This is a genomic window from Amycolatopsis sp. NPDC051716, assembly GCF_040681595.1.
Lineage (GTDB): Bacteria > Actinomycetota > Actinomycetes > Mycobacteriales > Pseudonocardiaceae > Amycolatopsis.
This window is the reverse complement of record NZ_JBFAZA010000014.1, coordinates 171,086-227,859: the sequence shown is the minus strand read 5'-3', so window position 1 is coordinate 227,859 and position 56,774 is coordinate 171,086. Positions and strand designations below refer to the sequence as shown.

At 72.8% G+C, this 56,774-nt stretch carries 55 protein-coding genes and 1 pseudogene (2 of these 56 running past the window's edge); 36 read left to right on the top strand and 20 right to left on the bottom strand.

Features of this window, described 5'->3' with window-relative positions; all coding sequences use genetic code 11:
- From AB0M30_RS21410 to AB0M30_RS21380, 7 genes are all read left to right on the top strand, one after another.
- On the top strand, window positions 1–290 hold the 3' portion of the coding sequence (locus tag AB0M30_RS21410; RefSeq protein WP_364585991.1) for an Asp23/Gls24 family envelope stress response protein. It extends 148 nt beyond the left edge of the window; the window shows 290 of its 438 coding nt (coding positions 149–438); the start codon falls outside the window, past its left edge; it ends in the stop codon at window positions 288–290.
- Between the two features lie 53 nt (window positions 291–343).
- Complete coding sequence (locus tag AB0M30_RS21405) at window positions 344–520, top strand: hypothetical protein (RefSeq protein ID WP_013224542.1); 177 nt, start codon at window positions 344–346, stop codon at window positions 518–520.
- The gene (locus AB0M30_RS21400) at window positions 517–867 is read left to right on the top strand and encodes an Asp23/Gls24 family envelope stress response protein (RefSeq protein WP_364585989.1); all 351 of its coding nucleotides are present in this window, start codon (window positions 517–519) and stop codon (window positions 865–867) included. Before AB0M30_RS21405 ends, AB0M30_RS21400 begins: the two co-directional genes overlap by 4 nt.
- A gap of 2 nt (window positions 868–869) precedes the next feature.
- The gene (locus tag AB0M30_RS21395; protein ID WP_364585987.1) at window positions 870–1,406 is read left to right on the top strand and encodes a DUF6286 domain-containing protein; all 537 of its coding nucleotides are present in this window, start codon (window positions 870–872) and stop codon (window positions 1,404–1,406) included.
- Window positions 1,403–2,002 carry an alkaline shock response membrane anchor protein AmaP gene (locus AB0M30_RS21390; RefSeq protein ID WP_364585985.1) on the top strand — a complete coding sequence of 200 codons (600 nt, stop codon included), beginning with the start codon at window positions 1,403–1,405 and terminating at the stop codon, window positions 2,000–2,002. The genes AB0M30_RS21395 and AB0M30_RS21390 overlap by 4 nt, the downstream gene beginning before the upstream one ends.
- Before the next feature lie 206 nt (window positions 2,003–2,208).
- A complete protein-coding gene (locus AB0M30_RS21385) occupies window positions 2,209–3,288 on the top strand; it encodes an ATP-dependent DNA ligase (protein WP_364585983.1) in 1,080 nt (359 codons plus the stop codon).
- 71 nt (window positions 3,289–3,359) lie between these two features.
- Window positions 3,360–4,907: an alpha/beta hydrolase gene (locus AB0M30_RS21380; protein WP_364585981.1), complete on the top strand. Its 1,548-nt coding sequence runs from the start codon at window positions 3,360–3,362 to the stop codon at window positions 4,905–4,907.
- Between the two features lie 101 nt (window positions 4,908–5,008).
- Here AB0M30_RS21380 and AB0M30_RS21375 read toward each other — a convergent pair whose 3' ends face one another.
- The 4 genes from AB0M30_RS21375 to AB0M30_RS21360 all read right to left on the bottom strand — a co-directional run bounded on the left by AB0M30_RS21375 (window position 5,009) and on the right by AB0M30_RS21360 (window position 7,401).
- Complete coding sequence (locus tag AB0M30_RS21375) at window positions 5,009–6,148, bottom strand: DUF6596 domain-containing protein (protein WP_364585979.1); 1,140 nt, start codon at window positions 6,146–6,148, stop codon at window positions 5,009–5,011.
- 3 nt (window positions 6,149–6,151) lie between these two features.
- On the bottom strand, window positions 6,152–6,607 hold the full coding sequence (locus AB0M30_RS21370; protein WP_364585977.1) for a VOC family protein: 456 nt from the start codon (window positions 6,605–6,607) through the stop codon (window positions 6,152–6,154).
- Window positions 6,608–6,618: 11 nt separating this feature from the next.
- Entirely contained in the window at window positions 6,619–7,029 is a 411-nt protein-coding gene (locus tag AB0M30_RS21365; protein WP_360180667.1) for a YciI family protein, read from the bottom strand.
- Window positions 7,030–7,158: 129 nt separating this feature from the next.
- Window positions 7,159–7,401 carry a DUF2630 family protein gene (locus AB0M30_RS21360; RefSeq protein WP_003068842.1) on the bottom strand — a complete coding sequence of 81 codons (243 nt, stop codon included), beginning with the start codon at window positions 7,399–7,401 and terminating at the stop codon, window positions 7,159–7,161.
- Between the two features lie 85 nt (window positions 7,402–7,486).
- On the opposite strand from AB0M30_RS21360, the gene trxA reads away from it, so the two are divergent.
- A complete protein-coding gene (trxA, locus tag AB0M30_RS21355; RefSeq protein WP_364585975.1) occupies window positions 7,487–7,858 on the top strand; it encodes a thioredoxin in 372 nt (123 codons plus the stop codon).
- Between the two features lie 48 nt (window positions 7,859–7,906).
- Here the strand turns inward: trxA and AB0M30_RS21350 are convergent, their stop codons facing one another.
- On the bottom strand, window positions 7,907–8,836 hold the full coding sequence (locus tag AB0M30_RS21350; RefSeq protein ID WP_364585973.1) for a proline dehydrogenase family protein: 930 nt from the start codon (window positions 8,834–8,836) through the stop codon (window positions 7,907–7,909).
- Between the two features lie 13 nt (window positions 8,837–8,849).
- A complete protein-coding gene (gene pruA / locus AB0M30_RS21345; protein WP_364585971.1) occupies window positions 8,850–10,478 on the bottom strand; it encodes an L-glutamate gamma-semialdehyde dehydrogenase in 1,629 nt (542 codons plus the stop codon).
- Between the two features lie 117 nt (window positions 10,479–10,595).
- On the opposite strand from pruA, the gene AB0M30_RS21340 reads away from it, so the two are divergent.
- Window positions 10,596–12,149, top strand: coding sequence for a helix-turn-helix domain-containing protein (locus AB0M30_RS21340; RefSeq protein WP_364585969.1), 1,554 nt, complete (start codon window positions 10,596–10,598; stop codon window positions 12,147–12,149).
- 19 nt (window positions 12,150–12,168) lie between these two features.
- Window positions 12,169–12,753, top strand: coding sequence for a maleylpyruvate isomerase N-terminal domain-containing protein (locus tag AB0M30_RS21335; RefSeq protein ID WP_364585967.1), 585 nt, complete (start codon window positions 12,169–12,171; stop codon window positions 12,751–12,753).
- A 30-nt stretch (window positions 12,754–12,783) separates the two neighbouring features.
- Here the strand turns inward: AB0M30_RS21335 and AB0M30_RS21330 are convergent, their stop codons facing one another.
- The 4 genes from AB0M30_RS21330 to AB0M30_RS21315 all read right to left on the bottom strand — a co-directional run bounded on the left by AB0M30_RS21330 (window position 12,784) and on the right by AB0M30_RS21315 (window position 15,834).
- Window positions 12,784–13,002, bottom strand: coding sequence for a S1 RNA-binding domain-containing protein (locus AB0M30_RS21330; protein WP_364585965.1), 219 nt, complete (start codon window positions 13,000–13,002; stop codon window positions 12,784–12,786).
- Between the two features lie 135 nt (window positions 13,003–13,137).
- Window positions 13,138–14,133 (bottom strand): LLM class flavin-dependent oxidoreductase, encoded by a 996-nt coding sequence (locus AB0M30_RS21325; protein WP_364585963.1) that lies wholly within the window; start codon window positions 14,131–14,133, stop codon window positions 13,138–13,140.
- Window positions 14,134–14,169: 36 nt separating this feature from the next.
- Window positions 14,170–14,562 (bottom strand): DUF6221 family protein, encoded by a 393-nt coding sequence (locus AB0M30_RS21320; protein ID WP_103339470.1) that lies wholly within the window; start codon window positions 14,560–14,562, stop codon window positions 14,170–14,172.
- Window positions 14,563–14,817: 255 nt separating this feature from the next.
- On the bottom strand, window positions 14,818–15,834 hold the full coding sequence (locus tag AB0M30_RS21315; protein WP_364585961.1) for a DNA polymerase domain-containing protein: 1,017 nt from the start codon (window positions 15,832–15,834) through the stop codon (window positions 14,818–14,820).
- A 45-nt stretch (window positions 15,835–15,879) separates the two neighbouring features.
- On the opposite strand from AB0M30_RS21315, the gene AB0M30_RS21310 reads away from it, so the two are divergent.
- The 9 genes from AB0M30_RS21310 to AB0M30_RS21270 all read left to right on the top strand — a co-directional run bounded on the left by AB0M30_RS21310 (window position 15,880) and on the right by AB0M30_RS21270 (window position 23,421).
- Window positions 15,880–16,542: a TVP38/TMEM64 family protein gene (locus AB0M30_RS21310; RefSeq protein WP_364585959.1), complete on the top strand. Its 663-nt coding sequence runs from the start codon at window positions 15,880–15,882 to the stop codon at window positions 16,540–16,542.
- Between the two features lie 119 nt (window positions 16,543–16,661).
- Window positions 16,662–18,329 (top strand): protein kinase, encoded by a 1,668-nt coding sequence (locus AB0M30_RS21305; RefSeq protein ID WP_364586023.1) that lies wholly within the window; start codon window positions 16,662–16,664, stop codon window positions 18,327–18,329.
- 53 nt (window positions 18,330–18,382) lie between these two features.
- Window positions 18,383–18,688 carry a hypothetical protein gene (locus AB0M30_RS21300; protein WP_199191365.1) on the top strand — a complete coding sequence of 102 codons (306 nt, stop codon included), beginning with the start codon at window positions 18,383–18,385 and terminating at the stop codon, window positions 18,686–18,688.
- 19 nt (window positions 18,689–18,707) lie between these two features.
- Window positions 18,708–19,130, top strand: a complete 423-nt coding sequence (gene msrB / locus AB0M30_RS21295; RefSeq protein ID WP_103339475.1) for a peptide-methionine (R)-S-oxide reductase MsrB — start codon at window positions 18,708–18,710, stop codon at window positions 19,128–19,130.
- 90 nt (window positions 19,131–19,220) lie between these two features.
- Window positions 19,221–20,129 carry a TIGR04222 domain-containing membrane protein gene (locus tag AB0M30_RS21290; RefSeq protein WP_364585957.1) on the top strand — a complete coding sequence of 303 codons (909 nt, stop codon included), beginning with the start codon at window positions 19,221–19,223 and terminating at the stop codon, window positions 20,127–20,129.
- 66 nt (window positions 20,130–20,195) lie between these two features.
- Complete coding sequence (locus tag AB0M30_RS21285; protein WP_364585955.1) at window positions 20,196–21,110, top strand: TIGR04222 domain-containing membrane protein; 915 nt, start codon at window positions 20,196–20,198, stop codon at window positions 21,108–21,110.
- Window positions 21,103–21,903 (top strand): DUF692 domain-containing protein, encoded by an 801-nt coding sequence (locus AB0M30_RS21280; protein ID WP_364585953.1) that lies wholly within the window; start codon window positions 21,103–21,105, stop codon window positions 21,901–21,903. The genes AB0M30_RS21285 and AB0M30_RS21280 overlap by 8 nt, the downstream gene beginning before the upstream one ends.
- On the top strand, window positions 21,900–22,238 hold the full coding sequence (locus AB0M30_RS21275; RefSeq protein ID WP_364585951.1) for a hypothetical protein: 339 nt from the start codon (window positions 21,900–21,902) through the stop codon (window positions 22,236–22,238). Before AB0M30_RS21280 ends, AB0M30_RS21275 begins: the two co-directional genes overlap by 4 nt.
- A 67-nt stretch (window positions 22,239–22,305) precedes the next feature.
- Entirely contained in the window at window positions 22,306–23,421 is a 1,116-nt protein-coding gene (locus AB0M30_RS21270) for a pentapeptide repeat-containing protein (protein ID WP_364586021.1), read from the top strand.
- A gap of 10 nt (window positions 23,422–23,431) precedes the next feature.
- Here the strand turns inward: AB0M30_RS21270 and AB0M30_RS21265 are convergent, their stop codons facing one another.
- From AB0M30_RS21265 to hemE, 4 genes are read right to left on the bottom strand one after another with little or no spacing between them, the layout of a single operon-like run.
- Window positions 23,432–24,769: a CoA transferase gene (locus AB0M30_RS21265; RefSeq protein WP_364586019.1), complete on the bottom strand. Its 1,338-nt coding sequence runs from the start codon at window positions 24,767–24,769 to the stop codon at window positions 23,432–23,434.
- Window positions 24,770–24,786: 17 nt separating this feature from the next.
- Entirely contained in the window at window positions 24,787–25,479 is a 693-nt protein-coding gene (gene hemQ, locus AB0M30_RS21260) for a hydrogen peroxide-dependent heme synthase (RefSeq protein ID WP_364585949.1), read from the bottom strand.
- Between the two features lie 56 nt (window positions 25,480–25,535).
- A complete protein-coding gene (gene hemG / locus AB0M30_RS21255; RefSeq protein WP_364585947.1) occupies window positions 25,536–26,936 on the bottom strand; it encodes a protoporphyrinogen oxidase in 1,401 nt (466 codons plus the stop codon).
- Entirely contained in the window at window positions 26,933–28,003 is a 1,071-nt protein-coding gene (hemE, locus tag AB0M30_RS21250) for a uroporphyrinogen decarboxylase (RefSeq protein WP_364585945.1), read from the bottom strand. Before hemE ends, hemG begins: the two co-directional genes overlap by 4 nt.
- 88 nt (window positions 28,004–28,091) lie before the next feature.
- On the opposite strand from hemE, the gene AB0M30_RS21245 reads away from it, so the two are divergent.
- The 3 genes from AB0M30_RS21245 to AB0M30_RS21235 all read left to right on the top strand — a co-directional run bounded on the left by AB0M30_RS21245 (window position 28,092) and on the right by AB0M30_RS21235 (window position 31,416).
- Window positions 28,092–28,655: a DUF3000 domain-containing protein gene (locus tag AB0M30_RS21245; RefSeq protein ID WP_360180637.1), complete on the top strand. Its 564-nt coding sequence runs from the start codon at window positions 28,092–28,094 to the stop codon at window positions 28,653–28,655.
- A 722-nt stretch (window positions 28,656–29,377) separates the two neighbouring features.
- Complete coding sequence (locus AB0M30_RS21240; protein WP_033261886.1) at window positions 29,378–30,094, top strand: response regulator transcription factor; 717 nt, start codon at window positions 29,378–29,380, stop codon at window positions 30,092–30,094.
- Between the two features lie 98 nt (window positions 30,095–30,192).
- Window positions 30,193–31,416, top strand: coding sequence for a ribonuclease D (locus tag AB0M30_RS21235; RefSeq protein WP_103339485.1), 1,224 nt, complete (start codon window positions 30,193–30,195; stop codon window positions 31,414–31,416).
- Between the two features lie 110 nt (window positions 31,417–31,526).
- Here AB0M30_RS21235 and AB0M30_RS21230 read toward each other — a convergent pair whose 3' ends face one another.
- Complete coding sequence (locus AB0M30_RS21230; RefSeq protein WP_364585943.1) at window positions 31,527–32,174, bottom strand: helix-turn-helix domain-containing protein; 648 nt, start codon at window positions 32,172–32,174, stop codon at window positions 31,527–31,529.
- Window positions 32,175–32,367: 193 nt separating this feature from the next.
- On the opposite strand from AB0M30_RS21230, the gene AB0M30_RS21225 reads away from it, so the two are divergent.
- From AB0M30_RS21225 to AB0M30_RS21205, 5 genes are read left to right on the top strand one after another with little or no spacing between them, the layout of a single operon-like run.
- The gene (locus AB0M30_RS21225; RefSeq protein WP_364585941.1) at window positions 32,368–33,837 is read left to right on the top strand and encodes an amino acid permease; all 1,470 of its coding nucleotides are present in this window, start codon (window positions 32,368–32,370) and stop codon (window positions 33,835–33,837) included.
- Between the two features lie 12 nt (window positions 33,838–33,849).
- On the top strand, window positions 33,850–34,683 hold the full coding sequence (locus AB0M30_RS21220; protein ID WP_364585939.1) for an urea amidolyase associated protein UAAP1: 834 nt from the start codon (window positions 33,850–33,852) through the stop codon (window positions 34,681–34,683).
- The gene (locus AB0M30_RS21215; protein WP_285989903.1) at window positions 34,680–35,315 is read left to right on the top strand and encodes an urea amidolyase associated protein UAAP2; all 636 of its coding nucleotides are present in this window, start codon (window positions 34,680–34,682) and stop codon (window positions 35,313–35,315) included. Before AB0M30_RS21220 ends, AB0M30_RS21215 begins: the two co-directional genes overlap by 4 nt.
- On the top strand, window positions 35,312–38,860 hold the full coding sequence (gene uca, locus AB0M30_RS21210; protein WP_364585937.1) for an urea carboxylase: 3,549 nt from the start codon (window positions 35,312–35,314) through the stop codon (window positions 38,858–38,860). The genes AB0M30_RS21215 and uca overlap by 4 nt, the downstream gene beginning before the upstream one ends.
- The gene (locus AB0M30_RS21205; protein ID WP_364585935.1) at window positions 38,857–40,458 is read left to right on the top strand and encodes an allophanate hydrolase; all 1,602 of its coding nucleotides are present in this window, start codon (window positions 38,857–38,859) and stop codon (window positions 40,456–40,458) included. The genes uca and AB0M30_RS21205 overlap by 4 nt, the downstream gene beginning before the upstream one ends.
- A gap of 38 nt (window positions 40,459–40,496) precedes the next feature.
- Here AB0M30_RS21205 and AB0M30_RS21200 read toward each other — a convergent pair whose 3' ends face one another.
- Complete coding sequence (locus AB0M30_RS21200; protein WP_364585933.1) at window positions 40,497–41,726, bottom strand: dTDP-4-dehydro-6-deoxyglucose aminotransferase; 1,230 nt, start codon at window positions 41,724–41,726, stop codon at window positions 40,497–40,499.
- A gap of 237 nt (window positions 41,727–41,963) precedes the next feature.
- Between AB0M30_RS21200 and AB0M30_RS21195 the strand changes: the two are divergent.
- The 3 genes and pseudogenes from AB0M30_RS21195 (at window position 41,964) to AB0M30_RS21185 (ending at window position 46,024) form a co-directional block, all read left to right on the top strand.
- Window positions 41,964–42,595 (top strand): annotated as a pseudogene (locus tag AB0M30_RS21195) (DUF998 domain-containing protein).
- 127 nt (window positions 42,596–42,722) lie between these two features.
- On the top strand, window positions 42,723–43,913 hold the full coding sequence (locus tag AB0M30_RS21190; protein WP_364586017.1) for a thiolase family protein: 1,191 nt from the start codon (window positions 42,723–42,725) through the stop codon (window positions 43,911–43,913).
- Complete coding sequence (locus AB0M30_RS21185; protein WP_364585931.1) at window positions 43,913–46,024, top strand: 3-hydroxyacyl-CoA dehydrogenase NAD-binding domain-containing protein; 2,112 nt, start codon at window positions 43,913–43,915, stop codon at window positions 46,022–46,024. The genes AB0M30_RS21190 and AB0M30_RS21185 overlap by 1 nt, the downstream gene beginning before the upstream one ends.
- On the opposite strand, the gene AB0M30_RS21180 is transcribed toward AB0M30_RS21185, so the two are convergent.
- Complete coding sequence (locus tag AB0M30_RS21180; RefSeq protein WP_364585929.1) at window positions 46,021–46,449, bottom strand: hypothetical protein; 429 nt, start codon at window positions 46,447–46,449, stop codon at window positions 46,021–46,023. The two genes, AB0M30_RS21185 and AB0M30_RS21180, sit on opposite strands and share 4 nt — an antisense overlap.
- 68 nt (window positions 46,450–46,517) lie before the next feature.
- Here AB0M30_RS21180 and AB0M30_RS21175 point away from each other — a divergent pair, with 68 nt between their 5' ends.
- Window positions 46,518–48,053 carry a twin-arginine translocation signal domain-containing protein gene (locus tag AB0M30_RS21175; RefSeq protein WP_364585927.1) on the top strand — a complete coding sequence of 512 codons (1,536 nt, stop codon included), beginning with the start codon at window positions 46,518–46,520 and terminating at the stop codon, window positions 48,051–48,053.
- A complete protein-coding gene (locus AB0M30_RS21170) occupies window positions 48,047–49,147 on the top strand; it encodes an alpha/beta hydrolase (protein WP_364585925.1) in 1,101 nt (366 codons plus the stop codon). Before AB0M30_RS21175 ends, AB0M30_RS21170 begins: the two co-directional genes overlap by 7 nt.
- A gap of 118 nt (window positions 49,148–49,265) precedes the next feature.
- Here the strand turns inward: AB0M30_RS21170 and AB0M30_RS21165 are convergent, their stop codons facing one another.
- From AB0M30_RS21165 to AB0M30_RS21155, 3 genes are read right to left on the bottom strand one after another with little or no spacing between them, the layout of a single operon-like run.
- Window positions 49,266–50,390, bottom strand: coding sequence for a HAMP domain-containing sensor histidine kinase (locus AB0M30_RS21165; protein WP_364585923.1), 1,125 nt, complete (start codon window positions 50,388–50,390; stop codon window positions 49,266–49,268).
- On the bottom strand, window positions 50,387–51,064 hold the full coding sequence (locus tag AB0M30_RS21160) for a response regulator transcription factor (RefSeq protein WP_034284338.1): 678 nt from the start codon (window positions 51,062–51,064) through the stop codon (window positions 50,387–50,389). The genes AB0M30_RS21165 and AB0M30_RS21160 overlap by 4 nt, the downstream gene beginning before the upstream one ends.
- Window positions 51,065–51,099: 35 nt before the next feature.
- Window positions 51,100–52,578, bottom strand: coding sequence for a PucR family transcriptional regulator (locus AB0M30_RS21155; RefSeq protein ID WP_364585921.1), 1,479 nt, complete (start codon window positions 52,576–52,578; stop codon window positions 51,100–51,102).
- 131 nt (window positions 52,579–52,709) lie between these two features.
- Between AB0M30_RS21155 and AB0M30_RS21150 the strand changes: the two genes are divergently transcribed.
- The 4 genes in view from AB0M30_RS21150 to AB0M30_RS21135 are tightly spaced (each overlapping or abutting the next) and all read left to right on the top strand, a layout consistent with a single transcriptional unit that may run on beyond the window.
- Window positions 52,710–54,155, top strand: a complete 1,446-nt coding sequence (locus AB0M30_RS21150) for a sodium:solute symporter (protein ID WP_364585919.1) — start codon at window positions 52,710–52,712, stop codon at window positions 54,153–54,155.
- Window positions 54,148–55,092, top strand: a complete 945-nt coding sequence (speB, locus tag AB0M30_RS21145; RefSeq protein ID WP_364585917.1) for an agmatinase — start codon at window positions 54,148–54,150, stop codon at window positions 55,090–55,092. The genes AB0M30_RS21150 and speB overlap by 8 nt, the downstream gene beginning before the upstream one ends.
- A complete protein-coding gene (locus AB0M30_RS21140) occupies window positions 55,089–56,732 on the top strand; it encodes a thiamine pyrophosphate-binding protein (protein WP_364585915.1) in 1,644 nt (547 codons plus the stop codon). The genes speB and AB0M30_RS21140 overlap by 4 nt, the downstream gene beginning before the upstream one ends.
- Window positions 56,729–56,774 carry the start of an aminobutyraldehyde dehydrogenase gene (locus tag AB0M30_RS21135; protein ID WP_364585913.1) on the top strand. Its footprint extends 1,400 nt past the window's final position, so only the first 46 of its 1,446 coding nucleotides appear in the window; the start codon lies at window positions 56,729–56,731; its stop codon lies beyond the right edge, outside the window. Before AB0M30_RS21140 ends, AB0M30_RS21135 begins: the two co-directional genes overlap by 4 nt.

The window sequence follows — 56,774 nt, the reverse complement described above, 5'->3', positions numbered from 1 at the left end:
GCGGCGGGGTGTCCCGCGCGATCGGCGCGCTGCGCGAGCGCATCCCCGGCTCCGGCACGGTCACCACGACCGGCGTGTCGGTGGAGGTCGGCGAAAAGCAGACCGCGATCGACCTGGACGTCGTCGTCGAGTACGGCGCGCGCATCACCGACGTCGCCCGCGCGGTGCGGCGCAACGTGATCACCGCGGTCGAGCAGATCACCGGCCTCGAGGTGATCGAGGTGAACATCGCGGTCAACGACATCTTCCTGCCGGGCGAGGAAGAACCCGAGTCCACCCGCGTGGAATGACCCGCCGCGACACGGGTTCGCCCACGACTTTCCGTCCAGTCCAAGGAGGACATGTGAACGCAACGCAGACCGGGCTCCTGGCCGGGCTGATCCTCGGCCTCGCCGCGACCCAGGGTTTCACCGCGTTCCTGGTGACGCTGGCCGTCGGGATCATCGGCCTCGTCGCCGGCCGGGTCCTCGACGGCGAACTCGACCTCGGCGAGCTGTTCGGCAAGGGCCGCGACAAGTGAGCCCCGCCCTGGACGTGCCGCGTGAGCTCGCCGAACCGGCCGAGCGCGGCACCCTCACCATCGGGCACGCCGTGGTCCGCAAGGTCGCCCAGCACGCGGCCGGCCAGGTGCCGGGCACCACCCGGAACGGCAAGACCGGGCCGAAGGCGAAGGTCGGCGGCCACGACAACGACGTCGACCTCGCGCTCGACCTGGCCCTGCACTACCCCGCGGCGGTCCGCGCGGTCGTCGGCGACGTGCGCGAGAAGGTCACCGAAGAGGTCGAGCTGCTCACCGGCTACCGCGTGCGGACACTGGCCGTGACGGTGTCCGCGCTGCTGCCGGACGTCGCACCGAGGGTGCGGTAGCCGTGCGCCCGTTCGTCCGCATCCTCGCCACCCTGCTCGGCCTGGCCTTCGCCGCGGCCGGCGCCCTGCTGGCCCTCGAAGTCGGCTGGCACTGGTGGCGCCCGGGCTCGGCGCCGCTGCTGGTCCCGTGGCCGCGCTGGCAGGCCGGGCTGGCGTCGCTGGGCTGGGACGCCTACGCGGTGCGCATCGGGGCCGGCGTGCTGGCCGCCGCGGGCCTGGTCCTGGTGGTGTGCGCGCTCGCCGCCGGCAACCGCGCCGTCCGGCTGACCGACCCGGCCGGGGACGTGAGCGTCTCGACGTCACCGCGGTCGCTGGCCCGGCTGGTCGGGTTGACCGTGCGCGCGCAGGACAACGTCGCGGGCGCGTCGGTCACCGCGAGCGCCCGCCGCATCCGCGTCCGCGCGAAGAGCACCCTCGAGACCGAAGGCGAGCTGCGGCCGCGCCTGCTCGCCACGGTGTCGGCGCTGCTGGACGAGCTCCCGCTGGTGCGGCGGCCGAAGGTGTCGGTCGTCGTCGACTCGCCGAAGGACCGCCGATGAGCAAGACGATCGCCGCGAAGGCACTCTCCCGGTCGTACACCGGCGAACGCACGCTGACGGTCCTCGTCGGGTTGCTCGCCTTCCTGGGCGGGGCACTGGCCCTGGTGGTCGGACTCGGCGGGCTCGGCGAGTTCCGCGGCCGCCGCCCGCTCCTGGACCCGATCGCCGTGACCTGGCTCGGCGGCCACGCGACCCCGGCGCGCGTCGCCGCGATCGTGCTCGGCGTGCTGCTGTTCGTGCTCGGGCTGCGGTGGGCGCTGCGTTCCCTGCGCCCGGAACCGCGGCCCGACCTCGACCTCGACCGCACCGAAGGCGCGGAACTGGTGGTCACCGCGGCCGCGATCGCCGGCGCGGTCCAGGCCGACGCGGAGCAGCTCGACGGCGTCGGCCGGGCCCGCGTCCGCGCGGTCGGCTCGCGCACTTCGCCGGCGTTGCGGATCACCCTGTGGCTGCGCGAAGGCACGGACCTCAAGCGGGTGTGGTCGGACCTCGACACGCGCGTGCTGACCCGCGCCCGCGAATCGCTCGGCCTGGCGTCGCTGCCCGCCGCGGTCCGCATGGAACTCGACACGGGCCCGGCCAAACGCGTGCGCTGAGCCGGCCCGCGGCCGTGTCGACCCGCCAATCACGCGAGTCGACCCCGCAATCACGCGAGTCGACCTCCTGATCACGCGTGTCGGCGCCTCCAGCACGCGCCCCGCGCCGCAGCCGCCCCACCGCGCACACCACCATCCGCCCGGAACTCGACACGGGGCCGGCCAAACGCGTGCGCTGAGCCGGGGTTGTGCGCAGAATGCGGGGCATGCCCCTACCGCTGAAGCCGCCGCTGAAGCCGATGCTCGCCAAGCCCGCCAAGGCCATCCCCGACTCCGGGGGCCTGCTGTTCGAACCGAAGTGGGACGGCTTCCGCTGCATCGTCTTCCGCGACGGCGACGAGCTGTACCTGCAATCGCGCGCGGAAAAGCCGCTCAACCGGTACTTCCCGGAGGCCGTCGCGCGGCTGCTGGACACCCTGCCACCGCGGGTCGTGCTCGACGGTGAGCTCGTCGTCGCGCGAGACGGGCGGCTGAACTTCGACGCCCTCACCGAACGCATCCACCCCGCCGAAAGCCGGATCACGCTGCTGTCCGCCGAACAGCCCGCCGAGTTCGTCGCCTTCGACCTCCTCGCCCTGGAGGACGAGCTGCTGCTCGACGAACCGACGTCCGTCCGCCGCGAACGCCTCGTCGAACTGGCCGGCGACCGGTTCCCGCTCACCCCGGCGACCACCGATCCCGGCACCGCACGCCACTGGTTCGAGCTGTTCGAGGGCGCCGGCCTCGACGGCGTCATCGGCAAGCCCCTCGACGAGCCCTACACCCCCGGCAAGCGCGTCATGCTCAAGTACAAGCACGTGCGCACCGCCGACTGCGTCCTCGCCGGGCTGCGCTGGCACGTCGACGGCGCCCCGGGTGAGCTCGTCGGCTCCTTCCTGCTCGGCCTGCACGACGAAAAGGGCGTGCTGCACCACGTCGGCACCATCGGCTCGTTCCCCAAGGACCGCCGCCGCGAGCTCGCCGAGGAACTGGCGCCCCTGATCACCGACGGCGAGGACCACCCCTGGGGCGGCCGGGCCACCGGCGAAGCCCAGCGCATCCCGGGCGGCATCACCCGCTGGCGCGCCACCGAGCACGAATGGGTGCCGTTGCGGCCCGAGCGCGTCGTCGAGGCCGCCTACGAGAACACCGAAGGCGGCATGCCGTCGCGGTTCCGGCACAACGCGCGGTTCAAGCGCTGGCGGCCCGACCGCGAACCCGCGTCGTGCGACTACAGCCAGCTCGAGGAGCCGGCCCGCTACGACCTCGACGCCGTCTTCCGCGGCCAGGTGGTCCGGACCCGCTAACCCGCGTCCCACACCTGCCGTGCGAAGCTCGGCCTGCCCCTTGATCGACGTTCGACGTGAGGACACCGCCCGTGCGCCGCCGCCGTACCCGTCTCCTGGCCGCGCTGCTCGCCCTGACCGCCGCCGCGGGCTGCGCCGCGGGGCCGTCGGTGCGCCCGGCGCTGGTCGAGAACGACGGGAAGACGACCGGCGGCACGCCGCCCCGGGCACCCGGGGTCCCCCTGCCGCCGCTGGGCGAACCGCGGTCGCCGGCGCTGAAGTGGGCCGACTGCGACGACGACACCCGCCAGCGCATCGGCACCCCCGGCGTCCCGGACGGCCTGCACTTCACCTGCGCCCGCGTCACCGCACCGCTCGACGCCCCCGGCGAGCCGCGGCGCTCGCTGGTGCGGCTGCTGGCGCTGAAGGTCGGCAGCGGGCCGGTGCCGCTGGTCGTGGTCAACGACGTCGACGGCGACCCGGGCACCGTGTACGCCGCGCGGCTGGCCGCGACGCTGCCGCCCGCGTTCCTGGAGAAGTTCTCGCTGATCGGCCTGGACCGGCGCGGCACCGGGCTCTCCGGCGCCGCCCAGTGCGTCCCCGCCGACATCCGGCACGACCTCGTCGACGTCGACCCGGCCCAGGGCGGCCTGGGCGACGTGCTGGACGCGGCCCGCAAGGCCGGCCAGCAGTGCGCCATCGAGCTGGACGACACCCAGACCGCGCTGGACAGCTGGCGCGGCGCGGGCGACCTCGACGAGCTGCGCAAGCAACTCGGCATGGAGCGGCTCGACGCGCTCGGCCACGGCGACGGCTCGAAGGTGCTGGCCGAGTACGCGGTGCGCTTCCCCGGCCAGGTCGGGCGCGTGGTCCTCGACGGCGTGCCGGACCCGGGCGCCGACACGGCCGCGGTCCTCGACGCGGTCGCCGCCGGCGCGCAGTCCACATGGGACGCTTTCGCGACGGACTGCGCGGCGCGGCACTGCGCCCTCGGCGACCCGAAGGCGGCGCTGGCCGCGCTCACCGACCAGCTGCGGCGCGCCCCGGCGTCGATCGACGACGACGTCGCGTTCGGCCCGGGTGTCGCGATGTACGCCGTCTACACGGGACTTTCGCAGCGCGCGCGGTGGCCGGAGCTGGCCGACGCGATCACCGCGGCGCGCTCCGGGGACATCGGGCCCCTCTCGGCGTTCGCCGCGCCGGTGCTGCACGACTCGCGCGCCCAGCCGTCCCGGATCGACGCCACGATCGCGACGCGCTGCAACGACAGCCAGACCCGGCTCTCGGCCGACCAGCTCGACCAGGTCGTGGCCGGGATGCGCGGCAAGTACCCGCAGTTCGGCGCGGTCATCGCCCAGCAGCTGGCCTGGTGCGGCCCGTGGCCGGTGCGCACCGAGCCGCTGCCGCCGCCGGGCGCGCCCGGCGCCCCGCCGATCCTGGTCGCGGCCACCGCGACGGACCCGATCACGCCTCAGGTCGGCAGCACCCGCGCGGCCGACCAGATGCCCTCCGCGGTGACGATCACCTGGCAGGGCGCGGGCCACGGCGCCCTCGGCGTCTCCCCCTGCGTCACCGACGCGGCCCGCGCCTTCCTGATCGACGGAAAAATCCCGGCCGACGGCACCCTCTGCCCCGCCTGACCCCGTGATTGACGGGTCAGCATGCGTGATCAGAAGGTCATCACCCGTGATTGAAGGGTCGACACGGGGTCACCGCCGTGTCGACCCTTCAATCACGCGGGTCAGCGGGCGGTGTTGAGGCGGGCGGCCTGGCGGGTCAGGTGGTCGACTTCGGGGAGGCTGGCGGCCTTGGCCGCCGCCTCGGCGTAGAGCCTCGCCGCCGTCTCCAGGTCGCCGTCGCGCTCGTGGAGGTAGGCCGACACCGCGGTGTAGCGCGGGACCGTCTCCTCCACTTCCGCGAGCGCCGCCAGGCCGGCCCGCGGTCCGTCCGCCTCGCCGACGGCGACCGCGCGGTTGAGCCGCACGACCGGGCTGCCGGTCAGCCGGACGAGCTCGTCGTACCACTCGACGATCTGCACCCAGTCGGTCTCCGCGGCGTCCTGCGCGTCGGCGTGCAGGGCCGCGATGGCCGCCTGGGCCTGGAACTCGCCCAGCCGGTCGCGGGACAGCGCCCGCTGCAGGACGGCCACCCCTTCGGTGATCAGCGCGGTGTCCCACCGGGACCGGTCCTGCTCGGCCAGCGGGACCAGGGCGCCGCCGTCGGTCGTCCGGGAGGCGCGCCGGGCGTGGTGCAGCAGCATGAGCGCGAGCAGCCCCGCCACCTCCGGGTGGTCGATGGACGCCGCGAGCTGCCGGGTCAGCCGGATCGCTTCGGCGGCGAGGTCGACGTCCCCGGAGTACCCCTCGTTGAAGACCAGGTACAGGACGCGCAGCACGGTGGCGACGTCGCCGGGCTGGTCGAACCGCACCCCCGAGACGGTCCGCTTGGCGCGGCTGATGCGCTGCGCCATGGTCGCCTCGGGCACCAGGTACGCCTGCGCGATCTGCCGCGTCGTCAGCCCCCCGACGGCCCGCAGCGTGAGCGCGACCGCCGACGACGGCGTCAGCGACGGGTGCGCGCACAGGAAGTACAGCTGGAGCGTGTCGTCCACGGCCGCCGCGGGCCCGGGCGCCACCTCGGTGTCGACGACGTCCTCGCGCTTGCGGCGGGCGGCGTCCGCCCGGGTCGCGTCGAGGAACTTGCGCCACGCCACGGTGACCAGCCAGCCCTTCGGATCCCGTGGCGCCTCGGCCGGCCAGACGCGCAGCGCCTCGACGAGCGCCTCCTGGACGGCGTCCTCGGCCGCCGCGAACTCGGCTCCGCGGCGGACGAGGACACCCAGGACACCCGGCGTGAGGCTCCGGAGCAGGGCTTCGTCCACGGCTCAGCCGATCCGCTCGGCCAGCTCGACGATGATCCCCTCGGGCCCGCGGAGGTAGCAGAGCTTAAAGCTGTCCTCGTACCGCACCACCTCGCCGACGAGCTCGGCGCCGTGCGGCCGCAGCCGCTCCAGGACCCCCTCGATGTCCGCCACCTCGAACAGGATGTGCCGCAGACCGGGCGCGTTCGCCGGCGCCTCCGGGTCCCCCGCGGGGCCCGACGGCGTCCGGTACCGGATCAGCTCCAGCTTCCCGTGGCCGTCCGGCGTCCGCATCATCACCATCTCCGACCGGACGCCGGCCAGCCCGACGATCCGGTCGACCGCCCGGCCCGAGACTGTCATAACCCCCTCCCCGTCCCCCTCCCCCTCGACCTCGAGCCCGAGCTCGGCGAAGAACGCCTTCGCCGCCTCGAGGTCCCCGACGACGATGCCGACGTGCTCCAGCCGTGGCAGAACCATGGTGCTCCCCGTCATTCCGTGATGGTCGGCGGCGCGGCCAGGAACGGGCGCAGCTCGAGCCACTCGTGGATCGGCTCCCCCTTCGGGCCGGGCGCGGCCGACAGCTCCGCGGCCAGTTCGAGGGCGCGTTCGTAGCTGTCGACGTCGATCACCGTCCAGCCGGCGATGAGGTCCTTGGTCTCCGGGAACGGCCCGTCGGTGACCGGCGGCCGCCCCTCGCCGTCGTAGCGGACGAACGTGCCCTCCGGAGCGAGCGCCTGGTGCTCGACGAATTCGCCGGTGGCCACGAGCTTGTCCCCGAAGTCCTGCATGTACTGGATGTGCGCCGCGATCTCCTCCGGCGTCCACTGGTCGATGGACGTGTCGCAGTTCGCCGGGGCCGGCGCGCCGCGGTAGTGCTTCAGCAGCAGGTACTTGGCCATCGTGGTGCTCCCTCGGTGTGTGGCGACCCATTCTGGCCGCTTCCACCCCGGGGACGGAGCCGGTTCCGGCGTTTCGACATCGCCGGAGAAGATTTTTTGCGGCCGCCCGCGAAGGGCGGCCGCACGGGCCTACTGGCGGTAGGACTCCACCTCGGAGACCGGGCGGGCCGCGGCGTCGTCCGGGTTCTCGTGGAACTCCGTCTTCGCGCGCCGCTGCCGCAGCAGGTCCCAGCACTGGTCGAGCTGCTGCTCGACCGCGGTGAGGCGGTCCTTGTCGCCGCCGCTCAGCCCCACGCCGACCGAGCGCGACCGGAGCTCGTGCTCCTCCGCGATCAGCTCGTCGATCCGGCCCAGGATTTCGCCGTCGGCCATCTGTTCCTCCTCTTCGCGGGTACTCGCGATCAGACGCTACCCCGGCCCCGGGAATTCCCGCCGCGCCCGGATCGTTGACCAGGGCATGAGCACCGTTGAGCTGACCGCTGAGAACTTCGACCAGACGGTAACCGACAACGAGTTCGTCCTGATCGACTTCTGGGCGAGCTGGTGCGGGCCGTGCCGCCAGTTCGCGCCGGTCTACGAAAAGGCCTCCGAGGAGCACGAGGACATCGTCTTCGCGAGCGTCGACACCGAAGCGCAGCAGCAGCTCGCGGCCGCTTTCGACGTCCGCTCGATCCCGACGCTGGCCATCATCCGGGACAAGACGCTGATCTACGCCCAGCCGGGCGCGCTCCCCGCGCCCGCCCTCGAAGACCTCATCAAGCAGGCTCGCGAGGTCGACATGGACGAGGTCAAGCGCAAGGCCGCCGAAGCCGAGGCCGAACAGGCCTGACCACCACCACACGACGAAGGCCGCCCCGCGGGGCGGCCTTCGTCGTGTTCAGGACCGGGTGGCGAGCCCGCGCAGGAAGAACGCCAGGTTCGCCGGGCGCTCGGCCAGCCGCCGCATGAAGTAGCCGTACCACTCGTCGCCGTAGGGCACGTAGACGCGCATGCGCGTCCCCGAAGCCGCGATCCGCGCCTGCTCCTCCGGCCGGACGCCGTAGAGCATCTGGAACTCGTGGTCGTCGTCCGTGCGGCCGTGCTCCTCGGCCAGCGCGGCGGCGATCTCGATCATCCGCGGGTCGTGCGAAGCCACCATCGGGTAGCCCTCGCCCGCCATCAGGACACGCAGGCAGCGGACGTAGGACTTGTCCACTTCGGACTTCTCCGGGAACGCCACCGACTCCGGCTCGGCGTACGCGCCCTTGCACAGCCGCACGCGCGAGCCGGGGCCGGCCAGCTCCCGGCAGTCCTGCTCGGTGCGGCGCAGGTAGGCCTGCAGGACCGCGCCCACCCACGGGTACTCGCCGCGCAGCTCGCGCAGGATGCCGAGCGTCGAGTCCGTGGTGGTGTGGTCCTCCATGTCGAGCGTCACGGTGGCCCCGACCGCCTCGGCCGCCGCGCAGATCTTCCGCGCGTTCTCCAGGGCGACGTCCTCGCCGTCCGACGGCAGGAACTGCCCGACCGCCGACAGCTTCACCGAGACGTCCGCCCCCTCGGCCAGGCCTTTCGCGGCCAGCGCGGTCAGGACGGCTTCGTAGGCCGCCACGGTCGCCGCCGCCTGCGCGGCGTCGGTGGTGTCCTCGCCCAGGTGGTCGAGGGTGATCCGGCGGCCGTCCGCGGCCAGTTCCCCGGCCACGCGGACGGCGTCGGCGGTCTCGGACCCAGCCACGAACCGGCGCACCACGGAGCGCGTGGCGGGCACGGCCTCGACGAGCCGCCGGATGCCCTTCGACCGGGCGGCGGCGAGCAACGGGGCACGCAGCATGACGGTCTCCCTCTCAGCCCTGGTGCGGGTAGCGCACGCTGGTCGGCGGCACGAAGGTCTCCTTGATCGAGCGGGGGCTCGTCCAGCGGAGCAGGTTGAAGATCGAGCCGGCCTTGTCGTTGGTGCCCGAGGCCCGCGCCCCGCCGAACGGCTGCTGGCCGACGACGGCGCCGGTCGGCTTGTCGTTGACGTAGAAGTTGCCCGCGGAGAACTTCAGCGCCTCGGACGCCTTCGCGACGGCGGTGCGGTCGGCGGCGATCACCGCGCCGGTCAGCGCGTACGCGGCGGAGGAGTCGATCAGCTTCAGGACGTCGTCGAAGCCGCCGTCCTCGTAGACGTGCACCGAGAGGATCGGGCCGAAGTACTCGGTCGAGAAGATCTCGTGCTTCGGGTTGTCCGAGACGAGGATCGTCGGCTTGACGAAGTACCCGACGCTGTCGTCGGCGGTACCGCCGGTGAGGACCTCGACCGAAGCATCGTCGCGCACGCGGTCGAAGAGGTCCGAGTGCTTGGCGAACGCGCGCCGGTCGATGACCGCGCCGCCGAAGTGCGACAGGTCGGTGACGTCGCCGTAGGACAGCGCCTCCGTCTCCGCGACCAGGCCGTCCTTCAGGGCGTTCCAGACGCTGCGCGGGATGTACGCGCGCGAAGCGGCGGAGCACTTCTGGCCCTGGTACTCGAAAGCGCCGCGGACCAGCGCGGTGCGCAGGACGTCGACGTCGGCCGACGGGTGCGCGAGCACGAAGTCCTTGCCGCCGGTCTCGCCGACCAGCCGCGGGTACGAGCGGTAGCCCGCGATGTTCGCGCCGCCCGTGCCCCACAGGTGCTGGAAGGTCGCGGTCGAGCCGGTGAAGTGGATGCCGGCCAGGTCGCGGTGGGTCAGCGCGACCTCGGAGACGGCCTTGCCGTCGCCCGGCAGCAGGTTGATCACGCCCGGCGGCATGCCCGCCTCTTCCAGCAGCCGCATGGTCAGGTGCGCGGCGAACGACTGCGTCGGCGACGGCTTCCACAGCACGGTGTTGCCCATCAGGGCGGGCGCGGTGGGCAGGTTGCCGGCGATCGCGGTGAAGTTGAACGGCGTGATCGCGTAGACGAAGCCCTCGAGGGGCCGGTGCTCCATCCGGTTCCACACGCCCGGCGAGCTGATCGGCTGCTCGGCGAGGATGCGGCGGCCGAACTCGACGTTGAAGCGCCAGAAGTCGGCGAGCTCGCAGGCGGCGTCGATCTCGGCCTGGGTCGCGGTCTTCGACTGGCCGAGCATGGTGGCGGCGTTCAGCGTGGCGCGCCACTTGCCGGTGAGCAGGTCGGCGGCGCGCAGCAGGATCGCGGCACGGTCGTCGTAGGACAGCGCGCGCCATTCCGGGGCGGCCTTCGCGGCGGCCGCGATGGCGTCGGTGGTGTCCTGCTGCGTCGCGCTGTGGATGGTGCCCAGCACGTGCTTGTGGTTGTGCGGCTGGACGACGTCGATCTGCTCGCCGCCGCCGGGGCGCTGCTCGCCGCCGACGGTGACCGTCAGGTCGACCGGTTCCGCCTGGCCCAGCCGCTTCAGCGCACCCTCGAGCTCGGCGCGCTCGGCGCTGCCCGGTGCGTAGGTCAGCACCGGCTCGTTCGTCGGGGCGGGGGTCTGGGTCACGGCGTCCACGGCGGCTCCTCTGCTTTCTGTCCAAGTGCCCCGAACGGTAACTCCGGACACGTGCCCGCGGCTTGTCCGATCGGCTAAAATCGCTCGTATGATCTTGGCCGACCGGATAACCCGCCGGTGACGTCGCTGCGGCACGTGCTCGCCACCCTCGGGGAGCCGTTGGTCGAGGTCGTCGTGGCGCCGCACGGGCTCGGTGTCGACGTCACCGACGTCGTGATCCTCGACCCCGAAGACCCGCTGGAGGCGTCCCCGGGCGACCTGGTGCTGGTGATCGGCGCCCGCGGCCGGGCGGCGGCCCCGGCCATCCGCGCGGCCGGGCGCGGCGGCGCGGCCGCGGTGGCGGTCAAGGGCGCGACCGGAGCCGACGTCGCCGCGGACGCGGGCGTCGCGCTGCTCACGGTCGGCGCGGAGGCGCGCTGGGAGCAGGTCGAATCGCTGGCTCGCGGAGTCGTCGAGGCGGCACGCGCGGGCGGGGAAGCGGCCAGCGGCGAGGTGCTGGGCGACCTGTTCGCCCTGGCCCAGACCATCGCGACGCTCACCGGCGGCCTGGTCAGCATCGAGGACACGGCGAACCGCGTCCTCGCGTATTCGCGGGCGGGCGACGAGGTCGACGAGCTGCGGCGGCTGTCGATCCTCGGCCGCGAAGGCCCGGAGCGCTACCTCGCGATGCTCCGCGAATGGGGCGTCTACCAGCGGCTTCGCGCCGGGGAAGGGATCGTCCGGATCGACGAGCGGCCCGAGCTGGGCATCCGCCGCCGCATCGCCGCGGGCATCCACGCCGGCAAGCAGCCGCTCGGCACGATCTGGGTCCAGGAGGGCGCCCAGCCGCTCACCGAACGGGCCGAGACGGCGCTGCTCGGGGCGAGCCGCACCCTGGCGCCGCAGCTGATCCGGGCCCGCACGCTGCCGAGCCCGGAACTGCGGCTGCGCGAAGACCTCCTGGCGAGCCTGCTGGAAGGGCGGCTGGACGCGGAGTCCGTCGCGGACGACATCGGCGCCGATCCGGCCCGGCCGGCGCAGGTCCTGGCGTTTTCGCTGGAGCGCTCGGACAACCGGCAGCTGCGGCGCGCGGAACTGGTGCACCTGATCGCCGTCCACACGGCGGCCTACCGGCGCAGCGCGCTGGTGAGCGTGATCGGCGGCCGCGTCTACGCGCTGCTGCCGGACCTGCCCGAGCACTCCGACGCGGCGGTGCTGGCGCTGGCCCGCGAAATCGCCGCCACCGCCCGCCGGCACCTGGACGTCCCGGTCCGCGCGGCCCTCGGCGGCGTCGTACCCCGCTTGTCGGAGGCGGCGGCGTCCCGGGGCGACGCCGACCGCGTCCTGGCGGCGATGACGCGCGGGCACTGGGCCGCCGACGTCGCCTCGCTGGCCGACGTCCGCGCCGAGGTGCTGCTGTCGGAGGTGCTGGCCTTCCTGGGTGCGCAGCCGCGGATCCGCGACCCCCGGCTGACCACTCTGGTGGAGCACGACACCGAGCACGGCGGCATCCTCGTGCCGGCGGTCCTGGCCTGGTTGAACGCGTTCGGCGACGTCCGCGCGGCGGCCCGGCTGCTGAACATCCACCCGAACACGGTCCGCTACCGGGTCCGCCGCGCGGCCGAGGTGTCCGGCGTCGACTTCGACGACCCGGCGCAGCGCCTGCTCACTCAGCTGCAGCTGAGGCTGTGACCCTGCTAGCTTCGCGCCCGTGGATCTCTTTTCGCGCACGTGGGCGGCGTTGCGCCTGGCGGTCGCTTCCGTTCCTGATGCGGAGTTCGCGAAGCCGTCAGGCTGCCTGGGCTGGCTGGTCCGGGACCTGGTCTGCCACCTGGTGATCGACGCGCAGGACGTGCTGATCACGCTGGCCACCCCGGCCTCCTCGGCGTTGACGCACGACGCGATCACGTACTGGGCGGTGTCTTCCGGGCCACCGACCGGCGACGACCCGCTGTCGGCGCTGATCGTCCGCCTCGCGGCGGCGTACGAGGACCCGGCGCTGCTGAAGTTCCACCTGGACGACGTGGGATCGGCGGCGGGCCGAGCGGCGGACCTCGCGGACCCGGCCACGCGCGTATCGACGCTGGTGGCGAACGTGCCCTCGGCGGCCGGGCCGCCCGCCGAGGGCCTGGCGCGGACGCGGGTGATGCTGGAGAAGATCGCGGGAGCGGAGTTCCCGCGGTCGTTCTCGGACGAGGACGTCCTGCTGGTGGGGACGGGTCGGCGCGAGCCCTCGGACGCCGAGGGCGAGGCACTGGGCGACCTGGCCGCGCGGCTGCCACTGGTGCTCGGGTGAGGCAGGGCGCCCTGCCTCACCCGGCTCACCTCACGCCTTCACCAGGCTGAACCGGCGCCGTTCGACGTCGATGCGCTCGATGCGGACCGGCAGCCGCGTTCCGGTCTGCGGCACCTCGTCCGTCACCAGCAAGCCGTGGATGCCGTCCGCGACTTCGACGAACGCGCCGAACGGCAGCACCCGGGCCACGACGCCGTCGAGGACACCGCCCTCGGCGTGGGCTGCGGAGTCGGCGGGCCACCAACCCACCCGGAGGTCACGGCACAGCCGGTTACCCCCGTCTGCTCACGGCTCGAGGCCGACTCGGCAGCCATCCCGAAACCGGACCACCGGAATACGGCACCGTAATTCTCCGACGCGATATCCGCAAATCAGGAAACAGCTTTACGCGAGCGCGCGCAGTTCGGCCAGCCGGGCCAACGCGGCGAAAGAATCGAGCCGCGCGGATTGGTCGTAGGCGGCGGCCGTGGCGAGGATTTCGTCGGCGCCGGTGACCGCCACTAGCCGCCCCAGCCGGTCCGCCACCTCGTCCGGCGTGCCCGAAATCTGACCGTCCAAAGTCTCCTCGAGCCGCCGGCGCTCGCGGTCGGTCATCGGCGCCGCGAGGATCTCACCCGGCGGGTCCAGGGGCGGGAAGACGCCGTGGGAGCGCGAATACACCGTCGCCCAGGCTTCCGAGACGAGCAGGCGCCGGGCGTCGGCCGCCGAGTCCGCCACCGCGATGGCCGTCGACACCACCACGTACGGCTCCAGCGCCCACTCGGACGGCTGAAACCCGTCCCGGTACCGAGACACGGCTTCGGCCAGCGCACGTTCGCCGCGCACCGGGGCGATCACCAGCGGCAGCCCGAGTTCCGCGGCGAGGTCCGCGCCGGACCCGGTGGCCAGCAGGAACGGCGGCACGCGCAGCCCCTCGGCCGGGTAGGCGTGGACGCCGGGGTAAGCGTGGTCCCCGGTGAAGAACCCGAGCAGCTCACGGACCTGGGCGCCGAAGTCGCCGGCATCCTCTTTGCCGTGCCCCAGCGCCGATCGGACGCCGCCGGTGAAGCCGACGGACCGGCCGAGGCCCATGTCGATCCGGCCCGGGTGAAGCGCTTCCAGGACGCCGAACTGCTCCGCCACGACCAGCGGCCGGTGGTTCGGCAGCATCACGCCACCGGTGCCGACGCGGATGCGCGAGGTCGCCCCGGCGACGGCGGCGGCCAGCACGGTCGGCGCGGACCCGGCGACGCCCGGCACGCCGTGGTGCTCGGACACCCAGAACCGGTGGTAGCCCAGCCGTTCGACGCCGGCCGCGAAGGCGACGGTGTCCCGCAGCGCCTGCGCGGGCCCGCGGTCCCGCCGCACGGGCGAACGGTCGAGCACGGAGAACAGCGTCACGCAGGGTGCAACGCCGGGCGGGCGACGGGATTCCCGTCAGGGCCGCCAGCGCTCGCTGTACTCCGGGTGGTCGGCGTAGGGCAGGGCCAGCAGGCGCAGCGTGACGCACCAGTTGGAGCCGGCCTCGTCGGCGGGCACGTGGCAGGTCTCACACCAGTATTCGCTGCCGTAGAGCGGAAAACCGGGGACCTTCTCCGACACCGTCGTGCGATGGGCGAGCAGGATCCGCCGGGTCGCCTCGATCTCGTTGATCATCTGGTTGACCACGTCGAGCTCGAGGTCGGTGAGCCCGCGGATCTTCTGCTCCACGGCGACCTTCGTCTCGCCGCGGTTCATCACCTCGCCGGCCTTCGCCTTGTTGACGGCCTGCATGATCAACGCCTGCCGCGCGCCCACGCGCGCCGCGAGGAAAGCGATCAGGTCGTCCACGAACGGCCTCCTTCCTCGGACCCGCCCCCCGAGGGTCCCGGGGAGTCGCCGATCCGGGACCGCACGTTACGCCGTCGGAGACCAAGATCGTGACACGGAGATCGGCCGTGCAACATTTGTGACCCGAAAGGCGACAGCGGGCGCTTGCGCGATCACTCGCCGCATCACCTGCTGGGACATTCGGCTCAGCGTGCCAAGCATTTCCGTCGACGCTGTGGTTCCGGTTACACGGGCACTGCCGCAAGCCGGGAAGGGTCAGTCGTTGCGGGCTTTGCTCGGCTGGACCCGCTTCGGCTCCCCCGGCATCTTCGGGTAGTCCGGCGGATACGGCATTTCCCCCAGCCCGTGGTCCCGCTCATCCCGCTCGTACCACTCCAGCGCCGTCTCCAGCCCGAACGACACGTCGTCCATCGGGGCGTGCAGGTCTCCGTGCTTTTCCAGGAACGCCGGGATCGTCAGGACGTCGAAGTCGTCCGCGTCGACCTCGCCCAGCAGGTCCCACGTCAGCGGCGTCGACACCGTGGCGCGCGGGGTGCCGCGGACCGACCAGGCCGAGGCCACCGTGCGGTCGCGGGCCGCCTGGTTGTAGTCGAGGAAGACCCGGCCCTCCCGCTCCTCCTTCCACCAGCTGATCGTCGCCTTCTCGGGGATCCGGCGGGCGACCTCGCGGCCCAGCGCGATCACCGCGTGCCGGACCGCCACGAAGTCCCACTCCGGGCGGATGCGGACCAGCACGTGCACCCCGCGGCCGCCCGAGGTCTTCGGCCAGCCCGTCAGGCCCGCGTCCGCCAGGACTTCGCGGACCACCATGGCCACCTCGACCGCGTCCGCGAAGCCCGCCCGGTCCGGCGGGTCGACGTCGATCCGGAGCTCGTCCGGGTGGTCGGTGTCCGGGCGGCGGACCGGCCAGGGGTGGAAGTCGAACGTGCCCAGGTTGGCCGCCCACGCGAAGACCGCGGGCTCGGTCGGGCACACCTCGGCCGCCTTGCGGCCGGACGGGAACGTGATCTCGGCGGTCGAGACCCACTCGGGCGCGCCCTTCGGCACGCGCTTGGCGTAGAACCAGTCGCCCTCGACGCCGTCGACGTAGCGCTTCAGCGTCGTCGGGCGCTCGCCGATCGCGCGCAGCAGCGGCGCGCCGACCGTGATGTAGTGCTCCACGACCTGCCGCTTCGTGATGCCGCGCTGGGGGAAGTACACCTTGTCCGGGCTCGTGACGCGGACCGTGCGCCCGTCCACCTCGTACTCGACCGGATCACCGTTCTTGGGCATGCGGCCACGCTAGCCCGTGCCCGGCGGCCCGGTAGGCTCGAACGGGTGTCCGGCCGCACCAAGCTGATCGTCGCGCTCGCCGTGCTCGCCGTCTTCGCGGCGGCCGCGGTGCTGCTGCCGATCCCCGGTCCGGCCGAGCTGCGGGCCTGGGCCGCCACCACCGGCCCTGCCACCCCGCTCGTGCTGCTCGTCGCGTACTCGCTGCTCACCGTGGCGCCCGTCCCGCGGACGGTGTTCAACCTCGCCGCCGGCCTGCTCGTCGGCACCGCGGCCGGGATCGCGATCGGCCTGGTCGCCACCACCATCGCCGCCGGCCTCTCGTTCGGCCTGGCCCGCTCGCTCGGCCGCGACCTGGTCACCCGCCACCTGCACCGGTCCGCGGTGCGGACGGTGAACGACCGCCTTTCCGGCGGCGGCGTCCTCGCCATCACGTCGCTGCGGCTGATCCCGGTGGTGCCGTTCGCGCCCTTCAGCTACCTCTGCGGGGTGTCCTCGGTGCGGCTCGGCCCGTACCTGGCCGGTACGCTGCTCGGGAGCGTGCCCGGCACGGTCGCCGTGGTCGTCCTCGGCGACGCCCTGACCGGCGACACGCCGCCCGCGCTGCTCGCCTGTTACGGCTTGTTCGCGCTGGCCGGAGCGATCGGGCTGGTCAAGGTGTTCAAGAAGCGGGCACCGGCCGAACCGCAGCTCGCCGGACCGGCTGGCTGACGCGAACTCCCGCGCTGCCGACCGCTACACTCGATCGGGTGCGCGAAGCGGTACCGCGCTGAGCAGGGCCACCACCACCGGGAATTTCGTCAGGAGCAGTCGCCATCGACACCGGTCAGCTGATCGCGGGGCACTACCGCCTCGTCGAACACATTGGTAGCGGTGCCATGGGTGTCGTGTGGCGCGCGACCGACGTGCGCCTCGAACGCACCGTCGCGATCAAGCAGATCCTCCCGCAGCCGGGTGTCTCCGAGACCGAACGCGACAACATGCGCCAGCGCGCGATGCGCGAGGCGAAGAACGCGGCCCGGTTCCAGCACCCGAACGCCATCGTCGTGTTCGACATCGCCGAGCACAACGGCGACCCGTGCCTGGTCATGGAGTACCTGAACGGGCCCAGCCTCTCCACGATCCTCTCCGAGGAGGGCACCCTGCCGCTCGGCCGGGTCGCCCGGATCGGCGAGCAGGTCGCGTCCGCCCTGGTGGCCGCCCACCGCGCCGGGATCGTGCACCGTGACGTCAAGCCGGGCAACATCCTCATCGACGAGACCGGCACCGCGAAGATCACCGACTTCGGCATCTCCCGCGCGGCCGGCGACATGACGCTGACGGCGACCGGCCTGATCGGCGGCACGCCCGCGTACCTGGCACCCGAGCTGGCCCGCGGCGCCGACCCGGTGCCCAGCTCCGACGTCTTCGCCCTCGGCGCGACCCTCTACCAGGCGATCGAGGGCACCACGCCGTACGGCAACACGACCAACCAGCTCGCGCTGCTCTACGCGGCGGCGAACGGCCAGATCAACCCGCCGGTGCAGGCGGGCGGGGCCACCGCGCTGCTGATGAGCCTGCTGCGCAGCGAGCCCGCCGAGCGGCCGAGCATGGCCGAGGCCCGCGAGCGGCTGGCCGCGCTGGCCCGCACCGAGCCCGGCGGCATGACGGCGTCCCCGCCGCTGCTCTCCGGCGGCTCAGGCCGCAAGCCCGCCGCCCCCGCGTCGGGCGACGACGAGCGGCCGCCGTGGCAGCGGACGGCCAACAAGGCACCGTCGTCCCCGCCGGTCGGCACGCCCGTGCCCGCGAACAAGGCACCGTCGAACCCGCCGCGCCCGACCGCGGCGTTCATGCCGATGCGGTCCCCGGCCGCCCCGCCGAACACCCCGCCCAGACCGATGCCCGCGGCCGCGCCGTCGGCCAGGGCCCCCCAGTACTCGTCGGGCACCGCGAAACCGGACAACAAGCGCAAGTACGCCTTGTTCGCCGGCGCCGGCGCGGCGGTCGTCGTGGTCGCGGTGATCGTGTTCCTGGTCCTGAACTCCGGCAACGGCGGTTCGGGCGGCAACCAGGCGGCCCAGTCGCCGGGCAACCAGCCGACGACGGGCCACAGCACGCCCAAGACCAACAGCCCGAGCAACTCGAACGCCTCCGCGGACCTGGGCAAGACGCCGACCTCGGGCAGGATCGAATTCACCCCGGCCGGCCTGCGGGTCATCGCGTTCTACGACTTCCCGAGCGGGACCGCGGCCTCCTGGGGCATGCTCACGCTGGCGGCCCAGCAGGTCTACGGCAGCCAGGATGCCTTCACCGAGTACTGGAGCAAGTTCAAGTCGGTCGGCGCCAAGCGGGCGAGCGGCGCGTACAACGACGACGGCTCGGTCACCATCACCGCCACGGTGGTCTTCCCCGACCACGAAGAGTCCCGGTCGTTCCGGATCGTGAACTCCGGCGGGCAGCTGCTCCTCGACGCCCAGACCAAGGCGAACGCCGACGCCGGTCCCGGCTCGGGCAACTGAGACGTAACGCGCGTCCGGTGGGCTGACGGGCCCGGATGGCCTACCGTGGTGGCATGGCCGACGACGGAGCTTCGCTGCCGGGCCCGAATCCTCGCTTCCACGAGGACCTGGTCGGCCTGGACCCGTACGACCCGGAGGCGCGCGCGTTCGCCGAGCACCTCGACCGCATCGAACGCTGCGGCCCGAACTACACCATCGAGGCCGCGCTCGACGGCGTCGCCGACTTCGCCGACTCCAGCAACCGGCTCGGCGGCCTGCGCTACTGGGTGTCGGCGCTCATCGTGATCCTGATCGTGCTCGGCGTGATCGTGGCCGCATGGGACATCGTGGTGCACGCCCTCGCCTGGCTCGCGGCGTAACGTGGATCGGGTGAAAGGTATGAAACCCGTTGTCGGCGCGACCCCTCGCGTCGTGAAGTCCGAGCAGGAATGGCGGGCGCAGCTCAGCCCCGACGAGTTCGCCGTGCTCCGCCAGGCGGGGACCGAACGGCCGTTCACCGGTGAGTACACCGACACCAAGGCCACCGGCGTCTACGAGTGCCGCGCGTGCGGTGCCGAGCTGTTCCGCAGCGACACGAAGTTCGAGAGCCACTGCGGCTGGCCGTCGTTCTACGACCCGGCCGACTCCGACGCCGTGCTGCTGCGCGAGGACCGCGCCATGGGCATGAAGCGGATCGAGGTGCTCTGCGGCTCCTGCCACAGCCACCTCGGGCACGTCTTCGAGGGCGAGGGCTACCCGACCCCGACCGACCAGCGCTACTGCATCAACTCGATCTCGCTGAAACTGGTCACCGAGCCCTAAGAACCCGTCGTCCTAAATCCTCCTTAAGCGAGCAACCCGCCGCCCTTCCTCGGACGTAGTCTCCGCACACGGACGAGGGAGGGCGGACTCATGACCGACACCTGGGGTATTCCCGGACCGGTGTTCGCGGGGCTCTACCTGGGGGCGCTGTTCCTGGTGGCGCTGGTCGCGCTGGTGCGCGCCGCGCTGCTGTTGCGGGGACGCACCGGCGGGGCACCGGACAAGGCCGAAGAACTGGCGCTGCTGACCGGCGGCCGGGAGCGCGTCGGCGAATGGGTCGTCGCCGGGCTGCTCGAACGGCAGCTGATCCGGCTCGACGGCACCGGACGCGTGCACCGCGTCCGGGGTTCGGCCGCCGACGACCTGGGCCGGGCCGCGCTCGAGCGGATCGGCAAGACCGGCAGCTCCGTCGACCGGGTGCGGGCCGAGGTGGCGCGCCATCCGTCCGTGGCGGACCTGGAGACCGGGCTGATCGCCCGCGGCCTGCTCACCGACGTCCGGAAACTGCACCGGACCCGGCTGCTCGTCGCCGTGGCGAACTGGGCGCTGTTCGTCCTCGGCGTCGTCCGGCTGATCGCGGGCTCTTCGACCGGGCACCCCGTCGGCTTCCTGCTGGCCCTGCTCGCCCTGAACATCGTCGCGGCCGTGGTGGCCACGGTCCGCGCCGCGAACAAACCGCAGGTCAAGGCCACCTTCGCCGGCCGGGCGGCCGCGGAAGAGGCGCGCCGCGCGCGGACGCTCGTCACGGGTCCGGCCGGGGCCGTCGCGGCCGACGGCTTCGGCAGCCACCCGGAGAAGGACGTCCGGCTGGCCGTCAGCCGCGCCACCCAGCAGTCCACGGCACGCGCCGCGCGCCGTCCGCGCGGCCGCTGGGCGAGCGGGGGTGGCGGCGTGGCCGTCGGCTACTACGGCGGCAGCTCCTGCGGCGGTGGCGGCAGCTCGTGCGGCGGCGGGGGCGGCGGCTGCGGGGGTGGCGGAGGCGGGGGCTGTGGTGGTTGAAACGCCGACGCGAGCGCGTGCGTCTCACAGCTACGGTAACCGCGACACACTGAGGGGAGACGGGCGATGACCGACCCGTGGGGCATCTCCGGACCGGATTTCGTGGTCCTCTACATCGCGTTGCTCGGGGCGGTCCTGCTGATCAGGGTCGTCGTGTCCGGGATCGTGAGCAGCCGGGCGATGCGGGCGGACGCCGTCGCGCCCGGGCCGCCGCCGAGCGTCTACCAGCTGGCCTTCCTCGCCGGCGGCCCCGACCGGGCCGTCGACGCGGCGATCGCGGCCCTGGTCGAGCGCGGGCAGCTGCGCGTCAACAGCTACAAGCAGGTCAGCAAAACCGGCACGCGGCCGGTGGAACCGCTGGAGCGGGCCGTCTTCGACGTCGCGAAACTGAAGACGACCGCGATCATCCGGGCGAAGGTCCGCGTTTCCGCGGCGATGCGGGCTTTGGAGGAGGGTCTCGACCAGCGCGGGCTGCTGGCGTCGGCGGCCGCCAAGCGGCAGGCGCGGACGTTCGGGCTGCTCCTCCAGCTGGCGGTGCTGGCGTTCGGCGTGGCGCGGCTGGTCACCGGCATTTCCCTCGGCCGGCCGGTCGGGATCCTGGTGTTCCTGGTCCTCGTCGCGGCGGTGCTGGCGATCGTGGCGGCGGTCCGCCGGTCGAAGGCGGGCGCCCGGCAGCCGTCGGCGGCGGGGCACCGCCTGCTCGGCCAGGCCCGCGCCGCGGCGAGCGGCCCGGTCCCGGCCGGCATGCTGGCCGGCGGCGTCCTGCTCGGCGGGGCGGCGGCCGCGGTCGCGCTGGGCGGCTGGGCGATGTACCCGGACGAGGAGCTGAGCGCGGCGCTGACCCCGCCGATGACGTCGGCCGGGGGCGGTGGCTCGTCCGGCGGGTCGTCCTGCAGCAGCGGGTCGTCGTGCTCGAGCTCGTCGTGCAGCAGCGGGTCTTCGTGCGGTTCGTCGTGCGGCGGAGGGGGCTGCGGTGGGTGAGCTGGGCATCGGGATCGGCTGGCGGCACGAGCTCGACCTGTCCATCGCGCGGCTGCCGGGCGTGGACTGGGTCGAGGTCGTCGCCGAGAACCTGCACGCCGACCACCTGCCGGAGACGCTCGTGGCGCTGCGCAAGCGGGGCCTGCCGGTGCTGCCGCACGCCGTCTCGCTGTCCCTCGGCGGCGCCGAGCCGCTGGACACCGGCCGCGTCCAGCACCTCGCGGAGGTCGCGCGGGCGCTGGACGCGCCGCTGGTCAGCGACCACGTGTGCTTCGTGCGCGCGGGCGGGCTCGATTCGGGGCACCTGATGCCGCTCCCCCGCACGCGCGAGGCGCTGGACGTGCTGGTGGCGAACGTCCGGCTGGCCCAGTCCATCGTGGACGTGCCGATGGCGCTGGAGAACATCGCCGCGGTGCTCGACTGGCCGGACGCCGAGCTGACCGAGGAGCAGTTCCTCACCGAGCTGACCGACCGGACGGGCTGCCGGCTGATCATCGACGTCGCGAACCTCTACGCCAACGCCCGCAACATCGGCACGGACCCGGTGGCGTTCCTGGACGGAATCCCCTGGGAGCGGCTCGCGTACGTCCACATGGCGGGCGGCATCGAGCGCGACGGTGTGTACCACGACACGCACGCGCACCCGGTGCTGCCGGAGGTGCTGGCGTTGCTGACGGAGCTCCGCCGCCGGACGGACCCGCCGGGAGTCCTGCTGGAGCGCGACGACGACTACCCGGCCGACCACGAGCTGGCGGCGGAGCTGTCGGCCCTGCGGACGGCGGTGACGGGGTGAGCCGCGCGGAGTTGGCCCGGCGGCAGGCGGAGCTGCTGCAGGCGTTGCTGGCCGACGGCCCGCCCCCGGCGGGCTTCGACCCGGCCCGGCTGAAGGTGGAGGCGGCGGTTTTGCGCCGGAAGCACGGGCGGGTGCTGGCGTATCAGCGGCCCGAGCTGACGGAGGCGCTGGGTGAGCGGTACGAGCCGCTGTTCGCGCGGTTCACCGCGGAACGGCCGAAGAAGGCGGCTGAGCGCTCGGGGGCGTATGCCGACGAGTTCGTGACGTGGCTGATCGAGGGTGGTCACCTGCCCAAGCCCCGGCGGCGGCTGGTGGACCGCCTTCGGCGCCGCTGATCGGTCCCGGCACAGGGTGCTCGCCCGGTCCGGTAGCGACGGCAGGCAGCCAGGCGACTTGGTCGACATGGAGCAGATGAAGCAAGGCCGGGCGGTTCTGGCACGAGTCTGGCACCGGCGCGCGGGGACGTGGTGGTGGGCGATCGCCGTGATCGTGGTTCCGGTCGCGGCGATCGCAGCGTCGGCCGTCACTGTGCTGTTGATGTCCGTCAGCTCGGGAAGCCCGCAGAACCAGATCGAGCTGATCAAAACCGGGCTCACCGTGGGCGCCGGCACCGGTGGCATCGTCGCCTTGGTGCTCGCGGGACGGCGGCAGTGGGCCACTGAACGCGACTCCACCGAACGGCGCCTGACCGAGCTGTACCTCAAGGCCGTCGAGCAGCTGGGGTCCGACAAGTCTGCCATCCGGCACGGAGGCCTCTACGCGCTCGAACGGGTTGCCCAGGACAACCCCGCCCAGCGCCAGACCGTCGTCAACGTCATCTGCGCCTACCTTCGCAATCCATATCTCCCGGCGGTGCCGCTCACGGGGTCGCGCCGGCTCGGGGCACGCCGTGCGCCGCGGCCCGCGCCGTCCGGCGACCTTCCGCTCCGTGCCCGGATGTCAGTCACGGTGCCCTCGCCCAGCAGTGCAACCACCGCCGAAGCATGGCAGGAACGCGAAGTCCGGCTGACCGCTCAGCACATTCTCGCTCACCACCTCCGGCCCGGCGAAGACGACGACCACCCGCTCGACACGTTCTGGCCCGGCATCGACCTCGACCTCGCCCGGGCCAGGCTCATCGACTTCGACCTGAGCGAGGCTCAGGTCAGGACCGCCCGCTTCGGTGGAACCACCTTCGAGGGACGCGCGGACTTCGCGGGCACGAGGTTCGACGCGGAAGCCTGGTTCAGCAGGACCAGGTTCGCCGGGGACGCCCGCTTCGACAACGCCGATTTCAGCGGCGCCGTCGTGTTCGAGGAGACGATCTTCGACGGATATGCCGCCTTCACCGGCGCCGCCTTCGGTCAGTTCAGCGTGTTCGGCGGAGTGATCTTCGCTGGCCACGCCTTGTTCGACAACGTGACGTTCGGGCTGGACTTCCTCTTCGGCGAGGCGGAGTTCGCCCACGGCGTTCCTGGCCCGCTCGCCGGCCGGAGCCTCGGCGGTCCTGGGGCGAACACGCAATCGGCGACGGAATAGCCGGTTGGCGTCAGGGCGTCCAGGTCGGTTTGTCGACTCCCGGCTCCCGCGTCCCGAACTCCCAGTGCGGCTCCGCGCCCGGCAACCCGCCGGCCATCCGGACCCGCGTCATCCGCCCGTACCCGCTGTCGACTTCCTCCAGCAAATCGCCGTAGTCGACGTCCACCGCCGCAGCATCCTTGCGGCCCAGCGAATCCAGCCACCGCCCCGTGCCCGCCAGCGACAGCCGCGCGCGCCACGTGCCACCTTCCACCACCTGGCGGTGCAACGCCGTCATCACCGCCGCTGCCGTGAGCCAGCCCGTCGCGTGGTCCAGGGCCTGGACCGGCAGGGGTGACGGCGGGTCGCCCCAGGCCAAGCCGCTCGACATCTGGATCAGGCTGTCGAACCCGCGGCGCCGGGCCCAGGGGCCCTCCCAGCCGTACGCGCTCAGGTCCGCGACCACCAAGCCCGGCCGCAGCTCGGCCAGCTCCGCGGGCCCGAACCCGATGCGTTCGAGAGCGCCCGGGCGGAACGACTGGACCAGCACGTCGGCCCGGCTGATCAGCTTCTTCAACCGGGCGCGGCCGCCCTCGGTGTCCAGTGCGACGAACGTCGATCGCTTGCCCTGGTTCGTGTCCCGCACCAGGGCCTCGACCCGCGGCAGGTGGGCGGCTCCGACGTGCAGGACGTCGGCGCCGTGCGCGGCCAGGATCCGCCCGGCGACCGGCCCGGCGAGCACGTGCGTCAGCTCCAGCACCCGGATCCCGCCCAGCGGCCGGTCCGAGTAGAACAGCGTCCGTTTCGGGGCCGGGCCCAGTGGCGTCAGCGACACCAGTGGCAGCGAAGCCACCGCCTCGCCCTGCGGGTGGACGGCCCAGTCCTCCGGCGACCGCAGCTCGGCCGCCGCTCCCCCGGCCGACACGACGGCGTGCTCCACCTCGCGCGCCGGACGTCCGGCGACCGCCTTTTCGACGGCCTCGCGCGCTCCGGGGACACCGAGCCCCCAGCACACCGCCGATTCGTGCCGCGGGTAGTTGCCGTGCAGGCGCACCCAGCCGTCGGCCGTGCGGTAGTCGCCCGACAGGGGCGCCCAGGCGGGCTCCGCGCCGACGCCCTCCACGCGCAGCAGCCGCTCGCTCCCGAACGCCGCCGCCGCGTGCCGCGTGTCCGCCGTGACCACGCCGGGCTCGATTTCGCGCAGCTTCAGCATTTCGGTCGCCGCCAGCGTCGCCGCGGCCACCGAAGCCGTGGCGGCCGCCGCCACCCGGTACGGGCCCGGCAGCACGTCTTCGGTGCCGGTCAGTTCGAAAGGTCCCGGCGAAGATCCGGTAAGGGCGTTCCAGACACCCTCGACGATGTCCCGCACTGTCGTCTCGAGCCGCACTACGGCAGAGCCGCGACGAGCTCGGCGGGCGGCACGCGGGTGCCGGTGTAGAACGGGATCTCTTCGCGCACGTGCAGCCGCGCCTCGGTGCCGCGCAGGTGGCGCATGAGGTCGACGATCCGGTGCAGCTCGTCGGCCTCGAAGGCGAGGATCCACTCGTAGTCGCCCAGCGCGAACGACGCGACGGTGTTCGCGCGCACGTCCGGGTAGTCGCGGGCTTCCTTGCCGTGGTCGGCGAGCATCTTGCGGCGGTCGGCGTCCGGGAGCAGGTACCACTCGTAGGACCGCACGAACGGGTAGACGCAGATGAACTTGCGGGCCTCTTCGCCGGCCAGGAACGCCGGGATGTGGCTCTTGTTGAATTCGGCGGGCCGGTGCAGCGCGGTCTGGCTCCAGACCGGCATCGACGCGCGGCCCAGCGGCGTCCGGCGGAAGCCGGCGTAGGCGGCCTGGACCTGCTCGATCTCCTCGGCGTGCCACCAGATCATGAAGTCGGCGTCGGCGCGCAGCGCGGAGAGGTCGTACACGCCGCGGACGACGACGCCCTTGGCCTCGAGCCCGTCCAGGTACTCCGCGGTCTCGCGGCCGGCGGTCCCGCGGTCCTCACCCAGCCGGCCCGGCTCGATCCGGAAGACCGACCAGGTGGTGTAGCGGATGGTGTCGTTGAGCTCGTTGTAGTTGACCCGCGCCATGGGTCCATCCTGTCACCGCGGCGCCGCGCCCGCCGCCACGGGTGGGGTGACCGCACTCACGAGGAAAGGTGGGCCGCGATCCGCTGTGCCGCCGCCTCCGCGGTGGCCACGCACGCCGGCAACCCGACCCCGTGCAGGGTCGCGCCGGCGATCGCCAGGCCCGGCACCTCCGCGACGGCCTTCTCGATCCGCTCGACCCGCTCGAGGTGCCCGGGACCGTACTGCGGCAGCCCGCCGCCCCACCGCGTCACCAGCGTCTCGACCGGCGCCGCCGTCACGCCGGTCAGCCGGGCGAGGTCGTCGCGGACCACGCGGACCAGCTCGACGTCGTCGAACTGCAGCGCGCCCGGCTCGCCGAACCGCCCGACCGAGCCGCGGACCAGGACCGGCCCGGTGCCGTAGTGGGCCCACTTCCGGGAGGAAAACGTGAACGCCTTCGACGCGTACGGCACGCCCGAACCGTCCCGCTCGCCCTGGCCGATCAGGATCCCCGACGCCTCGGGCAGCGCGGTGCCGGGCGGCAGCGCCAGCGCGACCACGGCCATCGACGCCAGTTCGACCTCGCCGAAGGCCGCCGAAGCCGCCGGGACAACGTCGGTGAGCAGGCGGCGGGCCGACGGCGCGGGCACCGCGAGCACCACCGCGTCGGCCTCCGCGACGTTGTCCGCGGGGGCGTGTGCGGTCGGCGCGGCGCCGATGCGTAACCGCCAGCCGGAGCCGTGCCGCGCGATTTCGCACACCGGCAGGCCGGTCCGCAGCTCGGCGCCGGAGGCGGTGGTGAGCCGGTCGATCACCGTGCCGAGGCCGCCCGGGACGGTGCCGAACACCGGCGCCGCCGACGGGTTCGCCGGCAGCTGGGCGGCGGCCGCCGCGGTCAGCGAGCCCGCGCCGGCCGCCAGCGCGGCGGCCAGGCCGGGCATGGTGGCGCGCAGGCCGAGGCCGTCGGCGCCGCCCGCGTAGACGCCGCCGAGCAGCGGGTCGACCAGCCGGTCCACCAGTTCGTCGCCGTACCGCTCGCGCAGCAGCGGCCCCAGCGGCACGTCCCCGCCCGGGAGCCGCAGCTCGGGCAGCGACGGCTCGGCCTCGACCGCCTGCCGGCCCGCCTCGGACAGCACCCCGGCCACCGACTCCGCGGCTGCGGGGACGCCCATGACCGTGCCGGGCGGCAGCCCGGTGACGGCGCCGCCCGCGTGGATCTTCGCCCGGGCCTTCGTCGGGTGGACGACGTCGAGCCCGAGCTCGCGGACCAGCGCGAGCATTTCCGGGCGGCGCACGAGGAAGGCCTCGGCGCCGACGTCGTAGGGCACGCCGGCCAGCTCGGCGGTGCGCAGCTTCCCGCCCGGCGCCGTCGTCTTCTCGAAGACGGTGATCTCGGCTTCGGGTCCGAGCAGCCGCCGCAGGCGGTACGCCGCGGTCAGCCCGGAAACGCCACCCCCGACGACCGCGACGCGCTTCACAGCTCGTGCACCAGCCCGGCCACGCGGGTCAGCACGTCGGGATCGACGCCCGGCAGCACGCCGTGGCCCAGGTTGAAGATGTGGCCGTCGGCCGCTTTGCCCTCTTCGACGATCCGCCGGACCTCGGCCGCCAGCACCGGCCAGGAAGCGTGCAGCAGCGCCGGGTCGAGGTTGCCCTGGACGATCGCCCGCCCGCCCAGGCGCCGCACGGCTTCGTCGAGCGGGATCCGCCAGTCGACGCCGACGACGTCGGCGCCCGCGTCGCGCATCGCGGCCAGGAGCTCGCCGGTGCCGACGCCGAAGTGGATCCGCGGCACGCCGTACTCCGCGACACCCGCGAGGACCTTGGCCGAGTGCGGCAGGACGAACTCGCGGTAGTCCCGCTCGGACAGCGCGCCGGCCCAGGAGTCGAACAGCTGGACCGCGTCGACGCCGGCGTCGAGCTGGGCACGCAGGAAGGTCAGGGCGATGTCGGCCAGCCGCCCGGCCAGCTCGTGCCACACCTCGGGCGAGGTGTGCATCAGCGCCTTGGTGTGCTCGTGGTTGCGACTCGGGCCGCCCTCGATGAGGTAGCTGGCCAGCGTGAACGGCGCGCCGGCGAACCCGATCAGCGGGGTCCCGCCGAGCCGCTCGACGAGCAGCCGGACGCCGTCGGCGACCTTCGAGACCTGCTCGGGCTCGAGCTCCGGCAGCGCCTTCACGGCGGCGAGGTCGCGCACCGGCGCGGCGGCCACCGGGCCGGTGCCGGGCACGATGTCGATGTCGACCCCGGCCGCCTTCAGCGGCACCACGATGTCGCTGAAGAGGATGGCCGCGTCGACGCCGTGACGGCGGACGGGCTGCAGCGTGATCTCGGCGAGCATTTCCGGGTCGAAACAGGCGTCGAGCATCGGCACGCCCTCGCGCAGCGCGCGGTACTCGGGCAGCGAGCGGCCGGCCTGGCGCATGAACCAGACGGGCGTGCGGGCCGGGCGTTCGCCGCGCGCGGCGGCCAGGAACGGGGCTTCGGGCAGCTCGCGGCGACCGGACGGGGCGGCGTGGCGCGGCAGGGGCGTGGTCTGAGACATCGCGGTCAATCGTGCCACGAGCCCGGGCGGGCCGTTCTCTCGGCGCGCCTGCGCCCGCAACAGGGCGTGCCCGCCCTAAAGTCGGTGCGTGACCGCGATGACGCCAGTGCCCGAACTCTTCCGCGAAGCAGTCGCGGCGCTGCAGTCCGTCCGGCCCCGCCCGGAGGTGCTGCTGGAGCCGATGCGCGCGCCGCAGCGGCTCGCGCCGTGGTCGTACGCGGTCAGCTGTGAAGTGTCCGGGCCCGCCGACGTGCTGGCCTCGGGACGGCTGGTCCTGCTGCACGACCCGGACGGCCAGGACGGCTGGGAGGGCGTGCTGCGCCTCGTCATGTACGTGCGTGCGGAGCTGGACCGGGAGCTGGCGACGGACCCGTTCCTCCCGGCGGTCGGCTGGTCCTGGCTGACCGACGCGCTGGAGGTGTCCGGCGCGAGCTGGAAGGCACTGGGCGGCACGGTGACGGAGACGTCGTCGGCCCGCTTCGGCGACCTCTCCGGCCCCGCCCGCACCGACGACCTGGAACTGCGGGCGTCGTGGACGCCGGCGGACCCGGACCTGCTGCCGCACGGGCAGGCCTTCTGCCAGGTGATGGCGAGCGTCGTGGGCCTGCCGCCGGTCGGGGTGACCCTCTTCGGGCAGCGCCAGGGCTCCTGACCCGGCGTCCGGGCGATCTTCGGCAACGAATCGGCAACGGCGGCCCACCGCGGGCCGTCGCGGGACCACCCTTTGTACGGATGTGAGCAAAATTCACGTCCGCTGAACACTGTTCACCCGCCGCCTGGGCGCCGAGCTGCCGCCTCGCGGCCCGGGAACCGCGGATGACCATCGGGGGACCCCTCAGGGTCGCCACCAGCTCTGAGGCCGTTTCACGTCTCCTCGTTCGTGACTCCTCGCGGTCACGCACCGCAACAAGATCAAAACGCGGGCGCGGCGGTCACGATCACCCCGCAACGGACACGGACAGTCACAGTTCCGGACGTCGGCAGGTACGCCGAGGGCCGCACAGCCGAGTTGATCAAGCCCCGGCCGGAGCCACATTCAGGGCGCCGCGGGCGCCCATCCGGACCCTCGTCACTAGGCGCACCGGCAGCTGCACGCCTCATCTGCACGGCCATTTGGCCGCCGGTAACTCCTTAGCATCGTGCTCACTGGGCTATCCGTTAGCAACCGGCCGTGTACTAGCCCGATCGTGTTACTACGAACCCACTGAGTGACTGTTCGTTTGAGATAGATACCCATTCGATCCCCCCGCAACGGCCTCAGGACGGCTACAGTGCCTTCGACGACACCACTTTCGGTCTAAAGCTGGCGCGGCTGAACGGCCGAAGGTCCCGGTGCCGGTCGGGGGGCACGACCGACTCCAGGGAGGTAGTGACGTGGCTACCGTCGGCATTTCTCAGGCCGTCCGATCCACGCCAGCCGGCGCGTTGCCGGCGAGCATGGTTCCGCACCCGCGGGAAGAGCTTTTTTCGGTACTGGTGGTCGATGACCACCCGCTGTTGAGGGAGGCAATCGCAGCAAGACTCGCACAGATGGGTGCGGGAACCGTCCACGAAGCCGCCACGGTGGCCGAGGCGAGGGCGCGAGCACAGGCCACTGGGCCTTGTGACCTGGCGATCCTCGATCTCGGACTGCCGGACGGCAGCGGCATCGAGCTGGTTACGGAACTCCGTAGCCACGGCTGGCCGCGCGTGGTCGTACTCGCATCCTCGGACGACCCGTACGCGGTCCGCTCGGCCTTCCAGGCCGGGGCCCAGGCGTACCTGCTGAAGTCCGCGTCACCGGTCGTCGTGACCGATGGCGTGCGGCGCGTGCTCGAAGGCGGCGTCTACGCCGACCCGAGCGTGGCTCCGGTGCTCGCCACCGGGACCCGCGTCGCGGGCACCGACAACACCCCGCGCGAGCTGTCCGCTCGTGAGGTGGAGGTGCTCCAGCTGGTCGCCGACGGACAGTCCAACAAGGAGATCGGCGAGGAGCTTTCGCTCTCCGCCCTCACCGTCAAGTCCCACCTCTCCCGGATCGGGCGCAAGCTCGGCACGGGCGACCGGGCACAGATGGTGGCACTGGCCATGCGAGCCGGCGTCATCCGCTGACGAAAGCACACCACCCTGCGGGGCGGGCGGACCAGGCGCGGTACGCCCGTCCCGTAGGGTCGTCAACCATGGGAAGCACTGAGGCCGAGGACACCGGGATGGAGATCGAGTCCACGGGCGGCCCTGTGCTGCTACGCGAACCAGCCGAGGGCACACCCCCGGTCATCACCGACGCCGCCGAGCTGGCCGAAGCCTGCGCCAAGCTCGCCGCGGGCACCGGCGCGGTCGCCGTCGACACCGAACGGGCGTCCGGCTACCGGTACTTCCCCAAGGCCTACCTCGTGCAGCTGCGCCGCGAAGGTTCCGGCACGGTGCTGATCGACCCGATCGCACTGGACGGCGAACTCGCCCCGCTGCGCGAAGTCCTGAATTCCCTGGAGTGGGTGCTGCACGCCGCTTCCCAGGACCTCCCCTGCCTCGCCGAGCTGGGCCTGCACCCGGCGGCGCTGTTCGACACCGAGCTGGCCGGCCGGCTGGCGGGCTACGAACGCGTCGCGCTGGGGACGCTCGTCGAGCTGCTCCTGGGGTACACCCTCGAGAAGGGCCACAGCGCGGCCGACTGGTCGAAGCGGCCGCTGCCGGTCGACTGGCTGAACTACGCCGCCCTCGACGTCGAGCTGCTCGTCCAGCTGCGCGAAAAGCTGGAAGCGGAGCTGGGCGCCCAGGGCAAGCTGGAGTGGGCGCGGCAAGAGTTCGAATTCGTGCGGACGGCCCCGCCGCCGCCCCCGCGGGCCGAGCCGTGGCGCCGGACGTCCGGCGTGCACAAGATCCGCAGCCCGCGCGGCCTCGCGGCGGTCCGCGAACTGTGGCAGGCGCGCGACGAGCTGGCCCGCAAACGCGACCGCGCACCGAGCCGGATCCTGCCGGACAGCGCGATCGTCAACGCCGTCACGGCCGACCCGAAGACGGTCGAAGAGCTGCAGGCGCTGCCGGTGTTCAGCGGCCGCGTCCAGCGCAAGTACACGGCGAGCTGGCTGCGTCACCTGCAGGCGGCCAAGGCGCTCCCCGCTTCCGAGCTGCCGTCGCCGTCCCAGCCGACGGACGGCCCGCCCCCGGTGAACCGCTGGGCGGACAAGGACCCGGACGCGGCGGCCCGCTTGTCGGCCGCCCGCGCGGCCCTGACGGCCATCGCGGAGGACCGCCGGCTCCCGGTGGAGAACCTGCTGCTGCCGGACCTGGTCCGCCGCACGTGCTGGCGCCCCCCGGCGGAAACGGACGAGGACTCGGTGGCGGAGGTCCTGCGCGCGGGCGGCGCCCGGCCGTGGCAGGTCGAGCTGACGGCGGCGGTGCTCAGCAAAGCCCTGCAAACCACCGCTTCCTGACCCTCGGCTCTCAAGCGCCCCAATAGTGGCCTTCGGTGCGTTCAACGCACCGAAGGCCGCCTTGGGTGCGTTCAACGCAACCAAGGCCACATTGGGGCGCTTGGGTCCTGTCAGTCGGTGAGCGCGGCCAGCAGGGCGTGAGCCTCGGCTCGCAGGGCGTCCGACGGCTCGGGCAGCCCCACCAGCCGGACGACGCCGTCGGCGCCTTCCCGGACGTGGGCCTCGACGTCCAGCGCCGGGTCGTCGCGGCGGATCACCGCGATGCTCTCCACCAGCCCGAACACCAGGTCCGTCCGGATCGCGACGGCCGACGGGGCCACGCCCGAAGCCGCCACCAGCCGGCCGTACGCCGCCTTCAGTGCCGCTCGCTCGATGCGGAAGCGGGCCAGGTTGGGCGAACCGACCTCGGGCAGCAGGTACAACGCGCCCAGGTTGTGCCGGGCTCCGCCCAGCAGGCCGATGTCCGCGTACGCCAGCGCCCACAACCGGACCGCCGCCGGGGCCGCGCCCGCGACGAGGCGGGCCGCCAGGGCCAGTGACGGACGGACCGTCTCGGCCAGCAGCGCCGCGAGGATGTCTTCCTTCGCCGGGAAGTGGTAGTAGAGCGACGCCTGGCGCAAGCCCGCGCGTTCGGCGATCGCTCTGGTCGTCGTGGCCGCGTACCCGGCTTCGGTGAACAACTCGCCCGCCGCGTCGAGCACCGCCTGGCGCGCGTCCGGGCGGCTCGCCGCCGCTCCGCTCGCCCGCGGCCTGCCCACTCCCGACCCTTTGCCCACGCACGTGATCTTGCCAGGTCCGCGCCCGCGACACGCGCACGGAGGCGCGGTTACGCCCGGATGTCGTCATTGACGCCGTGTCGGTCCGGGCGTTAACCGGTCTCTAACACGGCGGAGATCATCGCGTCGCGGCCGGGACTTAATTTCTGTCAAGCGATCGAAACAAGGAGCCCGCATGACCCCACCCGACGAACTCGCCGCCTTCGGTTACCGCCAAGAGCTTCGCCGGTCGCTGGGCGGGTTCTCCGCCTTCGCCGCCGGTTTCTCCTTCGTCTCCATCCTCACCACCGTCTTCCAGCTCTTCGGCTTCGGCTACACCTTCGGCGGCCCGCTCTTCTTCTGGACGTGGCCGGTCGTCCTGGCCGGCCAGCTGCTCGTCGCGCTGGTCTTCGCCGAGCTCGCCGCCCGCTACCCGCTCGCCGGATCCGTGTACCAGTGGGCGAAACAGCTCAGCAAAGGCTTCCTCGGCTGGCTCGCCGGCTGGATGATGCTGCTCGGCTGCATCGTCGCCCTCGCGGCCGCCGCGATCGCGCTGCAGGTCGTGCTGCCGTCGGTGTGGGACGGCTTCCAGTTCGTCGGCGGCGATCCGTCGGTGACGTCGCCGTCCGGCGCGGCCAACGCCGTGCTGCTCGGCACCGCGCTGCTCGTCTTCACCACCGCGGTCAACACCGGCGGGGTCCGGCTGATGGCGCGGATCAACGACGTCGGCGTCGCGGCCGAGCTCCTCGGTGTCCTCGTCCTCATCGCCGGGCTGGCGCTGTTCGCCGTCCGCGGCCCGCAGGTGGTGTTGCACGACGCCCCCGGCACCAGCGCCGGGATCGGCGGCGTGCTCGCTTCCGCACTCATGGCCGCGTACGTCCTCTACGGCTTCGACACCGCCGCTTCGGTCGCGGAAGAGACGAAGGACGCACGAAAGGCGGCTCCGCGGGCGGTGCTGCGCGCCGTGCTCGTCTCCGGCATCGGCGGCCTCGCGGTGGTCGTCACCGCGCTGATGGCCGCGCCGAGCCTCACCGACGGGCAGCTCGCCGGGCACGGCCTGCCGTACGTGATCACCGCCGTCTTCGGCGACACCCTCGGGCGGGTCTTCCTCGCCGACGTCGCCATCGCCGTCGTCGTCTGCACCCTGACCATCCAGACCGGCACCGTCCGGCTGATCTACGCGATGGCCCGCGACGGCGCGCTCCCCGCGTCCGCCCGTCTCGCCGGGGTCAGCCCGCGCACCGGGACACCGGTCGCGCCCGCGCTGCTGTCGGGCGCGCTCGCCATCGGGCTGCTGCTGCTCAACGTCGGCAACCCGACGCTGTTCAGCACGATCACCGGGACGTCCGTGGTGGTCGTTTACCTGGCCTACCTGCTGGTGACCGGGCCGCTGCTGGTGCACCGGCTGCGCGGGCGGTTCCCGGCCGAGCCGGGCCGGTTCTCCCTGGGCCGCTGGGGTGTTCCGCTGAACGGAGCAGCCGTGCTGTACGGAATCGGCATGATCGTGAACATCGGCTGGCCGCGTGCGGAGATCTACGATCTCGCCGGTTCGGGCTCCCCCTGGATGCTCTTGTTCCCGATAGAGTTCGTCGGCGGCGCACTGGTGATCGGCTGGCTCTGCTGGCTGCGGCTGCGCCCCGCTCCCGCCCTCGAACCCGCGACCTGAGAGAGGACGACCATGAGCACCACCGCGACGACCTACGGAGCGCGCGACCACGCCCGCGCCCAGGCCGGCACCGTGGTCGACACGATGCCGTCGATCCCGGCGAGCACCTGGCCGTCACCGCCGCCCGAGGTCGCCCCCGAGGCGCTGACCTGGGCCGAAACCGTGGCCGGCGGCGGGTACACGCACAAGGTGCTGGCCCGGGGCACACGGCTGCGGCTGACCGACGTCGACGGCGACGCCTGCGCACATCTGCTGCTGTTCAACGCCGAGGGGCCGTGGGAGCGGCTGAACGTCGCCGACACGGTCAAGGTGCAGTGGAACGCCTACCTGGGCGAGTCGGTGGCGCTGCTGTCGGACCAGGCGCGGGTGCTGGCCACGATCGTCGCCGACTCCAGCGGGCGGCACGACGCCCTGTGCGGGACGTCCACTGTGGACGGCAACGTCGAGCGCTACGGTGACGGCGCCCCGGAAGGCCCCTCCCCCGCCGGGCTGCCGCTGTTCACCTTGGCGGCGGCCAAGAACGGCCTGGGGCCGCGGGACCTGCCGCCGAGCCTGTCGTTCTTCCAGGGCGTGCGGGTCCAGCCCGAAGGCGGGCTGGAGTTCACCGGCTCCGCCGGCGCGGGCAAGGCCGTCGACCTCCGGATCGAAATCCCGTCGATCGTGCTGATCGCCAACGTCGCCCACCCGGTCGACCCGCGCCCGGACTACACCGTGTCGAAGCTCGAAATCCTCGCCTGGCGTGACCGGCCGTCCACTCCGGACAGTCCGGAGTGGACGCACTCACCGGAGGCACAGCGCGCGTTCGAGAACACCGCCGACTACCTCACCGCCCGGGGGATCGCATGAGCACGGCGTACGAATCACAGCTGGAAGTCAGCGTCGACGTCCCCGCGCGGGCGCCGTATTCGACGGTGCTGCAGCAGGGCCAGGAGCTGGCGATCATCGACCTCGGCGGCAACCAGGCCGTCGACTTCCTCTGCTACGACGCGAACGACACGTCGAAGCGCTACAGCGCGGCCGCGACGATCGCCGCGCAGGGCAACATCTTCCTCACCACCGGCAGTGTCCTGCGCACCCAGGAGGGCGCGCCGCTGCTGACCGTCGTCGCCGACACCTGCGGCCGCCACGACACGCTCGGCGGCGCGTGCAGCAAGGAGTCCAACAGCCTCCGCTACGGCCAGCACACCCGCCACCAGCACGCCTGCGTCGAGAACTTCCTCATCGAGGGCGCCAAGTGGGGGCTGGGCAAGCGCGACCTGGTCAGCAACGTCAACTGGTACATGAACGTGCCGGTCGAGGAAGACGGCACCCTCGGCATCGTCGACGGCATCTCGGCGCCGGGCCTGGAAGTCCGGCTGCGCGCCGAGACCGACGTGCTGGTGCTCGTCTCGAACTGCCCGCAGATCAACAACCCGTGCAACGGGTTCGACCCGACGCCGGTGCGGATGGTCGTCATCTCCCCGGGAGTCGGCGCGTGAGGCTGCTCGTCGCCAACCGCGGCGAGATCGCGGTCCGGATCCTGCGCAGCGCGAAGGAACTGGGCCTCGAGACGGTCGCGGTGTACTCCGACGCCGACCGGCTCGCCCCGCACGTGCGGCTCGCCGACCGGGCCGTCCGGCTCGGCCCGGCGCCCGCGGCGGAAAGCTACCTGCGCGCAGGCGCGATCATCGCCGCAGCGCTGGAGACCAGCTGCGACGCGATCCACCCCGGTTACGGCTTCCTGTCGGAGGACGCGGCGTTCGCGCGTGCCTGCGAAGACGCCGGGATCGCGTTCGCCGGGCCGGCCCCGGAGCACCTGGAGGTGTTCGGCAGCAAGCACACCGCGCGCGAGGCGGCGATCGCGGCGGGCGTGCCGCTGCTGGCCGGCACCGGCCTGCTGGCCGATGTGGACGAAGCGCTGGCCCGCGCGGAGGACATCGGCTACCCGGTGATGCTCAAGGCGACCGGTGGCGGGGGCGGGATCGGGATGCGCGCCTGCGCGTCACCCGACGAGCTGCGCGCCGCCTGGGACACCGTGCGCAGCGTCGCGGCCAAGAGCTTCGCCAGCTCCGGTGTCTTCCTCGAACGCCTGGTGACCCGCGCGCGGCACGTCGAGGTCCAGGTGTTCGGCGACGGCTTCGGCGAGGTCCTGGCCCTGGGCACGCGTGACTGCTCGCTGCAGCGGCGCAACCAGAAGGTCATCGAGGAGTGCCCGGCACCGGAACTGCCCGACGACGTCCGGAAGCACCTGGTGGAGTCCGCCGTCGCGCTGTGCTCGTCGGTGCGGTACCGCTCCGCGGGCACCGTCGAATACGTCTACGACCCCGAACGCGGCGAGGCGGCGTTCCTCGAGGTCAACACCCGGCTGCAGGTCGAGCACCCGGTCACCGAAGCGGTCTACGGCGTCGACCTGGTCGCCTGGATGCTGCGGCTCGCCCAGGGTGACCGCGCGATGTTCCGCGCGACGCCGGTCCCGCGCGGGCACGCCGTCGAGGCTCGCGTGTACGCCGAGGACCCAGGCGCCGGGCACCGGCCGAGCGCGGGGCTGGTCACCCGGGTCACGCTGCCCGGGGACACCCGCGTCGACACGTGGGTCGAGCCGGGCGCGACCGTCACCACGCACTACGACCCATTGCTGGCCAAGGTGGTCTGCACCGGCGCCGACCGCGCCGCGGCGCTGGCGAACCTGCGGGAAGCGCTCGCCGCGACCCGGTTCGACGGGGTGCAGACCAACCTCGGACAGCTGCGGGCGGCGGCCGCCGCCACGGCGTTCGGCACCGCCACCCACGATACGTCCACTTTGGACCACGTCGAGGACGCCGAGCCGCGGATCGACGTCCTGCGCGGCGGGACGATGACGACCGTGCAGGACTGGCCGGGCCGCACCGGGTTCTGGGCCGTCGGGGTGCCGCCGAGCGGCCCGATGGACGACCTTTCGCTGCGGCTGGGCAACCTCGCGCTCGGCAACCCGGAGGGCGCGCCCGGCCTGGAGTGCACCGTGGACGGCGTCGCACTGCGGTTCTCGCACGCCACCGAGGTGTGCGTCGCCGGCGCACCGACGACCGTGCTGGTCGACGGCACCGAGGTTCCGTTGTGGACCCCCGTCGAGGTGCCGGCGGGCGCGACGCTGGACGTCCGGGCGTGCACGGCCGGGCTGCGCAGCTACGTCCTGGTGCGCGGCGGCATCGACGTGCCGGCGTTCCTCGGCAGCGCGGCGACGTTCACGCTGGGGAAGTTCGGCGGGCACGGCGGCCGCGCGCTGGCCGCCGGGGACGTCCTGCGTCCCGGGCCGGCCCCGGCGGACCCGGTCGTCGGACCGGTCGCTCCGGCCGAACGCCCGGCCTTCGCTCCGCAGTGGACGATCGGTGCGCTCGAAGGACCGCACGCGGCCCCGGAGTTCTTCACCCCGGACGACGTCGACACGTTCTACGCCACGGACTGGCAGGTGCACTTCAACTCGGCGCGCACCGGTGTCCGGCTCGTCGGGCCGCGGCCCGAATGGTCCCGCGCGGACGGCGGCGAGGCGGGCCTGCACCCGTCGAACATCCACGACACGCCGTACGCGATCGGTGCCGTCGACTACACCGGCGACCTGCCGATCCTGCTCGGCCCGGACGGGCCGAGCCTGGGCGGGTTCGTCTGCCCGGCCACGGTCGCCACCGGCGAGCGGTGGAAGCTCGGGCAGCTGCGCCCGGGCGACACCGTGCGGTTCGTGCCGATCGGCACCGACCACGCGGCGGCGCTGCGCACGCGGCCGGCGTCGGCGGTCGCCCCGAGCCGGCCCGCGCGCGACGACGGCGGTGTCCTCGCCCGGCTGTCCTCTTCGGACGGTATGGGATCTTCGGGCGAGCCGTCGGTCACCTACCGCCGCAGCGGCGACGACAACCTGCTCGTCGAGTACGGCGAGATGAAGCTCGACCTCGCGCTGCGGATGCGGGTGCACGCGCTGGCCGAGCGGCTGGCGGCCGAAGGCGTGCCGGGGATCGTGGACCTGACGCCGGGCATCCGGTCGCTGCAGGTGCACGTCGACCCGGACGCGCTGCCGGTCGGCAAGGCGCTCGGGCTGGTGCGCGAGCTGGAGCGGGACCTCCCGCCGACGCACGACCTGGTGGTGCCGAGCCGCAGCGTCCGGCTGCCGCTTTCGTGGGACGACCCCGCGACGCGCGAGGCGATCGAGCGGTACATGACCGGCGTCCGCGACGACGCGCCGTGGTGCCCGTGGAACATCGAGTTCATCCGGCGCGTCAACGGACTGTCCAGTGTGGATGACGTGTACCGGACGGTGTTCGACGCGGAGTACCTGGTGCTCGGCCTCGGCGACGTCTACCTCGGGGCGCCGGTGGCGACGCCGCTGGACCCGCGCCACCGCCTGGTGACGACGAAGTACAACCCGGCGCGGACGTGGACGGCGGAGAACTCCGTCGGCATCGGCGGCGCCTACCTGTGCATCTACGGCATGGAGGGCCCGGGCGGCTACCAGTTCGTCGGGCGGACGGTCCAGGTGTGGAACAGCTGGCGCGGCGGGGACCAGCCGTGGAACCTGCGGTTCTTCGACCGGATCTCCTGGTACCCCGTGTCGGCCGAGGAACTGCTGGACCTGCGGGCGCAGAGCGCGTCCGGCACGCTGGAACTCGACACCACCGAGGGCTCCTTCGCCCTGGCGGACTACCAGGAGTTCCTGGCGGACAACGCCGAGAGCATCGCCGGCTTCCGGGCGACGCAGGCGGCGGCGTTCGAGGCGGAGCGGCAGGCATGGGCGGCGGCGGGCGAGTTCGACCCGAAACCGGAGCCGGTCACCCGGCCACCGGCGCGGGTCGAGGCCCCGCCGGGCGGCCACGTCGTCGAGGCGCCGTTCGCGGCGACGGTGTGGCGGGTCGACGTCACCGCGGGCGAACGCGTCGAGGACGCGCAGTCGCTGGTGACGCTGGAAGCGATGAAGACGGAGGCGCGGATCCCCGCGCCGGCGAGCGGTGAGGTGGTCGAAGTGCTCGTGTCCCCCGGTGACCAGGTGGCGCCCGGAACGCCGCTGGTGGTGCTGGCATGAGCCTCGAGGAGCGGGTGCGGGCCGCGTACCGGCGGATCGAGCAGGTGGACCGGCCGGAGATCTGGATCGACCTGCGGCCGGAAGCCGACGTCCTGGCCGAAGCCGCCGCGCTGACGGAACGCGGGCTGCCGCTCTACGGCAAGCTCGTCGCCGTCAAGGGCAATATCGACGTCGCCGGGCTGCCGACGACGGCGGGCTGCCCGGACTACGCGTACAAGCCGGAAGCCGACGCGCCGGTGGTCGCGCGGCTGCGGGCGGCCGGGGCGCTCGTGCTCGGCACGACGAACCTGGACCAGTTCGCGACCGGCCTGGTCGGGACCCGCAGTCCGTACGGCGCGGTGCGCAACGCCGTGGACCCGGCGTACATCTCGGGTGGATCCAGCTCGGGCTCGGCGGTGGCCGTCGCGCTGGGGATCGTGGACCTCGCGCTGGGCACCGACACCGCCGGATCCGGGCGGGTACCGGCGGCCTTCAACGGGATCGCCGGGCTCAAACCGACCCCGGGCCTGCTGCCCACCGAAGGAGTCGTCCCGGCCTGCGCGAGCATCGACTGCGTGTCGCTGTTCGCGCGGACGGTCGAAGAAGCGTCGTTCGCGTTCACCTGTCTCGCCGAACCCGCCCAAGTCCACCCGGGACGGTTCCGGCTCGGCGTCCCCGCCCCGGACCAGCTGGGCCCGCTGGCTCCCGGCTGGGCGGAGGCGTTCGAAGCCGCCGTCGCGGACTACGCCGCAGCGGGCGCCGAAGTGACCACTGTGGACATCTCGGCGTTCCTGGAGGCGGCGCGGCTGTTGTACGGCGGCGCGTTCGTCGCCGAGCGGTACACCGCGGTCGGCGCGTTCATCGACGCCCACCCGGACGCCGTCGACCCGGTCGTGCGCTCGATCATCGCGCCGGCCGGGGACATCCGGGCGCACCGGCTGTTCGCCGACCAGGCCGCCCTGGCGGACCTGCGGGCCGAGGCACTGGCCGCGCTGGCCGGCGTCGACGCACTGCTGGTGCCGACCACGACCGAGCACCCGACGATCGCCGAAGTCGCCGCCGACCCGGTCGCGGTCAACGCCCGGCTGGGCCGGTTCACCAACTCGACGAACCTGTTCGGGCTGGCGGCCCTCGCCGTCCCGGCGGGCTCGGTGGCCGGGCGGCCGTTCGGCGTGATGTTCCTCGGCGCCCCGCACGCCGACCTGAAGCTGGCGGCCCTGGCGGGCTTGCGGCGTGCGCGGGTCCCGATCGTGGTGGTCGGCGCGCACCTGCGCGGCCAGCCGCTGAACCACGAGCTGACCTCGCGCGGCGGCCGGTTCGTGTCCGCGGTGTCGACGGCGGCTTCGTACCGGTTGTACGCACTGGACACGGTGCCGCCGAAGCCCGGCCTGGTGCGAGTCGCGTCCGGCGGTGTTTCGCTGGCCGCGGAGCTCTGGGAGCTGCCAGTCGCGGGGTTCGGCGAGTTCGTCGCCGGCATCCCGGCCCCGCTCGCCATCGGCAAGCTGGAGCTGGCGGACGGGAGGTCGGTGCCCGGCTTCCTGTGCGAACCGGCGGCCACGGAGGGCGCGGCGGACATCTCGGCGAAGGGCGGCTGGCTGGCGCACCTCGGCGTCCGGTAGCCGGGTCGCGCCGCCGGCAGGGGAACGTGATTCGGTCGTCAATCCTCCCGGCGGTGGTCCGCGGCGGCGTTCTCCTTGTTCTCTCGCCGCCGCCAGCGCTCACGGACGGTCCGTCCCTCGGTGACGGCGAAGCGGATCACCCCGCAGACCCGCCGGATGTCTTCGGCGGTGGTCCTGGTCCCGGTGGGCACGGCCAGCACGCTTCGGGCCAGGGCCTCGGTGTGGGGCAACCCGACCGGGTTCTCGGTGCGGTAGGGCTCCAGCTCGTGACACGCGGGAGAGAAGTAGCGCTTGGTCACGATCTTCTCGGCCGCGAGCAGCTCTTGCAGGAGATCCCGCCCGATTCCGGTGACGCTCTCGTCGATCGTCACGATGACGTACTGGTAGTTGTTGCGCTCGCGGCGATCGAACTCCACCAGGCCCACCCCGGGCAGTTCGTCCAGCTCCGCCCGGTAGAGCTCGTAGTTCTCCTCGTTCCGCCGGGCGGCTTCGGGGAGCGCGTCCAGGGACGTCAGCCCCATGGCCGCCCCGGCTTCGCTGAGTTTCGCGTTCGTCCCGCCCGCCTCGTGCCCGTACGGTCCGATGCCGAAGTTGTGCAGGGCCCGGATCTGCCCCGCGAGCTCGTCGTCGTCGGTGACGACGGCGCCGCCCTCGAAAGCGCTGACGACCTTCGTGGCGTGGAAGGAGAACACCTCGACGGCACCGAACCCGCCCACCGGGCGACCGGAGAAACTGCACCCGATCGCGTGGGCGGCGTCGAAGAACAACGGAACGCCACGCTCGGCCGCCAGCTTTTCCAGATCGTCGACCGGGCACGCGCGACCCCAGAGGTGGACCCCGAGGATCGCCGCGGTGCGTTCGGTCAGCACCGCTTCGACCTGGGGAACGTCGAGGCACCCCGTGAGCGGGTCGACGTCGCAGAACACCGGCTTCAGGCCGAGCCACCGCATGGCGTGCGCGGTGGCCACGAAGGTCATCGACGGCATGACGATCTCACCGGTGAGCCGCGCCGCGCGCGCGTAGAGCTGGAGGGCGGCGGTGGCGTTGCAGGTCGCCACGCAGTTGCGCACCCCCGCGAGATCGGCGACCCGCTCTTCGAACTCCTGGACGAGCGGACCGCCGTTGGACAGCCATTGGTTGTCCAGCGCCCAGTTCATCCGGTCGAAGAAGCGCCTGCGATCGATGTTGTTCGGCTGACCGACGAGGATCGGATTCAGGAACTCCGGGCGTCCGCCGAACACGGCGAGATCGCTTACCGAACGTTTCAACTTGTCTCCCGGGAATGCTTCTCATCGCCGGCGGAACGGCTGACGCTCTCGGTGTCCGTTCTCGGCTGAAGGTGTCCCCCAACTTAGGCACGCGCGACGCGGACGAGGGCCGGATGCCGGGCTTGTGTGGGACTTTCCCCAGTAACGATCAGCCGAGAACTTGGACAACTCCGCGATAACAAGCCTCATCCGTGGGCACTTGGACGCCGATCACCCCAGTGACCCCCGGAGGCGGCCATGACCACGGCGACCACATCCCCGCAGAACACCCTCGTCCACTCGTACCTGTTCCTCCGGCGCGCCATCGGGCTCATCGGCTTGGCGCTGCCGTTCGTCCTCATCCTCGGCAAGCAGCTCGTCCAAGGCGGCGACCTGGTCGGCTCGCTGAGCGGCTACTACTACACACCGACCTGCGGGACGTCCTCGTCGGTGCCATGTGCGCGGTCGGGGTGTTCCTCCTCGCCTACTACGGCCACGACTTCGTCGACAACGTCGCCAGCACGGTCGCCGGGCTGGGGGCGATCGGGCTGGCGCTCTTCCCCACCGCTCCCGACCACGACGTGACGGCGTGGGACCGCACCTCGGGCGTGCTGCACTGGGTCTTCGCGGCCGTGTTCTTCCTCGCCCTCGCCTACTTCTGCCTCCGCCTGTTCCCCCACGACGGCGAGCAGCCGCCCGGCACCGGCGTCGTCTACCGCGTCTGCGGAGTGGTGATCCTCGCCTGCCTGGTGCTCATCGCGGTGACCAAGGCACTCGGCCTGCTGCCGGCGCTGCTGCCCGCGCTGTGGCTGGAGGCCGTCGCGGTGGAGGCGTTCGGCGTCGCCTGGCTCGTGAAAGGACAGACTCTGGAGCCCAAGAGTGTGCGGTAGCCCACTCGACCGGGCCACACCACTGGTTACCGACCGGTAACAAGGGCTATCGTGCGGTCAACAACGTCTACTGATGGAGCTATTCGTGGCCGCACCAGCAACGCCGCTCGCGCCGACCGCGCGGGGCGTGCGAAACGTCGCCTTCGTCGAGGGGGTCCGCACCCCCTTCGGCAAGGCCGGCGACAAGGGCATCTACGCCGGGACCCGCGCCGACGACCTGGTCGTCAACGCCATCCGTGAGCTGCTGCGGCGGCACCCCGAACTGCCGCCCGAGCGCGTCGACGAGGTGGCCATCGCCGCCACCACCCAGACCGGCGACCAGGGCCTGACCATCGGCCGCACCGCCGCGCTGCTCGCCGGCCTGCCGAAGTCGGTCCCCGGCTTCGCCATCGACCGCATGTGCGCCGGCGCGATGACCGCCGTCACCACCGCCGCGTCCGGCATCGGCTTCGGCGCCTACGACATCGCCATCGCCGGCGGCGTCGAGCACATGGGCCGCCACCCGATGGGTGAAGGGGTCGACCCGAACCCGCGGATCATCGCCGACAAGCTCGTCGACCCGACCGCGCTCGTCATGGGCCAGACCGCCGAGAACCTGCACGACCGGTTCCCCGCGATCACCAAGCAGCGCACCGACGCCTACGCCGCGCGCAGCCAGGAGCGCTACGCCGAGGCCGTCAAGACCGGCAAGATCGGCCCCGAGCTGGTCCCGGTCGCCACCCGTTCGAAGGAACTGGGCTGGGGCCTGGCCACCGAGGACGAGCCGCCCCGCCCGGGCACCACGCTCGAAACCCTCGCGAACCTGAAGACGCCGTTCCGGCCCTTCGGCCGGATCACCGCGGGCAACGCGGCCGGCCTCAACGACGGCGCGACCGCCTCGCTGCTCGCCGACGAGGAAACCGCCCGCGAGCTGGGCCTGCCGGTCGCCATGCGGCTGGTCGGCTACTCCTTCGCCGGCGTCGAGCCGGAGGTCATGGGCATCGGCCCGGTGCCGGCCACCGAGAAGCTGTTCAAGCGCACCGGCCTGACCATCGACGACATCGGCCTGTTCGAGATCAACGAGGCCTTCGCCGTGCAGGTGCTGGCCTTCCTCGACCACTTCGGCATCGACGACGAAGACCCGCGCGTCAACCAGTGGGGCGGCGCGATCGCCTGCGGCCACCCGCTGGCGTCGTCCGGCGTCCGGCTGATGACGCAGCTGGCCCGCCAGTTCGCCGAGCGGCCCGACGTGCGCTACGGCATGACGACGATGTGCATCGGCATCGGCATGGGCGGCACCGTGATCTGGGAGAACCCGGCGTTCGAGGGGGCCAAGTAATGACTTTCACCGCTGAAGCAGCGAAGGCCGCGTTCCCGGACGAGGTCGTCACCGAGGCGAAGACCCGGCTGGTCAAGGTGCCGGGGCTCGCCAAGCCCGTCGCGCTGATCACGCTCGACAACGGCCACGACCACACCCGGCCGAACACCTTCGGCCCGCAGGGCCTGGTGTCGCTGAACACCGCGCTGGACAAGGCGTTCGAGGCCGAGCCGGCCGCGATCGCCGTCACCGGCAAGCCGTTCATCTTCGCCGTCGGCGCCGACCTGTCCGGCGTCGAATCGGTGAGCGACCCCGAGCTGGCGCGCGAAATCGCCCAGACCGGGCACGACGTGTTCCGCCGCCTCACCGAGTCGAAGATCCCGACGTTCGGGTTCGTCAACGGCGCGGTCATGGGCGGCGGCCTGGAGTTGGCGCTGTCCTGCCACTACCGGACGCTGTCGGAGAACACCGCCGCCATCGCGTTCCCCGAGGTCTTCCTCGGCCTGTTCCCGGGCTGGGGCGGTACGCAGCTGCTGCCGAACCTGATCGGCGCGGACGCCGCCGTCACGGTGATCATCGAGAACGCCCTGGCGCAGAACAAGATGCTGAACGTCAAGCAGACGGCCGAGCTCGGCATCGTCGACGCCGTCTTCGGCTCGGCCGACTACCTCGAGCAGTCACTGCTGTGGCTGGCGAAGGTCGTCAACGGCGAGATCACCCCGGAACGCCGCGAGATCGACCGCGGTTCGGCGTGGGACGCGGCCATCGCCCGTGCGAAGTCCATCGTGGACGGCCGCACGCACGGTGCCTCGCCGGGCGCGACCAAGGCCGTCGAGCTGCTGGAGCTGGCCCGCGAAAACGACCTCGACCGCGGGTACGCGGCCGAGACCGACGGCCTCGCCGAGCTGCTCATGTCCGACGTCCTGCGCGCCGGGCTGTACTCGTTCAACCTGGTCAACAAGCGCGCCAAGCGCCCGGCCGGCGCGCCGGACAAGTCGCTGGCCCGCAAGGTCAACAAGGTCGGCATCGTCGGCGCCGGCCTGATGGCCAGCCAGCTCGCGCTGCTGTTCGTGCGCCGCCTGAAGGTGCCGGTCGTGCTGACCGACGTCGACCAGGAGCGCGTCGACAAGGGCGTCGGCTACGTCCACGCCGAGATCGACAAGCTGCTGGGCAAGAAGCGGCTCTCCCCGGACGCCGCCAACCGGCTCAAGGCCCTGGTGACCGGCTCGCTCGACAAGGCCGCGTTCGCCGACGCCGACTTCGTCATCGAAGCCGTGTTCGAGGAGCTGGGCGTCAAGCAGCAGGTGTTCGCGGAGCTGGAGCAGCACGTCAAGCCCGAGACGATCCTGGCGACGAACACCTCGTCGCTGTCGATCACCGCGATGGCGTCGAAGCTGCAGCACCCCGAGCGGGTCGTCGGCTTCCACTTCTTCAACCCGGTGGCCGTGCTGCCGCTGCTGGAGATCGTCCGCGGCGAGCGGACCGACGACGCGGCCCTGGCGACGGCGTTCTCGGTCGGCAAGCAGCTGAAGAAGTCCAGCGTGCTGGTGAAGGACGCCTCGGCGTTCGTCGTCAACCGGCTGCTGCTGCGCTTCCTCGGCGAGGTGCTGGTCACCGTCGACGAGGGCACGCCGTTCGAGGTCGCCGACAAGGCCCTGGAACCGCTCGGCCTGCCGATGACGCCGCTGACGCTGATGCAGCTCGTCGGCCCGGCCATCGCGCTGCACGTCGGCGAGACGCTGCACGAGTCCTTCCCGGACCGGTTCACGGTGTCCGACAACCTCGCCAAGTTCGTCAAGGCGGGCAAGAAGGGCGTCTGGATCTGGGACGCCCAGGGCAACGCCTCGGTCGACCCGGAGGTCGCCGAGCTGTGGACGCAGGGTGACCGGCCGGCCACCTCGGAGCAGGTGCGCGAGCGGGCGCTGTCCGCGATCGCCGAGGAGATCCGGATCATGCTCGACGAGGGCGTGGTCGCCGAGGCGCAGGACATCGACCTGTGCCTGATCCTCGGGGCGGGCTGGCCGTTCTGGAACGGCGGCATCACCCCGTACCTGGACCGCTCCGGCGTCTCCGAGCGCGTGAACGGCAAGCCGTTCCTCGCCCCGGGCGTGGCTTCGGTCCCGGCTCGCTAGTACTCGCCCTCTCGAGGGCACTTCGGCGGCGGCGCGGTGAGCTTCAGCTGCGTCGCCGCCGTGTCCGAATCGATGACCGACACCCGCTCGGCGCTCCGGTAGCGGGCGTGCAGCTCCTGCGCCCACGCCTTCAGGTCGGTGCCCGGGACGGCGAGCAGGGAGACCGACGGCGGGTCCACGAACACCCGACGGGCCTTCGGGTCGTCGTGGAAGGACGGCACCGCGGCCCGCATGTCCTCTTCGGACAAAAACGTCACGACGACGGCCGCGCACAGCTTGTGCCCGGCCAGCGGCGCCGGGTTCCGGTCCACCGGCAGCTCCGGCGGCCGCACGAGCGCGGCGATGAAGAACGCGAGCCCGACGCCGGCGGCCAGGGCCAGCGCGATCACCGGCGGCAGCACCCGGGCCAGGGGTTTCTCCTCCACACCGAAGATCACAGCACAGTTGGCCGCCGGGACACCGCCCGTTCACCCCGGCGGCTTAGCGTCCCGCCGTGACCACCGACAGACGCCGGTTCCTCAAGGGCGCCGGGCTCGCGGCCGCCGCCGCGGGCGTGCCCCTCCCGGCCCCCGCCTTCGCCGATGCCGACCTGAGCCGGACGTGCGGCCGCTACCAGTGGCTGGTGGGCGATCACCACACGCACAGCCAGTACTCGTACGACGCGATGTACCGGATCGACCAGATCGCCGCCGGCGGGCGGGCGCACGGCGCGGACTGGATCGTCTTCACCGACCACGGCCACGCCGAGCACGAGAAGGTGTCGGTCGAGCCCACCGAAGCCGACTTCCTCGCCGCCCGGCGGAAGTACCCGGACCTGCTGCTGTGGCACGGGATGGAGTGGAACGTCCCGGGCGCCGAGCACGCCACGGTCTTCTTCCAGGCCGGTTCGGAGCAGGCGGCCAAGCTGCGCGAGTTCGAGCGGAACTTCGACTGGCGGCTGACGAACTCGGAGGCGTCGAGCCCGGCGAACGAGGCCCTCGCGCTGCGGGCGTTGCGCTGGCTCGCTTCGGAAGAGCAGGCGCGGCGGATCCACGCCCCGGTCGTGCTGATCAACCACCCGCTGCGCAACGGCCGCGTCGCCCCGCACGAGCTGCGGGCCTACCGCGACGCCGCGCCGGGCATCGTCATCGGCATGGAAGGGGCGCCCGGCGCGCAGGCGGACGGCTTCCCCAAGCCGCTCGGCAACGGCGGCGCACGCGGCGGCTACGCCAACAGCCCCGGCGCCAACTCGTGGCCCGGCTTCCCGGCCGAGGCGTACCGGACGCACGGCGGCTGGGACTGGGCGACGGCGAAGGTCGGCGGGCTCTGGGACTCCCTGCTCGCCGAGGGGAAGCCGTGGTGGATCACCACGAACTCCGACTCGCACTACAACCGCGGCGACACGCTGGTCCGGCCGCCGGTGGCGGGCGACTGGTACGACACGCACGGCAAGTTCCCGGACCCGGTCGACACCGGCACGCCGCAGCTGCTCGCGCCGTACGCGGACTTCTACCCGGGCGAGTTCAGCCGCACGTACGTCGGCGTCACGCGGCGAAGCCTCGAAGGCGTCCTGGAGGGCCTGCGGGCCGGGCGGATCTGGCTGTCGCACGGCGGTCTCGTGCAGGACCTGCAGGTCGGCGCGTACGGCGGCGGTTCGTCGGCGACACTGGGCGGCCGATTGCGGGTGCGGCGGGGGTCGGACGTCACGGTCGTGGTGTCGGCGCGGCCGGCGTCGCGGCCGAACGGCGGCGGCTCGGTGCCGCGGCTGGCGCGCCTGGACGTCGTCGCGGGCCCGGTCACCGGCCCGGCCGCCGACCGCGACACGATGACCGCGCCGGGCACGCGGGTCGTGGAGTCGTTCGAGCCGCGCTGGGCACCGGGGCGGCAGGTCGTCTTCCGGCACATTTTCCGGAACGTCCGGGAACCGTTCTACCTGCGCATCCGGGGGACAAACGGCGTTTCCGAGCCCACACCGGACATCGTCGGGCAGGCAAATCCCTTCGAGGACTTGTGGTTGTACGCGAACCCGATTTTCGTGGACCTGTGCTGAATGGACTGAGCCGCCGACTGCTCGTGCGGTCGATCATGGCCGGGCTGCGGTGGCTGCTGCGCCTGCCGTCGCCTGTGCTGCGCGTGCTCGCGGGCCGGCCGGTGGTGGTGGACGGCCGTCAGCCGGTCCTCACCGCCCAGGTGCTCATGCGGGTGGCGCGCTTCGCGCCGTTCGACGCGCCGCACCACAACGGGAGCCTCTCGCGGGCCCGGACCGAGCTGAACCTGGCGGGCGCGCTCGCCGGCGCCGGGATCTGCCCGGGCGTCCGGACCCACGACGGTTCGTGGCCCGGGCCGGGCGGGCCGCTGCCGCTGCGGCTCTACGAACCGGCCGGCGTCCCTGCGCCCGGTCCGGCGATCGTGTACTTCCACGGCGGCGGGTTCGTGCTCGGCAGCCTCGACACGCACGAAGGCGCGTGCCGGCTGCTCGCCGAGGAAGCCGGGGTGCGGGTGGTGTCGATCGGCTACCGGCTCGCGCCGGAACACCCGTTCCCCGCGGCGGCTTCGGACGCGGTCGCGGCGTTCGCCCACGTGGCTTCGCACGCGGCGGAGTTCGGCGTGGACCCGGCCCGGCTGGCGGTGGGCGGTGACAGCAGCGGCGGCAACCTCGCGGCGGTGGTCGCCCACGCGGCGGCCCGCGGCGAGCTGCCCCGGCCGGCGTTCTCCCTCCTGCTCACCCCGGCGACGGACGCGCTCGGCGAGTCGGCGTCGCACGGCCAGTTCGGCTCGGGCTTCCGCCTCAACCGGGACGAATGGGCCTGGTACCGCGCGCAGTACGTGCGCGATCCGGCCCGCTACCGCGACCCGCGGGCCTCGGTCCTCTACGACGAAAGCCTCGACGGCCTCCCCCCGACGTTCGTGGCCACCTGCGGCTTCGACCTCCTCCGCGACGAAGGCGAGGCCTACGCACACCGCCTCGCCGCCGCCGGCGTCCCCCTGGTCCACCGACGCCACGAAGGCCAGCTCCACGGTTTCGCCAACCGGGTCGGCATCGACCCGGACGCCCGCGCAGCCATGCTCCACGCCGCCGGAGTCCTCCGCGCCGGCCTCGCCCTCAGCCCGCCCCGTGATCAGGAAGCCGACACGCGTGATTGAAGAGTCGACACGCGTGATTGAGGGGACGACACTCCGGATCGAGCGAGCTTCGGCGTGTCGTCCCTCCAATCACGTGAGATGACCCTCTAATCACGCGTGCTGACCCTTCGATCACGGGTCAGTGGGCCGGGAGGTGGACCGTGACGCCGAGGCCGCCGCCCACGATCGGCTCGGCCGTGACCGTTCCGCCGTGCGCGGCCACCGCGGCCCGGACGATCGACAGGCCCAGGCCGGCGCCGTGGCGGGCCGTGCGGGCCACCCCGGCGCGGCGGAACGGCTCGAACAGCTCCGGCACCGCCGCCGGGTCGACCAAGCCGCCCGAGGAGCGGACGCGCAGCATCGACCACCGCGGCCCCGGCTGCGTCACGACCTCGAGCCAGCCGCCTTCGACGTTGTGGCGGACCGCGTTCTCCAGCAGGTTGCCCGCGATCCGCTCCAGCAGCGCCGGATCGCCGAACGCGGACGCCGGCGGCGTCGTGAACGACGCCCGGATCCCGCGATCCTCGGCTTCGCGCCGGACCGCGCGCCACGCCCGGTCGACGACCACCGCGAGGTCCACCGGCTCGTGCACGCCGAGCCCGGCGGCGTCGGTGCGGGCCAGCAGCAACAGGGAGTTGACCAGCTGCCCGGCGCGCTCGGTCGCGTCGCGGACCACCCCGCCCATCCGGCGCAGCTCGGCTTCGTCGGCGTCGTCGTCGGACAGGGTGACGTCGAGTTCCGTGCGAATCACCGACAACGGCGTCCGCAGCTCGTGACTCGCGTTCGCGACGAAGTGGCGTTGTGCGTCGAACGCGGCCTGGAGCCGGTCGAGCATGTCGTCGAACGTGCCCGCCAGCTCGGCCAGCTCGTCGCGGGAGCGGATCTCGCCGATCCGCTCCCCCAGCGACTCGACCGACAGGCGCCGCGCGGTGCCGGTGATCTCGCGCAGCGGCAGCAGCACGCGGGAGGTGAACGTCCAGGCGAGGATCGCCGCGGCCGCGACGACCAGCAGGAACGCCAGCGACCCGAACAGCAGCATCCGGTCGCGGGCGTGCACGCGCAGGTGCTCGGCGAGCGTCGAGGCGTCGACCTCGACGCCGTCGACGACCACCGTGCTGCCCGGCGGCATCTGCGGGACGGCGTCGAGCGAATCCCGCACCAGCGTCCAGGCCAGCCAGAGCAGCAGCAGGCTGACGGCGGCGACCAGCACGGTCGCCAGCAGGGTGATCCGGGCGCGGAGGCTGCGGGTGCCCGGCAGGTTCACGCGCGCGAAGCGCCGGGCTCCGGCACCCGGTACCCGGAGCCGACCACCGTCTCGATGATCCCCGGCTCGCCGAGCTTCTTGCGCAACGTCATCACGGTGACCCGGACGGTCGTGGTGAACGGGTCGGCGTTCTCGTCCCAGACGCGTTCGAGCAGTTCCTCGCTGCTGACGACCGATCCGGCGGCCTGCAGCAGGACCTCCAGGACACCGAACTCCTTGCGCGTCAGCTCCACCGGCCCGCTCGCGCGCCGGACGGTCCGCTTCGCCGGGTCCAGCTCGACGTCCCCGGCGGTGAGCAGCGGCGGCGCGGCCGGGGTGGCCCGCCGGCCCAGCGCCCGCACCCGCGCGACCAGCTCGGGGAAGGCGAACGGCTTGGCGAGGTAGTCGTCGGCGCCGAGCGAAAGCCCCTCGACGCGGTCGGACACCGAGCTGCTCGCGGTGAGCATCAGCACCCGGGTCAGCTCCCCGGACGCGACGATCTCCCGGCACAGCTCGTCACCGGACATCCCGGGCAAGTCCCGGTCCAGCAGCACGACGTCGTACCGCGTGACGGCGGCCTTCTCGTGCCCGTCGTCCCCGGTGAGCGCGACGTCCACCGCCATCCCCTCGCGGCGCAGGCCACGAGCGATCGCATCGGCCAGGGGTTCTTCGTCCTCGACTACCAAAACTCGCACCAGCCCACAATCCCATATTTTCCTGAGAGTGCCCTTTAAGGACTGTGTGTGACCGGTGAGAGCCAGCGCAGCGCGAACCACAGCCGCATCCGCACCTCCGGGTCAGCCAAGTCCACCCCTAATGCCTTCTCCACCTGCGCGATCCGGTGCCGAACGCTGTTGCGGTGGACGCCCAGCTCCGCGGCCGTCGGTTCCCAGGCGCCGTGGTGGGCCAGCCACGTCCGCAGCGTCGGCACCAGTGACCGATCCCCCGCGCGATCCAGCGCCACCAACGGCTCCAGCGCCTTCGCCGCGAACCCCCGGCAAGCGTCCGGGTCCAGCAGCGCGTCGAACTCCAGCGGCTCACTTCCGGCCACGATCGGCCGGCCGAGGGCGAGCGCCCGCGAAAGCAGCAGCTCCACCTCGGCCCAAGCCGAAGCCGCCTGAGAAGCGGGCACCGGCGAGCCCACCGCGGCCAGCCAGCCGTGTTCGCGCAGGTCCTCCAGCACCGGCAGCGACACCGCCCCGGCGACGGCCACGAACGACGGCCCGGGCCGCACCGAGACCAACGGCGTGTCCAGCCGCGCGCGCAGCCAGTCCGGGCGCTGGGCCACCTCGCCGGGGCCACGCCGGTACGCGGCCCCGGCGACCAGCCGGACGGTCTCCGAGCCCAGCAGCGACCGGGCCACTTCCCCGGGGGACGTCCGGCCGAGCAGCAGGCCGGTGGCCGCGGCGCCCAGCTCGGCCGCGTCCGAGCCCGCGCGGCCGACCAGGCCGAGCAGGGCCGCGCCGACGGCGAGGATCGCCCGCTCGGCGCCGTCGAGCCGCCGCGACCGGCCGACGACCACCAGGTGCGACGCCGTGGCCTGCGGGTACACCGGCTGGACGACCACGAACCCGCCGGCGAGCTCGGTGGTCGCGCTCCGGATCCCGCTGCCCGCCCGCACGGTCGCCATCAGCTCCCGCACCGGGAGCGGCAGCGGCGTAGGCGCGTCGTGCGCCGAGGCCAGCACGTCGCCGGCGCCGACCAGGGCCACCCAGGACCGCAGCACCGCCGCCAGCGACGACGTCAGCTCGCCGAGCCCGCCACCCGCGGCGCGCGTCAGCGTCTCGCGCGCCGCGGTGATCCGCCGCTGGTCCCGCTGCCCGGCCTCGGTCAGCGCGACCGAGACCGCCCGGTTGACCGCCAGGAACGGCGTGCGCGCGGGCACCACCAGCAGGGGCAGCCCGCGCCGCGCGCACGCCCGGCGCAGGGGCTCCGGCAACGTCTCGTGCACCGTCGGGGTGAGGCCGAACCCCAGCGCCGTCACGCCGGCGTCGCGCAGGCCGCGCACGTACCGGTCGAGCTGCTCCGGCAGGTTGACGCCCGCGGTGAGGATCAGCTCGCCGCCGACCAGGTAGGGCGCGGGGTCCTGCAGCTCACTGACGTGGGCCCAGCGCACCGGGGCGTCCAGCGCGCCCGGCCGCAGCGTCTCGGGAACGACGTCGAGGGCGAGCTCCCGGTTGCCGAGCACGTCCCGTAACGGGACATTCACCTCCGTGGGCGAAAAATCCGGGATCGTGGCCATTTCATCCCCACTGAAGTCGGCTTGGGGATGAATCATCCCATGCCGGGGAGGTGGCGGGCGAACCTACGGTGACCCGAAACCGACGTGAGGAGGACACCGTGACCGGCGACTACGCGGTGATCGCGCTGTACATCGCGGGGATGCTCGGGGTCGGCTGGTACGGCCTCCGGCTCGCGAAGACGAAGTCCGACTACCTCGTCGCCGGCCGGCGGCTGGGCTGGTTCATGTACTCCGGCACGATGTCGGCCGTCGTCCTCGGCGGCGCGTCCACGGTCGGCGGGGTGAAGCTCGGCTACACCTACGGCATCTCCGGCATGTGGCTGGTGGTCAGCATCGGTGTCGGCATCCTGGTGCTGCACGCGCTGTTCGCCCGGCGGCTGGTGCGGCTGAAGGTCTACACCGTCGGCGAGATGCTCGACCTGCGCTACGGCGGCCGCACCAGCGCGGTGTCCGGCGTCGTGATGTGGGGCTACACCCTGATGCTCACGGTGACCTCGACGCTGGCCTTCGCGACGATCTTCAAGGTGCTCTTCGACCTGCCGAACTGGGCCGGGATCGCGGTCGGCGGCTCGATCGTCGTCCTCTACTCGGTGCTCGGCGGCATGTGGTCGATCACGCTCACCGACATCGCCCAGTTCGTCATCAAGACCATCGGCATCCTGGCGATCCTGCTGCCGGTCGCGATCAGCTCGGCCGGCGGCTTCTCCGGCATGAGCGAGAAGCTCGACGCGAGCTTCTTCAGCTTCACCTCGATCGGCACCGACACGATCGTCACCTACTTCGTGATCTACACCTTCGGCCTGCTCATCGGCCAGGACATCTGGCAGCGCGTGTTCACCGCCCGCACGCCCGCGATCGCGACGTCCGGCGGCATCACCTCCGGCGTCTACTGCCTGGTCTACGGCCTCGCGGGCGCCCTGATCGGCACCGCCGCGCACGCCCTCTACCCGGACATCGCCAGCGCGCAGGACGCCTTCGCGACGATCGTCGAGCGGCTGCTGCCCACCGGCGTCCGCGGCCTGGTCCTGGCCGCCGCGCTCTCGGCGATGATGTCGACGGCGAGCGGCGCGCTGATCGCCTGCTCCACCACGACGACGTCCGACCTGCTCACGAAGCTGGGCCACAAGAAGGGCGGCGAGGTCAGCCGCAACCGGCTCGCCACGCTCGTGCTCGGCCTGCTGGCCATCGGCATCGCGATGATCGTCGACGACGTCGTCAACGCGCTCACCATCGCCTACGACATCCTCGTCGGCGGCCTGCTCGTCGCGATCATCGGCGCCCTGTTCTGGAAGCGCGGCACCCGGCAGGGCGCGTACGCGTCGATGGTGGCCGGCACGCTCTCGGTCATCGCCTTCATGATCATCGACGGCGTCGAGGCCAACACCCCGATCTACTGGGGCCTCGGCGCGAGCCTGGTCGTCTACCTGGCGGTCAGCTTCGCGACGCCGCGCACGGCCGACTCGATCCTTTCCGTCTGGACCCGCCGCCTCGACGGCGACGACACCACCACCGAGACCCGGGAACAGGAGCCCACCAGTGCCTAACATCGGACCCCTCGACTCGTCGCGCATCCCCCGGTTCGCCGGCTTCGCGACCTTCGCGCGGCTGCCGCGGATCGACCAGGTCGAGCGCGCCGACGTCGCCGTCGTCGGGGTGCCCTTCGACTCCGGGGTCTCCTATCGGCCGGGCGCGCGGTTCGGCCCGGCGGCCGTCCGCGAGGCGAGCCGGCTCCTGCGGCCGTACCACCCGGAGCTGGACGTCTCGCCGTTCGCCGAAAAGCAGGTCGTCGACGCCGGGGACATCGCGGTCAACCCGTTCAACATCGGCGAGGCGATCGAGACGCTGCAGCAGGAAGCCGAGGCGCTGCAGGCGGACGGGACGCGGCTGGTGACCGTCGGCGGCGACCACACCATCGCGCTGCCGCTGCTGCGGGCCGCGGCGAAGAAGCACGGACCCGTTGCGCTGCTGCACTTCGACGCCCACCTGGACACGTGGGACACCTACTTCGGCGAACCGTACACGCACGGCACGCCGTTCCGGCGGGCGTCGGAGGAAGGGATCCTCGACACGAGCGCACTGTCGCACGTCGGGACGCGCGGGCCGCTCTACGGCAAGCGGGACCTCGAAGAGGACCGCCGTCTCGGCTTCGGCATCGTCACTTCCGGCGACGTCCTGCGCCGCGGCGTCGCCGAGACCGTCGACGCGCTGCGGCAGCGCATCGGCGACCGCCCGCTGTACGTCTCGGTCGACATCGACGTCCTCGACCCGGCCCACGCGCCCGGCACCGGCACGCCCGAGGCGGGTGGAATGACCAGCCGGGAGCTGCTGGAGATCCTGCGCGGGCTGCGCGACCTCAACCTGGTCGGCGCGGACGTCGTCGAGCTCGCGCCGGCTTACGACCACGCGGAGATCACCGCCATCGCGGCGTCCCACGTCGCCTACGACCTGGTGAGCCTGCTGACCTTGGGGAAGGGCGAATGACGCGCATCGGCGGCGACGTCGTCGTCGAAACCCTGCGGGCGCTGGGCGCCGACACGGTGTTCGGCCTGCCGGGCCAGCACGCGCTGGGCCTGTTCGAGGCGCTGCGCCGGGCCGGCGACGTGCGGGTGATCAGCGGGCGGGTCGAGAACAACCTCGCCTTCGCCGCCGACGGGCACGCCCGCGCGCGGCTCGCGGCGGACCCGGACGGCCCGGTGCCGGTGACGCCGCTGGTGGTGTCGACCGGCCCGGGCGCGCTGCTGACGCTGGCTTCGCTGCAGGAGTCCCGCGCGGCTTCGGTGCCGGTGCTCGGGATCTCCAGCCAGGTCCCGGTCGCCGGCCTCGGCGGCGGGCGGCACGGCTACCTGCACGAACTGCCCGACCAGCAGGCGAGCTTCCGGGACGTGGTGAAGTCGGTGCACGTCGTGCGCCGCGCGAGCCAGCTCCCGACGGCGCTGCGGGAGGCGTGGACGTCGGCCGCGACCGCGCCCTACGGCCCGGTGTGGGTCGAAATCCCCCAGGACGTGCTGCTCGGGCCGGCCGGGCTGCCGCCGATCACCTCGGTGTCGGCCGCTCCCCCGGCGCTGGAGCCGCTGCCGGAGCTGGTCACCGAGGCCGCCCAGCTGCTGGCGGCGGCGTCGAACCCGGTGATCCTCGCCGGCGGCGGCGCGCTGCGCTCGGGCGCGCACGCGGAGCTGCTGGCCTTGGCCGAGGCATTGCGCGCACCGGTGATCTCGACCTTCGGCGGCAAGGGTGTCTTCCCGTGGGACCACGAGCTGTCCGGGCGGTCGTGGCTGGAGGACTGGCACACCACGGAGTTCCTCGCCGCCGCCGACGTGCTGCTCGTGCTCGGCTCCGGCCTCGGCGAGCTGTCCAGCAACTACCGCGAGTTCGCCCCGCGCGGCCGGGTGATCCAGGTCGAGGCCGACCTCGGGAAGCTGGAGTCGAACTACCCGGGCCTGGGCCTGCACGCCGACGTCCGGCGCACGTTGCAGGCGCTGCTGGAGTGGGTGCCGATGCGGGCGTCCGACGGCCGGGCCGAGCAGGCGGTTTCGGGGTTGCTCGCGCGGGTCGGGTCGCGATTGGACGGTCAGGACCTCGCCGTCGAGCGGAAGCTGATCGACGACATCCGGGCCGCGCTCCCCGACGGCACCCAGACGTTCTGGGACATGACGATCGCGGCGTACTGGGCCTGGTCGGCGTGGAATCCCGAGGGCGCGCCGATCCACACGGCACAGGGCGCGGGCGGCCTGGGTTTCGGCCTGCCGGCCGCGCTCGGCGGCGCCGTCACCGGTGGTCCGGTACTCGCCGTGTCCGGCGACGGCGGCGCGATGTACGGCAGCACCGAGCTGGCCACGGCGGTCCAGCACGGCCTCGACATCACGTGGTTGATCATCGACGACGGCGGCTACGGCGTCCTGCGCGAGTACCTCACGGACGCGTTCGGCCGGACGACGGCCACGGAGCTGGTCCGCCCCGATTTCGTGGCGCTGGCGTCGTCCTTCGGCGTCCCCGCCCGGTTGTCTTCTTTGGACAAGGTGGGCACGGACCTGGCCGATGCGCTGCGCACACCCGGGCCGTCCGTCGTCGTCCTCCCCGCCGTGCTGAAGCTGTTCGCGCCGACCCATGTGGAGAAGGCATGACCCGCACGCTCGACCTGACCGACCCGGCGACGGGCAAAGTGT

Coding starts and splice junctions, on each gene's coding strand:
- AB0M30_RS21390 (WP_364585985.1), top strand. CDS start 1,403: ATGAGCAAGACGATCGCCGCGAAGGCACTCTCCCGGTCGTACACCGGC.
- AB0M30_RS21385 (WP_364585983.1), top strand. CDS start 2,209: ATGCCCCTACCGCTGAAGCCGCCGCTGAAGCCGATGCTCGCCAAGCCC.
- AB0M30_RS21370 (WP_364585977.1), bottom strand. CDS start 6,607: ATGGTTCTGCCACGGCTGGAGCACGTCGGCATCGTCGTCGGGGACCTC.
- AB0M30_RS21365 (WP_360180667.1), bottom strand. CDS start 7,029: ATGGCCAAGTACCTGCTGCTGAAGCACTACCGCGGCGCGCCGGCCCCG.
- AB0M30_RS21360 (WP_003068842.1), bottom strand. CDS start 7,401: ATGGCCGACGGCGAAATCCTGGGCCGGATCGACGAGCTGATCGCGGAG.
- trxA (WP_364585975.1), top strand. CDS start 7,487: ATGAGCACCGTTGAGCTGACCGCTGAGAACTTCGACCAGACGGTAACC.
- AB0M30_RS21350 (WP_364585973.1), bottom strand. CDS start 8,836: ATGCTGCGTGCCCCGTTGCTCGCCGCCGCCCGGTCGAAGGGCATCCGG.
- AB0M30_RS21315 (WP_364585961.1), bottom strand. CDS start 15,834: ATGCCCAAGAACGGTGATCCGGTCGAGTACGAGGTGGACGGGCGCACG.
- AB0M30_RS21300 (WP_199191365.1), top strand. CDS start 18,383: ATGGCCGACGACGGAGCTTCGCTGCCGGGCCCGAATCCTCGCTTCCAC.
- msrB (WP_103339475.1), top strand. CDS start 18,708: ATGAAACCCGTTGTCGGCGCGACCCCTCGCGTCGTGAAGTCCGAGCAG.
- AB0M30_RS21290 (WP_364585957.1), top strand. CDS start 19,221: ATGACCGACACCTGGGGTATTCCCGGACCGGTGTTCGCGGGGCTCTAC.
- AB0M30_RS21285 (WP_364585955.1), top strand. CDS start 20,196: ATGACCGACCCGTGGGGCATCTCCGGACCGGATTTCGTGGTCCTCTAC.
- AB0M30_RS21270 (WP_364586021.1), top strand. CDS start 22,306: ATGGAGCAGATGAAGCAAGGCCGGGCGGTTCTGGCACGAGTCTGGCAC.
- hemQ (WP_364585949.1), bottom strand. CDS start 25,479: ATGGCGCGGGTCAACTACAACGAGCTCAACGACACCATCCGCTACACC.
- hemE (WP_364585945.1), bottom strand. CDS start 28,003: ATGTCTCAGACCACGCCCCTGCCGCGCCACGCCGCCCCGTCCGGTCGC.
- AB0M30_RS21235 (WP_103339485.1), top strand. CDS start 30,193: ATGGAGATCGAGTCCACGGGCGGCCCTGTGCTGCTACGCGAACCAGCC.
- AB0M30_RS21225 (WP_364585941.1), top strand. CDS start 32,368: ATGACCCCACCCGACGAACTCGCCGCCTTCGGTTACCGCCAAGAGCTT.
- AB0M30_RS21220 (WP_364585939.1), top strand. CDS start 33,850: ATGAGCACCACCGCGACGACCTACGGAGCGCGCGACCACGCCCGCGCC.
- AB0M30_RS21215 (WP_285989903.1), top strand. CDS start 34,680: ATGAGCACGGCGTACGAATCACAGCTGGAAGTCAGCGTCGACGTCCCC.
- AB0M30_RS21205 (WP_364585935.1), top strand. CDS start 38,857: ATGAGCCTCGAGGAGCGGGTGCGGGCCGCGTACCGGCGGATCGAGCAG.
- AB0M30_RS21185 (WP_364585931.1), top strand. CDS start 43,913: ATGACTTTCACCGCTGAAGCAGCGAAGGCCGCGTTCCCGGACGAGGTC.
- AB0M30_RS21140 (WP_364585915.1), top strand. CDS start 55,089: ATGACGCGCATCGGCGGCGACGTCGTCGTCGAAACCCTGCGGGCGCTG.